Annotated in this window: 50 protein-coding genes, 1 tRNA gene and 1 pseudogene; 18 read left to right on the top strand and 34 right to left on the bottom strand. The window is 63.2% G+C overall.

Annotated features, from left to right (window positions below):
* Positions 1-100 precede the first annotated feature (100 nt).
* The 18 genes from NMG70_RS13640 to NMG70_RS13725 all read right to left on the bottom strand — a co-directional run bounded on the left by NMG70_RS13640 (position 101) and on the right by NMG70_RS13725 (position 19585).
* A complete protein-coding gene (locus tag NMG70_RS13640) occupies positions 101-2242 on the bottom strand; it encodes a sodium-translocating pyrophosphatase (protein WP_254025010.1) in 2142 nt (713 codons plus the stop codon).
* A gap of 273 nt (positions 2243-2515) precedes the next feature.
* Entirely contained in the window at positions 2516-3280 is a 765-nt protein-coding gene (locus tag NMG70_RS13645) for an ABC transporter permease (protein WP_254025011.1), read from the bottom strand.
* Positions 3277-4215: an ABC transporter ATP-binding protein gene (locus tag NMG70_RS13650; RefSeq protein WP_254025012.1), complete on the bottom strand. Its 939-nt coding sequence runs from the start codon at positions 4213-4215 to the stop codon at positions 3277-3279. The genes NMG70_RS13645 and NMG70_RS13650 overlap by 4 nt, the downstream gene beginning before the upstream one ends.
* Positions 4212-5378, bottom strand: coding sequence for an ABC transporter permease (locus NMG70_RS13655; protein WP_254025013.1), 1167 nt, complete (start codon positions 5376-5378; stop codon positions 4212-4214). Before NMG70_RS13655 ends, NMG70_RS13650 begins: the two co-directional genes overlap by 4 nt.
* A gap of 260 nt (positions 5379-5638) precedes the next feature.
* On the bottom strand, positions 5639-6550 hold the full coding sequence (gene osmF / locus NMG70_RS13660) for a glycine betaine ABC transporter substrate-binding protein OsmF (protein WP_254025014.1): 912 nt from the start codon (positions 6548-6550) through the stop codon (positions 5639-5641).
* Positions 6551-6894: 344 nt separating this feature from the next.
* Positions 6895-8112: an MFS transporter gene (locus NMG70_RS13665; protein ID WP_254025015.1), complete on the bottom strand. Its 1218-nt coding sequence runs from the start codon at positions 8110-8112 to the stop codon at positions 6895-6897.
* Positions 8109-8609, bottom strand: a complete 501-nt coding sequence (gene nusB / locus NMG70_RS13670; RefSeq protein WP_254025016.1) for a transcription antitermination factor NusB — start codon at positions 8607-8609, stop codon at positions 8109-8111. Before nusB ends, NMG70_RS13665 begins: the two co-directional genes overlap by 4 nt.
* Positions 8606-9100 carry a 6,7-dimethyl-8-ribityllumazine synthase gene (gene ribH, locus NMG70_RS13675; RefSeq protein WP_254025017.1) on the bottom strand — a complete coding sequence of 165 codons (495 nt, stop codon included), beginning with the start codon at positions 9098-9100 and terminating at the stop codon, positions 8606-8608. Before ribH ends, nusB begins: the two co-directional genes overlap by 4 nt.
* A 363-nt stretch (positions 9101-9463) precedes the next feature.
* Entirely contained in the window at positions 9464-10081 is a 618-nt protein-coding gene (locus NMG70_RS13680; RefSeq protein ID WP_254025018.1) for a riboflavin synthase, read from the bottom strand.
* Entirely contained in the window at positions 10081-11262 is a 1182-nt protein-coding gene (ribD, locus tag NMG70_RS13685; protein WP_254025019.1) for a bifunctional diaminohydroxyphosphoribosylaminopyrimidine deaminase/5-amino-6-(5-phosphoribosylamino)uracil reductase RibD, read from the bottom strand. The genes NMG70_RS13680 and ribD overlap by 1 nt, the downstream gene beginning before the upstream one ends.
* A gap of 2 nt (positions 11263-11264) precedes the next feature.
* Positions 11265-11741 (bottom strand): transcriptional regulator NrdR, encoded by a 477-nt coding sequence (gene nrdR / locus NMG70_RS13690; protein ID WP_023798407.1) that lies wholly within the window; start codon positions 11739-11741, stop codon positions 11265-11267.
* Positions 11742-11889: 148 nt separating this feature from the next.
* The gene (locus NMG70_RS13695) at positions 11890-12477 is read right to left on the bottom strand and encodes an invasion associated locus B family protein (RefSeq protein WP_367185532.1); all 588 of its coding nucleotides are present in this window, start codon (positions 12475-12477) and stop codon (positions 11890-11892) included.
* A gap of 82 nt (positions 12478-12559) precedes the next feature.
* Entirely contained in the window at positions 12560-13873 is a 1314-nt protein-coding gene (gene glyA / locus NMG70_RS13700) for a serine hydroxymethyltransferase (protein WP_254025020.1), read from the bottom strand.
* 118 nt (positions 13874-13991) lie between these two features.
* On the bottom strand, positions 13992-15638 hold the full coding sequence (locus NMG70_RS13705) for a Na+/H+ antiporter (protein WP_254025021.1): 1647 nt from the start codon (positions 15636-15638) through the stop codon (positions 13992-13994).
* Between the two features lie 102 nt (positions 15639-15740).
* A complete protein-coding gene (locus tag NMG70_RS13710; protein ID WP_254025022.1) occupies positions 15741-16994 on the bottom strand; it encodes a L,D-transpeptidase family protein in 1254 nt (417 codons plus the stop codon).
* Positions 16995-17351: 357 nt separating this feature from the next.
* Positions 17352-17867, bottom strand: a complete 516-nt coding sequence (gene ldtR, locus NMG70_RS13715; protein WP_254025023.1) for a transcriptional regulator LdtR — start codon at positions 17865-17867, stop codon at positions 17352-17354.
* Positions 17868-18122: 255 nt separating this feature from the next.
* Positions 18123-18545: a DUF6163 family protein gene (locus tag NMG70_RS13720; RefSeq protein ID WP_254025024.1), complete on the bottom strand. Its 423-nt coding sequence runs from the start codon at positions 18543-18545 to the stop codon at positions 18123-18125.
* Positions 18542-19585 carry an enoyl-CoA hydratase/isomerase family protein gene (locus tag NMG70_RS13725; RefSeq protein ID WP_254025025.1) on the bottom strand — a complete coding sequence of 348 codons (1044 nt, stop codon included), beginning with the start codon at positions 19583-19585 and terminating at the stop codon, positions 18542-18544. The genes NMG70_RS13720 and NMG70_RS13725 overlap by 4 nt, the downstream gene beginning before the upstream one ends.
* Before the next feature lie 205 nt (positions 19586-19790).
* On the opposite strand from NMG70_RS13725, the gene hemB reads away from it, so the two are divergent.
* Together hemB and NMG70_RS13735 are read left to right on the top strand one after the other, a co-directional pair.
* Entirely contained in the window at positions 19791-20822 is a 1032-nt protein-coding gene (gene hemB, locus NMG70_RS13730; RefSeq protein WP_254025026.1) for a porphobilinogen synthase, read from the top strand.
* Positions 20823-21101: 279 nt separating this feature from the next.
* Positions 21102-21747 (top strand): annotated as a pseudogene (locus NMG70_RS13735) (dihydrofolate reductase family protein).
* A 354-nt stretch (positions 21748-22101) separates the two neighbouring features.
* On the opposite strand, the gene ppk2 reads toward NMG70_RS13735, so the two are convergent.
* On the bottom strand, positions 22102-23022 hold the full coding sequence (gene ppk2, locus NMG70_RS13740) for a polyphosphate kinase 2 (RefSeq protein ID WP_254025027.1): 921 nt from the start codon (positions 23020-23022) through the stop codon (positions 22102-22104).
* A 257-nt stretch (positions 23023-23279) separates the two neighbouring features.
* Between ppk2 and NMG70_RS13745 the strand changes: the two genes are divergently transcribed.
* A complete protein-coding gene (locus NMG70_RS13745) occupies positions 23280-24323 on the top strand; it encodes an aldo/keto reductase (RefSeq protein ID WP_254025028.1) in 1044 nt (347 codons plus the stop codon).
* 157 nt (positions 24324-24480) lie between these two features.
* Positions 24481-24645 carry a hypothetical protein gene (locus NMG70_RS13750; protein WP_254025029.1) on the top strand — a complete coding sequence of 55 codons (165 nt, stop codon included), beginning with the start codon at positions 24481-24483 and terminating at the stop codon, positions 24643-24645.
* Positions 24646-24887: 242 nt separating this feature from the next.
* Here NMG70_RS13750 and NMG70_RS13755 read toward each other — a convergent pair whose 3' ends face one another.
* A complete protein-coding gene (locus NMG70_RS13755; RefSeq protein ID WP_254025030.1) occupies positions 24888-25145 on the bottom strand; it encodes a DUF982 domain-containing protein in 258 nt (85 codons plus the stop codon).
* Positions 25146-25261: 116 nt separating this feature from the next.
* Between NMG70_RS13755 and NMG70_RS13760 the strand changes: the two genes are divergently transcribed.
* On the top strand, positions 25262-26521 hold the full coding sequence (locus tag NMG70_RS13760) for a multidrug efflux MFS transporter (RefSeq protein WP_254025031.1): 1260 nt from the start codon (positions 25262-25264) through the stop codon (positions 26519-26521).
* 34 nt (positions 26522-26555) lie between these two features.
* A complete protein-coding gene (locus NMG70_RS13765; protein ID WP_254025032.1) occupies positions 26556-26930 on the top strand; it encodes a DUF423 domain-containing protein in 375 nt (124 codons plus the stop codon).
* 32 nt (positions 26931-26962) lie between these two features.
* On the opposite strand, the gene NMG70_RS13770 is transcribed toward NMG70_RS13765, so the two are convergent.
* Complete coding sequence (locus NMG70_RS13770) at positions 26963-27127, bottom strand: hypothetical protein (protein WP_091591593.1); 165 nt, start codon at positions 27125-27127, stop codon at positions 26963-26965.
* 67 nt (positions 27128-27194) lie between these two features.
* A complete protein-coding gene (locus NMG70_RS13775) occupies positions 27195-27338 on the bottom strand; it encodes a hypothetical protein (RefSeq protein ID WP_254025033.1) in 144 nt (47 codons plus the stop codon).
* A 113-nt stretch (positions 27339-27451) separates the two neighbouring features.
* On the opposite strand from NMG70_RS13775, the gene NMG70_RS13780 reads away from it, so the two are divergent.
* On the top strand, positions 27452-28534 hold the full coding sequence (locus NMG70_RS13780) for a LacI family DNA-binding transcriptional regulator (protein ID WP_254025034.1): 1083 nt from the start codon (positions 27452-27454) through the stop codon (positions 28532-28534).
* A 10-nt stretch (positions 28535-28544) separates the two neighbouring features.
* Here NMG70_RS13780 and NMG70_RS13785 read toward each other — a convergent pair whose 3' ends face one another.
* On the bottom strand, positions 28545-29741 hold the full coding sequence (locus NMG70_RS13785; RefSeq protein WP_254025035.1) for an OpgC family protein: 1197 nt from the start codon (positions 29739-29741) through the stop codon (positions 28545-28547).
* Positions 29742-29942: 201 nt separating this feature from the next.
* On the opposite strand from NMG70_RS13785, the gene NMG70_RS13790 reads away from it, so the two are divergent.
* On the top strand, positions 29943-30614 hold the full coding sequence (locus NMG70_RS13790; protein ID WP_254025036.1) for an alpha/beta hydrolase: 672 nt from the start codon (positions 29943-29945) through the stop codon (positions 30612-30614).
* Positions 30615-30627: 13 nt separating this feature from the next.
* Here the strand turns inward: NMG70_RS13790 and sthA are convergent, their stop codons facing one another.
* A complete protein-coding gene (sthA, locus tag NMG70_RS13795) occupies positions 30628-32016 on the bottom strand; it encodes a Si-specific NAD(P)(+) transhydrogenase (RefSeq protein WP_254025037.1) in 1389 nt (462 codons plus the stop codon).
* 303 nt (positions 32017-32319) lie between these two features.
* On the opposite strand from sthA, the gene NMG70_RS13800 reads away from it, so the two are divergent.
* From NMG70_RS13800 to NMG70_RS13810, 3 genes are all read left to right on the top strand, one after another.
* On the top strand, positions 32320-32784 hold the full coding sequence (locus NMG70_RS13800) for an RDD family protein (protein WP_254025038.1): 465 nt from the start codon (positions 32320-32322) through the stop codon (positions 32782-32784).
* A gap of 127 nt (positions 32785-32911) precedes the next feature.
* Entirely contained in the window at positions 32912-33676 is a 765-nt protein-coding gene (locus NMG70_RS13805) for an arginyltransferase (RefSeq protein ID WP_027154654.1), read from the top strand.
* A 128-nt stretch (positions 33677-33804) separates the two neighbouring features.
* Positions 33805-34701 carry a DMT family transporter gene (locus tag NMG70_RS13810; protein ID WP_254025039.1) on the top strand — a complete coding sequence of 299 codons (897 nt, stop codon included), beginning with the start codon at positions 33805-33807 and terminating at the stop codon, positions 34699-34701.
* Here the strand turns inward: NMG70_RS13810 and NMG70_RS13815 are convergent.
* Positions 34689-35897 carry an AI-2E family transporter gene (locus NMG70_RS13815; protein ID WP_254025040.1) on the bottom strand — a complete coding sequence of 403 codons (1209 nt, stop codon included), beginning with the start codon at positions 35895-35897 and terminating at the stop codon, positions 34689-34691. The genes NMG70_RS13810 and NMG70_RS13815 overlap by 13 nt on opposite strands.
* A 249-nt stretch (positions 35898-36146) precedes the next feature.
* A complete protein-coding gene (parC, locus tag NMG70_RS13820; RefSeq protein WP_254025041.1) occupies positions 36147-38399 on the bottom strand; it encodes a DNA topoisomerase IV subunit A in 2253 nt (750 codons plus the stop codon).
* A gap of 254 nt (positions 38400-38653) precedes the next feature.
* Here parC and NMG70_RS13825 point away from each other — a divergent pair, with 254 nt between their 5' ends.
* Positions 38654-39844 (top strand): aq_1923 C-terminal domain, encoded by a 1191-nt coding sequence (locus NMG70_RS13825; protein ID WP_254025042.1) that lies wholly within the window; start codon positions 38654-38656, stop codon positions 39842-39844.
* A gap of 242 nt (positions 39845-40086) precedes the next feature.
* Here the strand turns inward: NMG70_RS13825 and aspS are convergent, their stop codons facing one another.
* Positions 40087-41877 carry an aspartate--tRNA ligase gene (aspS, locus tag NMG70_RS13830; protein WP_254025132.1) on the bottom strand — a complete coding sequence of 597 codons (1791 nt, stop codon included), beginning with the start codon at positions 41875-41877 and terminating at the stop codon, positions 40087-40089.
* 219 nt (positions 41878-42096) lie between these two features.
* Between aspS and NMG70_RS13835 the strand changes: the two genes are divergently transcribed.
* The 3 genes from NMG70_RS13835 (at position 42097) to rnd (ending at position 45256) form a co-directional block, all read left to right on the top strand.
* On the top strand, positions 42097-42600 hold the full coding sequence (locus NMG70_RS13835) for a DUF3280 domain-containing protein (RefSeq protein ID WP_254025043.1): 504 nt from the start codon (positions 42097-42099) through the stop codon (positions 42598-42600).
* Between the two features lie 162 nt (positions 42601-42762).
* Positions 42763-44007: an MFS transporter gene (locus NMG70_RS13840; RefSeq protein ID WP_254025044.1), complete on the top strand. Its 1245-nt coding sequence runs from the start codon at positions 42763-42765 to the stop codon at positions 44005-44007.
* 97 nt (positions 44008-44104) lie between these two features.
* The gene (gene rnd, locus NMG70_RS13845; RefSeq protein WP_254025045.1) at positions 44105-45256 is read left to right on the top strand and encodes a ribonuclease D; all 1152 of its coding nucleotides are present in this window, start codon (positions 44105-44107) and stop codon (positions 45254-45256) included.
* A gap of 200 nt (positions 45257-45456) precedes the next feature.
* On the opposite strand, the gene NMG70_RS13850 is transcribed toward rnd, so the two are convergent.
* Positions 45457-45996 (bottom strand): hypothetical protein, encoded by a 540-nt coding sequence (locus tag NMG70_RS13850; protein WP_254025046.1) that lies wholly within the window; start codon positions 45994-45996, stop codon positions 45457-45459.
* Between the two features lie 25 nt (positions 45997-46021).
* Entirely contained in the window at positions 46022-47524 is a 1503-nt protein-coding gene (guaB, locus tag NMG70_RS13855) for an IMP dehydrogenase (RefSeq protein WP_254025047.1), read from the bottom strand.
* A 520-nt stretch (positions 47525-48044) separates the two neighbouring features.
* Between guaB and NMG70_RS13860 the strand changes: the two genes are divergently transcribed.
* Positions 48045-49463, top strand: a complete 1419-nt coding sequence (locus NMG70_RS13860) for an MFS transporter (protein WP_254025048.1) — start codon at positions 48045-48047, stop codon at positions 49461-49463.
* Positions 49464-49670: 207 nt separating this feature from the next.
* On the opposite strand, the gene NMG70_RS13865 is transcribed toward NMG70_RS13860, so the two are convergent.
* Together NMG70_RS13865 and NMG70_RS13870 are read right to left on the bottom strand one after the other, a co-directional pair.
* Positions 49671-50381, bottom strand: a complete 711-nt coding sequence (locus NMG70_RS13865) for an RlmE family RNA methyltransferase (protein WP_254025049.1) — start codon at positions 50379-50381, stop codon at positions 49671-49673.
* A 58-nt stretch (positions 50382-50439) separates the two neighbouring features.
* Positions 50440-51813 carry a Ppx/GppA phosphatase family protein gene (locus tag NMG70_RS13870; protein WP_254025050.1) on the bottom strand — a complete coding sequence of 458 codons (1374 nt, stop codon included), beginning with the start codon at positions 51811-51813 and terminating at the stop codon, positions 50440-50442.
* Between the two features lie 485 nt (positions 51814-52298).
* On the opposite strand from NMG70_RS13870, the gene NMG70_RS13875 reads away from it, so the two are divergent.
* Positions 52299-53231: a lysylphosphatidylglycerol synthase domain-containing protein gene (locus NMG70_RS13875; RefSeq protein ID WP_254025051.1), complete on the top strand. Its 933-nt coding sequence runs from the start codon at positions 52299-52301 to the stop codon at positions 53229-53231.
* A 139-nt stretch (positions 53232-53370) separates the two neighbouring features.
* Positions 53371-53444, top strand: a tRNA-Gln gene (locus NMG70_RS13880).
* Positions 53445-54349: 905 nt separating this feature from the next.
* Here the strand turns inward: NMG70_RS13880 and NMG70_RS13885 are convergent.
* The 3 genes from NMG70_RS13885 to NMG70_RS13895 form a co-directional block, all read right to left on the bottom strand.
* A complete protein-coding gene (locus tag NMG70_RS13885) occupies positions 54350-54910 on the bottom strand; it encodes a DUF1003 domain-containing protein (RefSeq protein ID WP_254025052.1) in 561 nt (186 codons plus the stop codon).
* 261 nt (positions 54911-55171) lie between these two features.
* Positions 55172-56098: a hypothetical protein gene (locus NMG70_RS13890; RefSeq protein WP_254025053.1), complete on the bottom strand. Its 927-nt coding sequence runs from the start codon at positions 56096-56098 to the stop codon at positions 55172-55174.
* Between the two features lie 162 nt (positions 56099-56260).
* The gene (locus tag NMG70_RS13895; protein WP_254025054.1) at positions 56261-56758 is read right to left on the bottom strand and encodes a YciE/YciF ferroxidase family protein; all 498 of its coding nucleotides are present in this window, start codon (positions 56756-56758) and stop codon (positions 56261-56263) included.
* Positions 56759-56945 lie beyond the last annotated feature (187 nt).

A 56945-nucleotide genomic window follows, 5' to 3' on the forward strand; every position in this document is an offset into this window, starting at 1 on the left:
GGACGTCATGCCCTGACGCTGAATGTCCAAAATAGAACAACCCGCGGGATCGCTCCCGCGGGTTCGGTTGTGGATTTCGGCCCTGGAAGGCCGAGCGGCCTCAGCCGTGCGCGAGCACGGCCAGCAGCAGCAGGGCGACGATGTTGGTGATCTTGATCGCCGGGTTGACTGCCGGTCCGGCGGTGTCCTTGTAGGGATCGCCGACCGTGTCGCCGGTCACCGAGGCCTTGTGCGCCTCGGAGCCCTTGAGATGCTTGACGCCGTCCTTGTCGGTAAAGCCGTCCTCGAACGATTTTTTCGCGTTGTCCCAGGCGCCGCCGCCAGAGGTCATCGAGATGGCGACGAACAGGCCGTTGACGATGACGCCGAGCAGCGAAGCGCCAAGTGCTGCAAAGGCGGACGCCTTCGAGCCCGAGATCAGCAGCACGCCGAAATAGACGACCAGCGGAGCCAGCACCGGCAGCAGCGACGGAATGATCATTTCCCGGATCGCCGCCTTGGTCAGAAGATCGACCGCACGCGCATAGTTCGGCTTCGAGGTGCCGGCCATGATGCCCGGATCCTCGCGGAACTGCTTGCGCACCTCCTCGACGATGGCGCCCGCCGCACGGCCGACAGCCGTCATGGCGATGCCGCCGAACAGATACGGAATCAGACCGCCGAAGATCAGACCGGCGACGACGTAAGGGTTGGAGAGGTCGAAAGAAACTTCGCCCATGCCCTGGAAGTAAGGATATTTGTCGCCATTGGCGGCGAAGAACTTCAGGTCGTTGGAGTAGGCCGCAAACAGCACCAGCGCGCCGAGGCCGGCCGAACCGATGGCGTAACCCTTGGTCACCGCCTTGGTGGTGTTGCCGACGGCATCGAGCGCATCGGTGGACTGGCGCACTTCTTTGGGCAAGCCGGCCATTTCGGCAATGCCGCCGGCATTGTCGGTGACCGGGCCGAAGGCGTCGAGCGCAACGATCATGCCGGCAAGGCCGAGCATCGTGGTGACTGCGATCGCCGTGCCGTAAAGGCCGGCGAGCTGGTAGGTCGATATGATGCCGCCGACAATGACGATCGCCGGAAGTGCCGTCGATTCCAGCGAGACAGCAAGGCCCTGGATGACGTTGGTGCCGTGACCGGTAACCGAAGCCTGGGCGATGGAGTTCACCGGGCGTTTGTCGGTGCCGGTGTAGTATTCGGTGATCACCACGATGAGACCGGTCACCAGAAGGCCGATCAGGCCGCAGATGAACAGGTTCGTGCCGGTGATGGCCATGCCGGCGACCGTGCCGATCTCGCCCCAGCCCAGCGTTGCCGAGGTGGCGATGCCGAGGCCGACGATCGACAGCAGGCCGGTGACGATCAGGCCCTTATAGAGAGCGCCCATGATCGAGCCGTTGGAGCCGAGCTTGACGAAGAAGGTGCCGACGATGGAGGTCAGGATGCAGGCGCCGCAGATGGCCAGCGGATAGAGCATCGTGGCACTGAGAACGGCGGTGCCGCCGAAGAAAATGGCGGCGAGGACCATGGTGGCGACCACGGTCACCGCATAGGTCTCGAACAGGTCGGCGGCCATGCCGGCGCAATCGCCGACATTATCGCCGACATTGTCGGCGATGGTGGCCGGATTGCGCGGATCGTCTTCGGGAATGCCGGCTTCGACCTTGCCGACGAGATCGCCGCCGACGTCGGCGCCCTTGGTGAAGATGCCGCCGCCGAGACGGGCGAAGATCGAGATCAGCGAAGCGCCGAAGCCGAGCGAAACCAGCGCGTCGATGACGACACGGTCGTTGGGCTGAAGGCCCATGAATTGGGTGAGGATCAGGTAGTAGATCGAGACGCCGAGCAAGGCCAGGCCAGCGACCAGCATGCCGGTGATGGCGCCCGACTTGAAGGCGATCTCGAGGCCGGCAGCGAGGCTGTTGGAAGCCGCCTGCGCGGTGCGGACATTGGCGCGCACCGAGACGTGCATGCCGATGAAGCCGGCGGCGCCCGACAGAACGGCGCCGATCAGGAAGCCGATGGCGGCGGTGATCGAAAGCAGCCACCAGGCGAGCAGCAGGACCACGACGCCGACGATGGCGATGGTGGTGTACTGGCGCGCCAGATAGGCCTGCGCGCCTTCGCGGATGGCCGCGGAAATTTCCTGCATGCGTGCATTGCCCTGATCGGCCGCGAGGACCGATTTTGTCGCCCAGATGGCGTAAAGGACTGAAAGCAGACCGCAGGCGATGACAGCTGAAATTATGGTCATTGCCGGATTTTCCTCGATTGATGACCCAAAAGAACCCCTCCCTGGGCCGTTGAGACGGGGAGCGGATTCCGCACGCGGAATCCGCTCCCCTCGCATCGGCTTATGCGAAACAGGGGTGCGAACGTCAAGATATTGTTCGGTTTTTGCCCGGCTTTCGCCCAAAAGCCTCTCGGAGAGCCGCTCTTTCACCTCAGTCCCCCGGCCGGGTCATGGAAATCCCTGTTGGAATCCATTTCCGCCGAGATGAGCGAAGGCGATATCTGAGTTTGTTAACTACGCCGTCTCCTGCCCCATGCGGCGCGCCGTGTAGCGCTCGATCGCCGACAGCCCGTCATAGATCAGCACGGCAAGGGCGGCGACGATCAGGCCGCCCTGCAGGACGAAGGCGAGGTTGTTGGACAACAGACCGGCGATGATCACCTCGCCCAGCGTCCTGGCCGCCACGGTCGAGCCGATCGTCGCGGTGGCGAGGCTGATGACCACCGAAAGCCGGATACCGCCGAGAATGATCGGCGCGCTGAGCGGCAGCTCGACCTTGACCAGCCTTTGCCAACCGGTCATGCCGGCGCCGCGCGCCGCCTCGACCACATTGGCCGGCAGCGTCGTCAGCCCGGTCAGCGCGTTCTCGAAGATCGGCAGCAGGCCGTAGAGAAACAGCGCGATCAGTGTCGGCTTCTCGCCAAAGCCGACGGCCGGCACGGCCAGCGCCAGCACCGCCACCGGCGGAAAGGTCTGGCCGATATTGACCAGGCTGCGCGACAGCGGCAGGAATTCGACGCCGGCCGGCCGGGTGACCAGGATGGCGAGCGCCACGGCAACGGTGGTTGCCGCCACCGTCGCGATCAGCACTGTCCGCAGGTGCAGCAGCGTCAGCGTCAACAGGCTGCCCTGGTTGTAGATTGCCGGCGCGTTGCTCTCGGTCAGCGGCTTCAGCAGCGGCTCGAACCAACCCGGATTGCTCACGAACGCAATGAGCAGCACCACCAGCGCGAGCCTGAGCAGCGATGGAACCCAGGCTTTTACACCGGCCTCTTTCATGCCGGACTCGCCGCCCGTTTCACCAGCCCGTCCACCGTCACGCGGCCAAGCGGCTTGCCGTCGGCGCCTTTCACCGGCAGCGCCGGGCGTCCCGACCACAACAGTTCGGCCAGCGCATCGCGCTGGCTGGCGTCGCCGGGGATCGCCTCGCCTTCGGCGGTGCCCGTCTCCACTGCGTCGCGCACCCGGCCGAGCGACAGCAGCCTGAACGGTTTTTCGCTGGCGCCGACCAGGGTCTCGACGAAGGCGCTGGCCGGCTTCGCCAGGATTTCGGCGGGCTTGGCATATTGCACCAGCTTGCCGGCATCCATCACCGCGATCTTGTCGCCCATATGCACCGCCTCTTCCATGTCATGGGTGACGAGGATGATGGTGGTGCCGAAGCGCTTCTGGATCGCCAGAAGATCCTCCTGCGCCTTGTTGCGGATGATCGGGTCGAGCGCGCCGAACGGCTCGTCCATCAACAGCACGTTCGGCTCCGCGGCAAGCGCCCTGGCGACGCCGACGCGCTGTTGCTGGCCGCCGGAGAGCTCGTGCGGATAGCGTGGCCCGAACGCCTGGGGATCGAGCTGGTAGAGCGTCATCAACTCGTCGACGCGGCGCTTGATGCGGGCCGCGTCCCAGCCGAGCAGCACCGGCACGGTGGCGATGTTCTGCGCCACAGTGCGATGCGGAAACAACCCATGGCCCTGGATGGCGTAGCCGATGCTGCGGCGCAGCTCGTAGCCGGGCAGCGAGCGGTTGTCGGCGCCGTCGAGCCTGATCACGCCGGCGGTCGGCTCGACCAGCCGGTTGATCATGCGCAGCAGCGTCGTCTTGCCGGAGCCGGAGGTGCCGACGATGACGGCGATGGTGCGCGGCTCGATCACCATCGACACGTCGTCGACGACGGTCGTCGCGTCATAGCGCTTGGTAATGCCTTCGATCTCGATCATGCCGGTTGTGCCTCGGGTCTCCTGGTGGAGGTCATTTCGATCACCGCGTCGAGGATGATGGCGGCAGCAAAGGCCAGAGCCACCGTTGGCACGGCGCCGAGCAGCACCAGGTCCATCGCCGTCTGGCCAACGCCCTGGAACACGAACACGCCGAAGCCGCCACCGCCGATCAGCGCGGCAATGGTGGCAAGGCCGATGTTCTGGACCAGCACGATGCGGATGCCGGTGAGGATCACCGGGAAGGCCAGTGGAAATTCGACGCCGAACAGGCGCTGGCGGTCGGTCATGCCCATGCCGCGTGCGGCATCGTTGGCGGCGCGCGGGACGCCGGCAAGACCGACCACGGTGTTGGCCACAACCGGCAGCAGCGAATAGAGGAAAAGGGCGACGAAGGCGGGCGCGGTGCCGATGCCGCGAATGCCGAGGGAGGCCGCGCCGGGCACATGCGTGGCGACCCAGCCGAGCGGCGCGATCAACAGGCCGAACAGCGCGATCGAGGGAATGGTCTGGATGATATTCAGCACGTTGAGCACGCCGGCCCGCAGTTTTTCGACGCGGTGGCAGAGGATGCCGAGCGGCAGGCCTGCTATCACCGCCGCCGCCAGCGAACCCAGCGCCAGCGTTACATGCTTGGAGCCTTCCGCCCAGAAACTGTCGGCACGGTTGGCATATTCCTTGAGGATCGACAGACTGTTCCAACTGCCCGAGACCAGCAGCATGCCGATCGCCGCTGCCGCGACGACGAGCACGCCGATCCGCGCCCATGGCGACAGGTTCAGCCTCGTCAGCACATCGGCGAGCAAAAGCGTAAAGGCGAAGATCAGCAGCCAGAAACCCGAAGCTGGCGAGATGCGGGCAAAGCTGTTGCCCTCAGGCGTCAGGAAGCTACCGGCGACGCCGATCAGCAGCGCCAGCGCCGCAAGCGCGACCACGCTGGCGGCAAGGCGCAGGATCAGTGGCGTTTTCAGCAATGCGACGACCGCCGCGACGACGATGACCGCAAGCAGCAGCGGCCCCAGCATCGCCGGCAGCGCTTCAAGAATCGAGCGTGCCTCGCCGGGTACGATGCGATTGGCGCGAAACGTGGCGAATGGCGCGGCGAAGGCGGCATAGGCAACAATTGCGGCGATGACCACACCGAGCTTGTCGAAGCGGATGGTCATGACGCACGCCTGTGCGAAACGACGTACGCTGGGGGAGATGCGGCTGCGGGATTGTGACCTCGGCGCCCGGCGCCCCCCTCTGTCCTGCCGGACATCTCCCCCACGAGGGGGGAGATCGGATGTCGCCTCGGCTTTCGCCAATTGTCAGCGGCGCAAGGTGTGTGCCGGCGCCGGAGCCGCCAATCTCCCCCCAAGTGGGGGAGATGGCCGGCAGGCCAGAGGGGGGCGCCTCGCACCGGCGTCACGATTTCAGGAACGGCCTACTTCAAAAACCCGTTCTTCTTCAAAAAGTCTTCGGCGACGCCCTTGACCGGCTCGCCGCCGACCTGCACGCGGCCGTTCAGTTCCTGCAGGGTGACGAGGTCGAGCTTGGCGAAGACCGGCTTCAGCAGCGTCTCGATTTCGGGATGCTCCTTCAGCACCGCCTCGCGAATAATCGGCGCCGGCTGGTAGACCGGCTGCACGCCCTTGTCGTCTTCGAGCACGACCAGGCCGGACGGCGCGATGCCGCCATCGGTGCCGTAGACCATGGCGGCATTGGCGCCGTTGGTCTGGTTCGCCGCAGCGGCGATGGTCGCCGCCGTATCGCCGCCGGAGAGTGTGATCAGCTGGTCCGGCTTCAGCGTGAAGCCAAAGGTGGTCTGGAAGGCCGGCAGTGCGGCGGCCGAATTGACGAATTCGGCCGAGGCCGCCAGCACCACCTGGCCGCCGCCGGAGACATATTTGCCGAAGTCGGACAACGTCGCCAGCTTGTTGATCTCGGCGACATCCTTGCGCAGCGCAATCGCCCAGGTGTTGTTGGCCGGCGACGGCGACAGCCAGACGATCTTGTTGGCGTCGTAGTCCAGCTTCTTGGCCGTTTCGTAGCCCTTGGCGGCATCCATCCACACCGGATCGTCGGCCTTTTCGAAGAAGAAGGCGGCATTGCCGGTGTATTCCGGATAGATGTCGATCTCGCCGGCGGTGATCGCCTTGCGCACCACAGGGGTGCCGCCGAGCTGGATGCGGTCGGTGGTCTGGATGTTGTTGGCGTTCAGCACCAGCTGGATGATGTTGCCGAGCACGCCGCCTTCGGTATCGATCTTCGACGACACGACCACCTGAGCGCTCGCCGAGGCTGCGGCGATGCCGAGCGCCAGTGCCGCGCCGGCCAGAACCTTGACTGAAAACATATCACAAATCCCTTGCTGAGAACCGGACTATATGAGCATGGCTTCAATGCCCCGTCGGGGTACACGGTTTCATAAGAAGGGGGATGGGGGCAATAATTTGTTCGGATGCGGGTGAATCCGCTGCCGTCTGATCCCGACAGCGTCATGTCACTAAAGCGCGTCGCGTTTGGCCGACCTCATGCGACGCGCTTTAGTATTGTTGTTTTGTGCATGTCGTTATCGCAAAACCGCTGCACACTTTTGCGCGACATGCATTAGAGCGCCGCGCGTCCGCTTGGACGCGCAAAGGACGCTGTAGCACTTTTGATTTTGCGCATGATCCTTTCCGAACCTTCGGTTCGGGGTCATGCGCTGGTCGGCCGCGCGGTCATCTTCAGCACGCCCAGCGCCACGAAGCACAGCACCGTCACCGGGAAGATGATCCAGTTCAGCATCTCCCAGCCCCAGGCGTTGTAGACCGCGCCGGACATCAGCGAGGCGAAGGCGACGGAGCCGAACAGGACGAAGTCGTGAAAACCCTGGACCTTGGCCTTTTCGGATGGCCGGTAGCTGTCGGCGACCATGGCGGTGGCGCCGATGAAGCCGAAATTCCAGCCAAGGCCGAGCAGGATCAGCGCCGTCCAGAACTGCCACAGCGCCAGGCCCGACAGCGCTACCACGGCGCAGCCGAGGAGCAACACAAGGCCGGTTGCGACGATCCGCTCGGCGCCGAAGCGATAGATCAGCGAGCCGGTGAAGAAGCTCGGCGCGAACATCGCCATGACATGCCAGGAAATGCCGAGCGTGGCGTCGTCCGTCGACAGGCCGCAGCCGACCATGGCGAGCGGTGCGCCGGTCATGACGAAGCTCATCAGCGCATAGCTGCCAACGGCACAAAACAGCGCCGCAACGAAACGCGGCCTGGTGACGATCTCGGAGAGCGGGCGCGCGTCGCTGTCGGCGATTTCCGCTTTGCCCGTTGCCCTCACCGGGATGCGCAGCAACGACAGGATGGCAGCGCCGACCCCCGCCAGCACCAGGATGGAGGCAAACGAGCCGGCAAACATCACCGGCGCAAACAATTCGCGGGTGAAAATGACGATCTGCGGCCCGAGGATGGCGGTGACGATGCCGCCGGCCAGCACGAAGGAGATGGCGCGCGCCTTGAATTCAGGCGGCGCGTTGTCAGCGGCGGCGAAGCGGAATTGCTGGACGAAGGCACCGCCGATGCCGATCACCAGCAGGCCGAAGGCGAACAGCCAGAAGCTGGCCTGGAACAGCGCCAGCGTGGCGACCAGACCGCCGAGCGCGGTGACGATCGACCCGGTCATGAAGCCGTCACGCTGGCCGAGCCGGCGGATGATGGCTGCGGCCGGCAGGGCGCCGAGCGCCACGCCGACGTTGAAGCCGGTGATCGGCGCCGTCGCCAGCGACTTGTCGGAGTCGAGCAGATAGTGCCCGGCCAACCCACCCACGGAAATGGCGATGGGTGCGGCCGAGCCGATGATCGCTTGCGAAGCGGCGAGGATGAGCGCCGTGCGGCGCGCTTCCCTGCCAGCCTCGGCGGTAGCGACCGCCGTCATGAAGCGTCCTTGCCACGCCCTTCGCCGCGCACCCGGCGCGACACGCGATCGAGCACCGCGTTGACCAGCTTCGGCTCGTCTTCTTCGTAAAACGCCTTGGCGATATCGACATATTCCGAGACGATGACAGCCACCGGCACGTCCTCGCGCTTCATCAGCTCGTAGACGCCGGCGCGCAATATGGCGCGCAGCGTCGAATCGAGCCTGGACAACGGCCAGTCCTCGGTGAGCGCCTCGCGGATGATCGGATCGATGGTCTTCTGGTTCTCGACGACGCCGGCGAGGATGGCGCGAAACCATTGCGCGTCGGCCTCGCGATAGAGCGCGCCGTCGACTTCCTTGCCGAGCCTGAACGCCTCGTATTCGGCGGTGATCTCGAAGACCCCGCTGCCGGCCACATCCATCTGGTAGAGCGCCTGCACGGCGGCCAGACGGGCTGCACCGCGCTTGTTGGCGTGGCGCACCGCGGGCTGGCCGGGCGATGCGGGTTCGCTCACGATCGCTCTCCCAACTGTTGCTTGAGGGCAATCATGGTCAGCGCCGCACGCGCGGCAAAGCCGCCCTTGTCGCCTTCCGAACGCCTGGCCCGCGTCCAGGCCTGCTCGTCATTTTCGGTGGTCAGGATGCCGTTGCCGATGCAGACCGCTTCCTGGACGGACAGATCCATCAGGGCACGGCTCGATTCATTGGCGACGATGTCGAAATGATAGGTGTCGCCGCGCACGACGGTGCCGAGGGCGACAAAGCCGTCATAGTTCCGCCCGCCCTCGGCGGCGCCGTCAAGCGCGAAGGAAATCACCGCTGGAATTTCGAGCGAGCCCGGAACGGTGACGACGTCGTATGTCGCACCCGCTTCCTCGAGCGCGCTTGTCGCGCCTTCGAGCAGCGCGTCGGCAAGGTCGTCGTGGAAGCGTGCCTCGATGACAAGAAGGTGGGCCTTCTTCTTCGGGCGAATGAACGCTTTGCCGTGTTGGGATGTGCCAGCCATAGATGTCTCCGGGATCGCCGGTGACTTAGGCCGAAGCCGGTTTGATCGCAAGCGGAAGATTGGTGGAGATGCGGACGTGCCTGATTATTGGGTTCCTCCGAAGCTGGCGCTGCCCCTCATTGCCCTGCCGGGCATTTCTCCCCGTAAACGGGGCGAAAGAAGCTGGCCGCAGCGCCGGCGCCCTTCTTGCAACGCTGATGACTGGCGAAACCATCGATGACAGCGCCCCTCGCCCCGTGGAGAGGCGCCGGCAGGCGGGTGAGGGGCAGCGCCAACGGAACGGAACACCGCGCGAATCAAATCCGAGGTGCTCGTCCTGTTTTGACCAACCGTATCAATCCACGCCGCTCTCCGGCAGGGCCATCAAAGCCCCTCTTTCGCGGCCTCCGCCAAGCGCGCCGCGTAGCGGGCCATGGTGTCGATCTCCAGATTGACGCGGTCGCCGACCTGGCGTTCGCCCCAGGTGGTCACGGTCAGCGAGTGATGGATCAAGAGCACGTCGAAGCGCGTGCCTTCGACCCTGTTGACGGTGAGCGAGGTGCCGTCGAGCGCGACAGAGCCCTTGGGCGCGATGAATTTGGCCAGGTCGCGCGGCGCTTCCAGCGTGAAGCGCACCGCATCGCCCTCCTCCTTGCGCGCCACGATCTCGGCCATGCCGTCGACATGGCCCGAAACGATATGGCCACCGAGTTCGTCGCCGATCTTCAGCGCCCGTTCCAGATTGATCCTGGTGCCGGATTTCCAGCCCATCGCCGTCGTCAGCCTGAGCGCCTCCTCCCAGGCCTCGACCTCGAACCAGCGCGCATTGGCGCCGCTTTCCGGCAGCGCCGTCACTGTCAGGCAGACGCCGCCGCAGGAAATCGAAGCGCCGATGGCGATCGTCTCAGGGTCATAGGCGGTGTCGATGCGCAAGCCGACGCCCTCTCTCAGCGGCTTCACGGTAGCGACAGTGCCGACATCGGTGACAATCCCGGTAAACATCAGATCCTGTCTTTCAGTTGACCATGTTCTTGTCCAAAAACCGGTTCCCACTTTTTGGGATCATGTCTTATCCACTCGGCGTAGCTGTCTTCGCCGAAACGCATGTCGCGCAATTTGCGAAATCCTGCCGGGATATGCTTGGCGTCGAGGGGCGATGCAATGCCGCGCTTGCCGATCGGCTCCTGCCCCTGGAACAGCACGATGCGGTCGACCAGCCCCTCGGTGAGGAAGGCCTTAGCCACCTTGGCGCCGCCCTCGACCAGCACGCTCGCCATGCCGAGCGCTGCCAGATCCTCGAGCAGTTCCGGCAGCGCAATGTCGCCTTCATAGGTCTCGGTGCCGATGAAGCGCACGCCGGCGCGTTCGAGCGGGGCCCGCCGGTGCGGATCGGCTTCGGCGCAGGCGGCGACATAGAGCGGAACCCGGTCGACGCCGGCGACCAGTTTCGACGTCTCCGGCAGCCTGATGTGGCGGTCGAGCACGATGCGCACCGGCGAGCGGTTCTCCAGCCCCGGCAACCGCACCGTCAGCGCCGGATCGTCCTCCAGCGCCGTGCCGATGCCGATCAGTACGCCGTCGGCTTCGGCGCGCATCAGATAGACTTCGCGCCGGGCGATGTCGCCGGTGATCGAGACCTGTCCCTCGCCTTTCATGCCGATCTTGCCGTCGCTGGAAAGCGCAAGTTTCAGGATCACTTCCGGACGTTTTTTCAGAGATCGAATGAGATAGCCGGCCATCTGCTCGGCGGCTTCTGCCACCAGCACCTTTTCGACCACTTCGACACCGGCAGCACGCAGGATCGCATAGCCGTTGCCGGACACGCGTGGATCGGGGTCGCTCGCAGCCCCAACCACCCGCGCGACGCCGGCATTGACCAGTGCACTGGCGCAAGGCGGGGTGCGGCCATGGTGGGCGCAGGGCTCCAAAGTGACATAGGCGGTGGCGCCGCGTGCGAGCTCGCCGGCCTCGGCCAGCGCCTCGGTCTCGGCATGCGGCCGGCCGCCGACAGCGGTGACGCCGGTGCCGACGATCATCGGCCGGGTACCGTCGTCGCGCACGATCAGTGTGCCGACGGAAGGGTTGGTCGAGGTCCGCCCGGCGTTTTTCCGCGACAGCCTCAGTGCCGCCGCCATGAAGCGGCGATCAAGAACCTCTTGCTCGGCTTGGCTGCGCCTTGCCATGCTCAGCCGGCGTCCTCTTCCTTGAGCTCGTCACCTTTCAGTTCACCCAGCACGTCGTGAAAATCCTTGGCCTCGCGGAAATTGCGATAGACCGAGGCGAAGCGCACATAGGCGACGTCGTCGAGCGACTTCAGCGCCTCCATCACCAGGCGGCCGACCTCGCCCGAGGCGACCTCGGTCTCGCCGGAGCTTTCGAGCTGGCGCACGATGCCGGTCACTGCGCGGTCGATGCGCTCGGGATCGACATTGCGCTTGCGCACGGCGATCTCAACCGAGCGCAGCAGCTTGTCGCGGTCGAACGGCACCTTGCGTCCGGATTTCTTCACCACCACGAGGTCGCGCAACTGCACGCGCTCGAAGGTGGTGAAGCGGCCGCCGCAATCAGGGCAGACGCGCCGCCTGCGGATCGCCGCGCCATCTTCGGCGGGGCGCGAATCCTTCACCTGCGTATCTTCGGACTGGCAGTAGGGACAGCGCATGGACAGCCTTGTGTTCGCGATTCTCGTGGAGCGAAGGCTTAGAGGTTTTTGCCGCGATGGCAAAGTATCGCGGTGGTCTCTCGCGCCTCAGAAATAGCGAGGCGCGAGGAAAATTGCCAGCAGCATACCGGACGGCAATACCGGCCGATTACGGCGCGACGTCAGCAGTCGGGAACCCACATGAGACGCCGAGGCTGCGATAGGCCTTGGTGAAGCCGTCCATCGATACGGTCGCGACTGGCGTGTCGGCGAAGGTGATATCGAGCGCGCTGGCGCTGCGCATCGCACGCAGCAGTGCCAGGCTGATCTCGGGCTTGTTGTTCAACATCCATTTTCCGCCGGCACCGGCCATGGCATCAACGGTCGCCTTGACCTTGCCGTTGGCATCGCCGAACACCGCCGGAATGTTCTCGCCAGTCGGCAAGTCCTTGTTCTTCATGGCGATGACAAGGGTCGGATAGCCATTGGGCGGCAGTGCATCACCGTTCGAGATGGCAAGCGTGAGAGTGCCGCTGGTACCGCTCGCGTCGAGAAAGGCGGTCGAGGCGACGCAGGTCTTGCGCAGATCCTCACCGGTATCGATCTCGTCCACAGTGATGGACCACTGGCCGAAGGTTTCGGTCTTCGGTGCGGCTAGGGTAGGCGCAGACTGTGCCATGCCGGCGGTCGGCAAGGTGGTCAATGTGACCAACACGCCAAGCGCGCCAAAGCCAGCGACACGGAAAATCTGCATCATCGTCAAGGTTCCTGTCCGGACTCCGTCCCCGCTGAAAAAGTGCTTCTCGTCCGGCCGATGAGGGACGACATTTTGCGTGAGCTCAACCGAGATAGGGATAGAGCGGAAAACGATCCGTCAACGCGGCCACCTTCGCCTTCACCGCTGCCTCGACGGCTGCATTGCCCTCATCGGAATTTGCGGCCTTGAGCCCGTCCAGCACCTCGGCGATCAGCTTGCCGATCTCGCGGAACTCGGCCTGGCCGAAACCGCGGGTAGTGCCGGCCGGCGTGCCGAGGCGCACGCCCGAGGTGACGAACGGCTTTTCGGGATCGAAAGGGATGCCGTTCTTGTTGCAGGTGATGTTGGCGCGGCCAAGCGCTGCCTCGGCACGCTTGCCGGTGGCGTTCTTCGGCCGCAGGTCGACCAGCATCAGATGGTTGTCGGTGCCGCCGGAGACGATGTCGAGGCCGGTTTCCTGCAGGCTGGAGGCCAGCGCCTTGGCATTGGCGGCAACGCTCTCTGCATAGGTCTTGAAGCTTGGCTTCAGCGCTTCGCCCAAGGCCACAGCCTTGGCGGCGATGACATGCATCAGCGGACCACCCTGCAGCCCCGGGAACACTGCCGAGTTCATCTTCTTGGCGATATCTTCGTCGTTGCACAGGATCATGCCGCCACGCGGGCCGCGCAACGACTTGTGCGTGGTGGTGGTGACCACATGGGCATAAGGCAGCGGCGACGGATGCACGCCGCCGGCGACCAGGCCGGCGATGTGGGCCATGTCGACCATCAGATAGGCGCCGATCGAGTCGGCGATCTCGCGAAAGCGCTTCCAGTCCCAGACGCGCGAATAGGCAGTGCCGCCGGCCAGGATCAGCTTCGGCCTGGTCTCGAGGGCAGTCTTCTCGATCGCATCCATATCGAGCAGATGGTCGTCCCTGCGCACCCCGTAGGAAACGACCTTGAACCATTTGCCGCTCATGTTGACCGGCGAACCGTGCGTCAGGTGGCCACCGGAATTCAGGTCGAGCCCCATGAAGGTGTCGCCGGGCTGCAGCAGCGCCAAAAAGACCGCCTGGTTCATCTGGCTGCCGGAATTCGGCTGGACGTTGGCGAAGTTGCAGCCGAACAGCTTTTTGGCACGCTCGATGGCCAGGTCCTCGGCCACGTCGACGAACTGGCAGCCGCCATAGTAGCGCTTGCCCGGATAGCCCTCGGCGTATTTGTTGGTCATGATCGACCCCTGCGCTTCCAGCACGGCGCGGGAGACGATGTTTTCCGATGCGATCAGCTCGATCTCGTGGCGCTGGCGGCCGAGCTCGTTGCGGATCGCGCCGAAAATCTCCGGATCGGCATCGGCAAGCGTGGTTTCGAAGAAGGATTCGAATTTGTTCGACACTGCCGCTGCTGTTGCCATGCTTGAGATCCTTGTCGTCCGGGGGCCTGCCGCGCCATTAACACAGTTGCTTTCGCCCCGCCACGTTTGCGACGCGAAATTTGCTGGTCGGATTGCGGCAGCGAGGCGAAGAGTTCGTCTATTTCCTTGCCTGCCGGCCGTTCAGCAAGGCTTCTGTAAGCGTGATCTCGGTCAGCAGCGTCTGCTTCGTATGATCGTTGATCTCTCGGCTGCGAAACATGGCGAGCACCGCCGCGCGCTCGGCCTCGATGCCGGCCAGCCTCATTTCCAGCTCCAGCCGTCCGGCTTCACGGGCCTCAGCGCGCGCGTCTTCGGCCTCGTCGGAGGCGGCGATGCGGCGCTTGTAGCCGGTGACAATGCTGTCGGCCGCAGCAAGCCGGGCGCCGGGCACCTCGCCTTCGTCCCCGTCTTCAACTCCGGCGATGCTCTCGATGCGGGCGATGGCGGCCTTGGCCGCGCCGACACGCGCCAGGCGCTCCTCGGCTGCGCCGGCATCCTCGCCCGGCTCGACCAGCCCGCGCGCTATCCGGGGCAGCGCGAGGCTGGCGATGGCCAGCGAGCAGATGATGACGCCGGCGGCCAGGAAGATCACCTCGTCGCGCGCCGGAAAGGGCGAGCCGTCCGGCATGGCGATCGGCAGCGACAGGATGCCGGCCAGCGTTATCGCGCCGCGCACGCCGGCCACCGAGCCGGCGAGCCGGACACGCAGCCCGAACGGCTCGGCCTTGCGCTTGCGCAACCGCGCCACGACGCTGGCCGCGATATCGCCAATCCATATCCACAGGAAGCGCAGGGCGATCAGGCACAGCGTCAGCGCCAACACCGTCAGGATCGGCTGGATGACCGGATAGCGGCCACTGAGCTCGGGCGGCACATTGCCGATGATGTCGGGAAACTGCAGGCCGAGCAGGATGAAGAGCGCGCCGTTGAAGACGAAAGACAGCGTCGTCCACAGCGACACCGTCTGGATACGCGCTGAAACACCGAGGAAACGGAAAATTCCTGAGCCGCCGGTCAGCACGCCGGCGGTGACCGCGGCCAGGATACCCGAAGCTCCGACATGCTCAGCGCCGAGATAGGCGACGAAGGGCAGCAGGATCATGACCAGCACCTGCGCCTCGGCCGGCACGCCGCCGATGCGGTTCAGCAATTGCAGCGCCTTGGCGGCAACGAACAGTGCCGCCACGCCGGCCAGGATGCCGACTGCCACGGCGTAGACGAAAGTCAGAGTTGCCGCGGCGAATGAAAAGCTGCCGGTCAACACTGCCGCTACCGCGAAACGGAACATGACCAGCCCCGACGCGTCGTTGAGCAGCGACTCGCCTTCCAGAATGTGCATCAGCCGCGCCGGAGCCACATTCTTGTCGACGATCGAGGACACGGCAACTGCGTCGGTCGGCGACAGCACCGCGGCAAGCGCGAATGCGACGACGAGCGGAACGCTCGGCACCAGCCAGTGCAAGGCGTAGCCGAAGCCGACGATGGTAAAGAAGACCAGCCCGATGGCAAGGTCCAGTATCGGCCCGCGCAGCGCCAGCAATTCGCGCTTCGGCGCGCCATAGGCATCGCTGAACAGCAGCGGCGGAATGAACACCAGCAGGAAAAGCTCGGGATTGATCTCGACATGGATGCCGCGCATCGGCCAGGCGAGTGCGGCACCTATGGCAATCTGCAGCACCGGCAACGGCACCCGCACCGGCCGGACCAGCGCGCCGGAAACGGCGACGAAGACGAGCACGACCAGGATGAAGATGGCGACTTGCATGGCCCTCTACCGAACGGCGCTTTCCGGACCCGGCGCGCGCGCTCCAGCCGGATGCAAAAAGGCCGCCCTCAGCGGCGGCCTTTCAGCAAAAAGATCAGTGGCTTAGAGCGCAGAGGTGATCTGCAGCTCGTTGGCTCCGTCGAGCCCGTAGATGTCGTCGCGGAACTGCACGACGCCAGGCCCCGTCGACCAGGCCGAGATGTAGAGGAAAAAGACCGGCACCGGATTGGTGACCTGCACCGGGATGTTCTCGCCGCTCTTGATAGCCGCCTCGAAATGCTGGCGGCTCCAGCCCGGCGTGTCGCGCAGGATCCAGGTGACGAGGTCGCGCACGTTCTGGACGCGCACGCAGCCTGAGGAATCGAAGCGCATCATCTTGCCGAACAGGCTTTGCTGCGGCGTGTCGTGCATGTAGACGCCGTCCGGGCTCGGGAAATTGATCTTGACCGAGGCCATCGCATTGCCGGCGCCCGGATCCTGGCGAAAGCGGTATTTCTCCGCGTCGTCGGTCGACCAGTCGACGGTCAGTGGATCGACCTCGCTGCCATCCGGTGCGAACAGCCGGATCTTGCTGTCCTTGAGATAGTTGGGGTCCTTCCGCATCAGCGGAATGATGTCCTTGCGCACGATCGAGACCGGCGCGTTCCAGTAGGGATTGACGATGATCTCGTTGATCTTGGAATCGACGATCGGCGTCTGGCGATCGATCTTGCCGACCACGGCGGTGTGGCGCAGCACGACGCGGTCGTTCTCGACCGCTTCGATCTGGGCGCCAGGGATATCGACCAATACATAGCGGCTGCCCAGCGTGCCGGCGCGTTCGTTCAGCCGGTGCAGATTGGTCTGCAGCTGGCCAAGCCGGACCTGCGCCGAGACATTCATCGCCGCATAGCTATATTGGCCCAGGGTCCCGTCGGAAGGCAGGCCATGACGCGCCTGGAAGCGCTTGACCGCCGCATCCACGTAGGAATCGAAGGCCTCTGAAAGGCCGGCGCTCTGCGCCAGGTCGCCCGAAATCATCAAGCGCCTGCGCAATGGCACCACGTCGGGATCGATGACGCCGAGTTGCAATTTCTTGGTGTCCGGGACCCGCTCCCAGCCGCCCTGCGCGACAATATTCTGATACTGCGCGATAGCCTGCTCGGTGTACGCAACGGTCTGCAGGCTAACGATCGGCAGCGTCGAGGCCACCTTGCCGCCCTCGCTGGCGCGGGCGTCGAACTGGTCGTTCCAGTTGCCGCGGCCCGAGGATTTCAGGATATCCGCGATCACGTCCTGCGCGCTGGCGCCACCGGCAACCATCGTCGCGGCCAACGCGGAGGCTCCGGAAAGGAAGAAACGGCGACTGGTTCTCATGTACGCTCCAGACATTCCTGTAACAGTTTTTTCACCGGGCGATCCGCCCGCACGCTAGGCCCACTCTAAGGTTGGCGCCCTTAACAATTAGCCAACCATGCCCCAATCGCTTCTGCGCGAGAACGCGCCGGGCGCACGCCCCTTCTCAGAGGCGGTTGACGGGGGACGGATTGGCTCGCGCCGCAACATCACCCGCATTCTCGCTTTCACCGGGAATATGGCGGCAACGTGACCCTGACCGCGATTTGGATCGGCTGTCCTCACGAAACGCAAAGACCGATGCTTTTCGGCACCGGTCGTTTGGATCGTTCCCCGACCGCGCCTGTGGCGCGGTTCCCCCTCATGCGACGGACATGCTTACATCCGATAGGCGATGGTATCGTTCCAGAAGCGGTCGAGGCGCTGCAGGGCGCGGTTCATTTGCTTGAATTCTTCCGTGTTGATGCCGCCGACCTGCTCGATCGAGCCGACATGGCGCTCGTAGAGTCCGGCGACGACTTCCGCCACCTCACTGCCCTTCGGCGTCAGCGAGACCCGCACCGAACGGCGGTCGATGCGCGAGCGCTGATGGTTGATGAAGCCGAGATCGACCAGCTTCTTCAGATTGTAGGAGACGTTCGAGCCGAGATAATAGCCGCGCGAGCGCAGCTCGCCGGCGGTCAGCTCCGAATTGCCGATGTTGAAGAGCAGCAGCGCCTGGATAGCGTTGATATCGGAACGGCCGTTGCGGTCGAATTCGTCCTTGATCACGTCAAGCAGGCGGCGGTGCAGCCGTTCCACCAGCTGCAGCGATTCCATGTACAGCGAACGGATCGCCTCGCGGCGGTCATCGGATAGGTTGGCGGTCTTCGCCGCCGGACGGGAATTGATCATTGTCTTTGCCTCTCGTTTGTCGCCTGGTGATTTTTTGTTTTTCACCTTGATCGCGACACTATCGAATACTCATAAAATTCGACTTAAACGCTAGGGCTAACAAGAGCTTACCGGTAATAGGTTTCGAAAGAGGCTTAACGAAGGGTCACCCGAACAAGGACGATTAACCTAAAGATTTAGCCAATGATTGCGGGCGGTAATTTGCCCGTCCAACCGGACGCGTGGGCTATTCTTGTTGAGCATCGGTCCGATACTCTATTGCCGGCTGCGGCGCTTCTGCATCCAGATCACCACGCGAAAGGCGATGTAGAGCAGCGCCACCGCCGCATGCGAGGCGACGATCAGCGGCCGGTGGCCGAACAGCCCGGGAAAGCCGGCATACATGATGGTCTCGGTCGCCGCGCAGATGAACCAGATGACTGGCCCCCAGGAGGCCAGCATCCACAGACCGGCGGCGGCGAAGGGAAAGAACACGGCGAGCGTCACCGCAGCTACCTGCCAATGCATCGGCATCAGGTCGAAGCGCCACAACGAGCCGGGATAGAAGCCGATCAGCCGGATCCAGTACAAAATCCCGAACAACAGACAGTAGCCTGAGATGACGCGCTGAAACCAGGCGAAGATGACCTCGACCGTCGAGGGCTGGAGCACGACGCGTCTCGACGTGACCTCGCTCACAGCTTGAGTTCCCGTTCGCCGAGCGGAGCGAAGTAGGCATCGACGTCGGCAGCACTGACGTCGTCGATGCCTGCCGGCCGCCATTGCGGCGTCGAGCCTTTGTCGATGATGGCAGCGCGGATGCCTTCGTAGAAATCGTGGCCGGCAAGCATGCGGTTGAGGATGCGGAACTCCATCCGCATGCACTCGTCCATCGACAGCGTCAGCCCGGCACTGATCTCGCGCCAGGCGACATGCAGACTGGTAGGCGAGCGGGTGCGGATCGTCGCCAGTGTCTTGGCCGCGAACGCGTCTGCGGGTGCGGCGCGCTCCAGGCTGCCGATGATGTCGCTCAGCGACGGCTGCGCGAAATGGCGGGCGATGGCTTCCAGTGTCGGACTGTCCGTTTCGCGCCGAGCCGGGACGGAAAAGCCGCGCAGCGCCAATTCCGGGTCGCCGCTCCCAACCAGCCGGTCGAGAAAGCCGGCCTGTTCCTGCGCCTTGATCGTGTGCGTCGCCAGGCCCGACCACAAAGCGTCGCCATAGCGGATGCGGTTTCCGGTCAAGGCCAGATACATGCCAAAGCTGCCGCCGAGGCCCGGCAAGAGATGACTGGCGCCGACATCCGGGAAAAAGCCGATGCCGACTTCCGGCATGGCGAACTGGGCGTTCTCGGTCAGCAGCCGATGCGAGCCGTGGAACGAGATGCCGACGCCGCCGCCCATGACGATGCCGTCGATCAGCGCAACATAGGGTTTTTTGAATCGCGCGATGCGGGCGTTCAGCCGGTATTCGTCGGCGAAGAAATCGACCGGCGGCTTTCCTGCCCGCCCGGCCTCGTAGATGTGGAGGATGTCGCCGCCGGCCGAAAACGCCCTGCCCTCGGCCTTGACGACGACAACAGCGACGCCGTCGTCGCGCTCCCAGGCGCGCAGCGCCTTGTCGAGCGCCTTGACCATGCGATGGGTGACGGCATTGAGCGCCTGCGGCCGCGTCAGGGTGACGACGCCGGCGCTGCCCAGTCGTTCGAAGCGGATCTCGTTGCCGCCGCCAAAATCCATCGCCTAAAGAATCCTCCCCCATGCCGCCGGGACTGAAGTGCTAAAGCGTGGCGCATGGGCGCGTCAATGCCAAGGCGCAATCCTGTCCGGCAACAACGGTCAGCCGGAACTCGTATACCGGTATCCAGCTTGTGCCTGGCACTATCGTGCGCATTGGTCAGCGGCGGGGGCTCGTGTTAAAAGCCGCCAATCTGGAGTTTTGGCGATGAACAAATTCACCCCAGCAAAGCCTGCCGGCGCGCGCAGCGTCGACGAGATCACCGGCAGCCGCCGTTTGCGGCGCATGCGCAAGGCCGACTGGTCGCGCCGTCTCGTGCAGGAGAACCGGCTCTCCGTCGACGATCTGATCTGGCCGATCTTCGTCGTCGATGGGAAGAAGATCCGTGAACCGATCGCCGCCATGCCTGGTGTCTTCCGCCTGTCGCTCGACCTTGCCGTCAAGGAGGCCGAGCGCGCGGCAAAGCTCGGCATTCCGGCGATCGCCACCTTTCCCAATGTCGAGCTCGGCCTGCGCGACCAAACCGGCTCGCACATCCTCGATCCGGAAAACGTCATCAACCGCGCCACGCGCGCCATCAAGCACGCGGTGCCCGAGATCGGCATCATCACCGATGCGGCGCTCGATCCCTTCACCTCGCACGGCCACGACGGCATCTTGCGCGACGGCATCATCGTCAACGACCAGACCGTGGAGCAGGTCACGGCGGCTGCCGTCATCCAGGCTTCGGCCGGCGCAGATATCATCGCCCCTTCCGACATGATGGATGGCCGCATCGGCGCCATCCGCGATGCGCTCGACGCCAATGGTTTTCAGGATGTGGCGATCATGTCATACGCGACGAAATTCGCTTCCGCCTTCTACGGACCCTATCGCGAGGCGGTCGGCACCGCCGGCCTGCTCAAGGGCGACAAGAAGACTTATTATCTCGACCACGCCAATTCCGACGAGGCCGTGCGCGAGGCCGAACAGGATCTCGCCGAGGGCGCCGACATGCTGATGGTCAAGCCCGGCCTGCCCTATCTCGACATCATCCGCAGGCTGAAGGACGAATTCCGGATGCCGACCTTCGCCTATCAAGTGTCGGGCGAATATTCGATGATCAAGGCGGCCGCCGCCAATGGCTGGATCGACGGCGACAAGGCGATGCTGGAATCGCTGCTCGCCTTCAAGCGCGCCGGCTGCGACGGCATGCTCACCTATTTCGCGCCTGAAGTGGCGGCGATGCTGAAGGGATAGGCACATCTGTAGCGCCTAGCAAATCTCCAACGTTGCAGAATGCGAGCCGAAGTTGCGGCCAGCCCCCTTCGCCCCGTCACTATACGGGGAGAAGGTGCCGGCAGGCGGATGAGGGGCGGCGCCAACATCGACAATTGCTCATCTCAACACGTGTCGAAGCTTCTTTTACTGAATTCCTGGCGGCCGCCTGCCACCTCCGCCTCTAGAACACCGCTTGCATAATGCAATCAGTCCAACTAAAACAACTGCTTGCATTTCACAACTGGCTTAGAGGTCCTCATGTCCAAGCTTCGCGTCAACGCTTTCACCGTGTCTATCGACGGCTTCGGAGCCGGTCCCGACCAAGACCTGAAAGAACCGCTGGGCGTCGGCGGGGAAGCCCTGCACACATGGATGTTCGGCACCCGAACCTTCCGCAACATGTCCGGCGAAGATGACGGGACCACGGATACCGACGACGCGTTCGTAACGCGCAGCTTCGAAAACATTGGCGCGTGGATCATGGGCCGCAACATGTTCGGGCCGATCCGCGGGCCTTGGCCCGATGACACCTGGAACGGCTGGTGGGGAGACAATCCGCCCTACCATGTGCCGGTCTTCGTGCTCACCCACCATCCGCGCGATCCTCTCGTCATGGAGGGCGGCACCACCTTCCATTTTGTGACCGACGGCATTCACTCAGCGCTGGAAAAGGCGAAAGCAGCGGCTGACGGCAAGGATGTCCGGCTCGGCGGCGGCGTCGCCACGATCCGGCAATATCTTAGGGATAAAGCTCATCGACGACATGCATCTGGCGATATCGCCGATGCTGCTCGGCTCAGGCGAGAACCTTTTTGCCGGCATCGACATGCCTGGGCTCGGCTACCGGTGTAGCGAGCAGGTCGCGACGCCGAATGCCACGCATGTCATCATTGAGGGGGTGTAGTCGCAGGGATTGTTGTCTGCACCGCTGCTGCGCGCTCAGAAGTAACGGCATGGATCCTAGGGTCTGCGCTCCGCTTCGCGTTCGCTTCGCCCTAGGATGACGAACGGGGAGTGTTGTTTCAGCCAATCTCGAAGGTTTGTGATATGCCATCAACCGCCGCCCGCTACGTGGTGACGCAATTGCCAATCTTCACCATCCGCGATTGGCCTTAAGCCACCACGCCTTCGTCATCCTTGGGCGAAGCAGGAGCGAAGCGACGTAGCGAAGACCCTAGGATCCATGCCGTTACAGTGGTCGAAGGGCGCAGCGCGGCGCAGGAAGTGCGGCGAGCTCAGCGGTAATCCGAAAGCAACGTCAATACTTCTCCGGCACATACAGCTCACGCGGCAGCACCTGGCGCTCGTATTCGGGATTGAAGACGCGATCGGGCAGCGTGATCTCTTCGTGCGGCACTTCCTCATAAGGCATCTGCTTGAGGAGATGATCGATGCAGTTCAGCCGCGCCCGCTTCTTGTCGTTGCCTTCGACGATGAACCAGGGGGCTTCGGGAATGTTGGTGCGGGCGAACGTCTCTTCCTTGGCCTTGGTGTACTGCTCCCACCGTACGCGCGACTGCAGGTCCATCGGCGACAGCTTCCACTGCTTCATCGGATCGTGGATGCGCATCTGGAAACGCATCTGCTGCTCCTCGTCGGTGATGGAGAACCAGTATTTGACCAGCGTGATGCCGGAGCGGACCAGCATGCGCTCGAACTCCGGCACGTCGCGAAAAAACTTCTCGACCTGATCCGGTTCGGCAAATCCCATCACCCTTTCGACGCCGGAGCGGTTGTACCAGGAGCGGTCGAACAGCACGATCTCGCCGCCTGCCGGCAGATGCGGGACGTAGCGCTGGAAATACCATTGCGACTTCTCGCGCTCGGTCGGCGCCGGAAGTGCTACGACGCGGCAGATGCGCGGATTGAGCCGTTGGGTGATGCGCTTGATGACGCCGCCCTTGCCGGCCGAATCGCGGCCCTCGAAAATCACCACCAGCTTCTTCTTGTGATATGCCACCCAGGACTGCAGCTTGATCAATTCGGATTGCAGCGTGATCAGGTCGCGAAAATATTGCTGGCGATCCATCGAGGGCGGATGCGCCTTCTTGTAGATTTTGGCGATCTCCAGCGATAGCGCCGGTTCCGACATTTCCAGCTCGTAATCTTCGTCGAGCGTGTCGGCGAGCTCCGCTTCCAGCCAGTCCTTGGCAGGAGAATTCTGTTTTGCTTCGGTCATTTATGCTGCTCCGCGTGCACGCCCGTGTCGGCGTCCGGCCTGCCGGCCAAGAACGAACACCTTGAGCCGACTGCATACAGGCCGGCAATGACGGTTTTATTGCAGCCGGCCTATGTGCCGGTCGCGCAAATCCGTGAGATGTGATCGATCAGCCTCCATGGCATGCACGACAAGCGGCTCGAATTATCCTACAAATGCCAGGCTCCTTTGGGCAGCCTTCGAAGCAGCCCTTCTCAACGCAATTGCGAGGATCTGATATGGAATACCGCACACTCGGCCGTTCCGGGCTGAAGGTTTCGACGCTGACCATGGGCACCATGACCTTCGGCGGCGCCGGCGCATTTTCAGCGGTCGGCAAGACCGATCTCGACGAGGCGCGCCGGATGATCGACCTCTGCATCGATTCCGGCATCAATCTCATCGACACCGCCAATGTCTATTCGAACGGGCTGTCGGAAGAGATGATCGGCGATGCGCTCGGCGGCAAACGCAAGGGAGATGTGCTGATCGCCTCCAAGGGGCGTATGCGGATCGGTACCGGCCCCAACGACGAAGGGCTGTCGCGCTACCATCTGATCCGCGAGTGCGAGAAGAGCCTGAAACGCCTCAGGACCGACGTCATCGACATCTATTTTCTGCACGAATGGGACGGCACGACGCCGCTCGAAGAGACCATCGCCGCGCTCGACACGCTCGTCAGCCAGGGCAAGGTCCGCTATGTCGGCTGTTCCAACTATTCCGGCTGGCAAGTGATGAAGGCGCTGGGGATCAGCGACCGCCAACACCAGCCGCGCTTCGTCACCCAGCAGATCCACTACACGCTGGAGGCGCGCGAAGCCGAATATGAATTGCTGCCGATCTCGGTCGACCAGGGGCTTGGCGTGCTGGTGTGGAGTCCGCTCGCCGGTGGACTGCTGTCCGGCAAATACAACCGCGACCAGGCCACCGCCCGCCAGCTCAGCGGGTGGACTGAACCGCCGATCCGCGACGAGGACCGGCTGTGGCGGATCGTCGACGTGCTTGCCCATATCGGCAACAACCATGGCGTGTCGGCGGCGCAGGTGGCGCTTGCCTGGCTGCTCGGCCGGCCGGCCATTAGCTCGCTGGTGATCGGCGGACGGACCGAAGCGCAGTTCAAGGACAACATCGCCGCCGCCAGCCTGGTGCTGACCAGCGAAGAGCGCGCACGCCTCGACGCTGTCAGCCGCCCGCCGGTTCTCTACCCCTATTGGCACCAGCAATTCACGGCAAAAGACCGGTTTGGTCCGGCCGATCTGGTTCTTGACCGGGACGATATCTGACAACGATCCGGATCAGGTCGAAGGTCGCCGCCGGCGGACCCGTGTTCAGCCGGCCTGCCGGCTAACTATGGAGCCGATCGCCCTTTGCGGTGTTGTGTTTGGAGCTCAATGCTCCTAGGCAGGGCTAAGAACCTTTGGGATTGTGAAAGGAAGAGATATGGCGCGAGCACCGAACTACGGCCAGGAACGCAAGGAACGCGACCGGCAGAAGGCTGCCAAGAAGGCGGAAAAGCAAGCGGCCAAGGTCGCAGCCAAGGAACGTTCGAAGCCCGAAGACGAGACCACGTCCGAGACCGAAACGGAAACGGAAACCGCAGAGTAAACTGCAGGGCATCGCTTCATAGTGACGGCGAGAAGGGATCTGGCCGCAACCTTGGCGCGCTTTCTGCAACGCTGCAGATTGGCGAAACCCTTGGTACAGGCCCCTTTCTGCCCGTCACTATACAGTCACTATACGGGGAGAAATGCCCGGCAAGGCAATGAGAGGGCAGCGCAAGCTGAAGCGATTGCCCCTAAGGTAAAAGCGCATCCGGCCCGCGAAGCGGATCAGATTTCGCTGCGTCTTCAGGCCGGCGCCTTGTCGCTGACGAAAACGTTCACCTCGCGCGCGGCGGCAATGAAGGCGCGCCTTGCGGTCATCGCCGGTTTGTCGCCGGCCAGCGCATCATGGCAGGCCTGCAGCGCTTCGCGATGCTTGGGACTGCGCTTGCCGGGCCAGTTGTTGAGGAGGTAATCGGAAGCCTCGCGGGCGGTCCGCAAGAGCTGAGTGCCTCCCGCCGCGCCCTTGACGGTCACGGGTGTTTCAAATCGGTTGTTTTCCATCGCCGCTCTTACGCCATCGGCGCTCGCGAAGCGAGGGCGAAAGTAGTTGCCTCGGCAATCACGCCGCGACGACGGCGAATTCCCTGGCCCGCAGAACTGGCCGCACAGGACACGACATGCCGCAAGACGCCACCCCTGCCACCCAAGGCGCCCACAATATCCATTGGCGCCGCAATCTCGCCGTGTGCTTTGCCGGCTCGTTCAGCACGCTTGTCGCCATGACCTTGCTGTTGCCCTTCCTGCCGCTTTATGTCGAGCAGCTGGGCGCCGAGGGCCACGCGGCTGTTGTGCAGTGGTCCGGCATCGCCTATGGCGCGACCTTCTTCGCCGCCGCGCTGGTCGCGCCGCTGTGGGGACGGCTTGGCGACCGCTACGGCCGCAAGCTGATGCTGGTGCGCGCCAGTTTCGGCATGGCCGTCTGCATGTCGCTGACCGGCATGGTGGAGACCGTCTGGCAATTGGTGCTGCTACGCCTGCTGATCGGTTTCGCCGGTGGCTATTCCTCGGGCTCGACCATTCTCGTCGCCATGCAGACGCCGAAGGAGCGGTCGGGCTGGGCGCTCGGCGTGCTGTCGGCCGGCATCACCGGCGGCGCTCTCGTCGGTCCCTTGCTCGGCGGCGCGCTGCCGCCCTTGGTCGGCATCCGCGCCACCTTCCTGGTCGCTGGCGGCGTCATTTTCCTGGCGTTCCTGGCAACGACTTTTCTCATCAAGGAGAACCCTCGACCGGCAACCGACAAATCAGCATCGACTGAGAAACCGAAAGGCGGCTGGTCGCAAATCCCGGACAAGCGCCCGATCGTCGCTATGCTGGTGACCGGCACGCTGCTGAGCTTCGCCACCATGTCGGTCGAGCCGATCATCGCGGTCTATGTGCAACAGATCATTGAGGACCAAAGCCTGCTAACGCTGACCTCCGGCATCGTCATGTCGGCGGCGGCACTTGGCGCCATCCTGTCGGCCTCGCGTCTCGGCAAGCTCGCCGACCGCGTCGGTCACTGGAACGTCATCATAGCGGCGCTTGCCGTCTCGGCGCTGCTGCTGATCCCTCAGGCTTTCGTCACGCAGGGCTGGCAGCTCGTCGGCCTGCGTTTCCTGATGGGACTGGCGCTTGGCGGCCTCTTGCCCTGCATCACCAGCGTCATCCGCCACAATGTCCCGGACGGCGTCGGCGGCAATGTGCTCGGTCTGTCGATCTCGGCGCAGTATGTCGGACAGGTTGCCGGCCCGCTGCTCGGCGGCTTCGTCGGCGGTCATTTCGGCATGCGCGCGGTGTTTCTCGGCACGTCCGTGCTGATGGCGGGCGGAGCGGCGTATAATTGGCTGGTCCAGTCGCGCCGCGCACGCGACATGCTGGTGCAGGCGGGCAAATCCTGACACCGTTTGCGGGCCACTTCACGGAGTCCACGACATGAGCACGGCCGACCACCCAGCAAGCGGCAGCGGCCGCATCCTCGTTTTCACCGGCGGCCTGTGCGGCGCGGCCGGTGTGGCGCTTTCTGCCGCGGAAGCACATCTGGGCGGCGTTTTCGTCGGCACGGTCGCGTCCTTCCTTCTTATGCATGCACCGGTCTTTCTTACCGCCGGCCTCGTCGGCGCAAACCGGATGCTAAGTACCGCAAGCCTTATTCTTCTCGTCGGGCTTGTCTTGTTCTCAGGCGATCTGCTTGCCCGCGACTTCCTCGGCTCGCGGCTTTTTTCGATGTCGGCGCCGATCGGCGGCACCTTGCTCATCGCCGGCTGGCTGGCGGTTGCAGCCTCGGCGCTGGTGCGCCCGCGCTCCTGAGGCCGCCGGATTCGGCTTCCGCCAAACGACGGTCAGTCAGACGATGGCCACTCTTGCCTGCGTTCTGGCCGGACCGGCAGGTCGCGATTGCGTGCCGCCGGCTTGGCCAGGCGCCGCCGCTCCGGCCTGTCGATGGCCGGCGAGATGCCCCAATAGTTGCGATAAATCTCTTCGAACAGATGATTGATCGGGTGCATTGCTCAGCTTCCTTTTGCGATTGAGATTGAATCGATCCAATCGACACGCCCGAAAATGCCGTGCCGATCAGGTCCGCTTGCGCTCCACGAGAAAACGCAGATCGCGGATCCACGGGCCGGCGCTGCCGCGACGCGTCCGGGTCACCGCCTTCGAAATTATGCTCCAGTCGTTGCGATAGATGTCTTCGAACAGATAGTTGACGGGGTGCATGGCTCGCTCCTTCCCAATTGGATCGATTCAAAACTAGGCTTGGACCGCGCTGATGTCAAGCAAAATTTGAATCGATCCAACAAAGATGCTAGGTAGCCAGCTGGAGGCAGAAAATGGCGTCATCCACCGAAGGCAATACAAGACCCATCCGGCTGGCCGACATCGCCAAGGCCGCCGGGGTTTCGCACGGCACCGCCTCCAACGTGTTCAGCCGTCCCGAGATCGTGCGCGAGGAAGTCCGCGAACGGGTCAAGGCGGCGGCCGAGGCGATGGGCTATGCCGGTCCCGACCCGAAGGGCCGGCTGCTGCGCGCCGGCAAGGTCAACGCGATCGGCGTCGCCACGACCGAGCCGCTGTGCTATTTCTTCGACGATCCTTTTGCCCGCGCAATGATGGCCGGCATCTCGCAGGCATGCGACGCCACCGGCGCGGGAATAGCGCTGGTATCGGCCGGCAACGAGGAAAAGCTTGCCTGGAACATCCAGAGCGCGCTGGTCGACGGCTTCATCCTGTTCTGCATCGAGGGCGGCTCACGGCTTGTCGAACTGACGCGCGAACGCAAACTCCCCTTTGTCGCGCTTGAGCTCGGCTTCGACGACGACACTGTTTCGGCGATCGGCGTCGACAATGTCGCCGGCGCCCGCCTGGCGGCGCAGCATCTCGCCGAGCTCGGCCATCGCCGCTTCGCCGTTCTGGCGCTGCCTTTCGCCGACGGCAGCACCGGTCCTGTCTCGCCGGAGAAGGTCCGGACGGCCCTCTACACCGGCACGCGCGATCGCCTCGTCGGCTATTTCGAGGCGTTTTCCCGGTACGGCGTCGATACCGCCGGGATACCGGTATACGAGACCGAAAACGACGAAGCCAGCACAAGGGCCGGCCTCGAAACGATCTTCGCCTCGGCAGAGCCGCCGACCGCCATCCTGGCGATGTCGGACCGGATCGCGATGGTCGCGATCGAATGGTTGGCCGCTCGTGGCATTGCGGTTCCCGGCGACGTCTCCGTCGTCGGCTTCGACGGCGTGCCTGACGCCGCAATCTGCGATCCTCCGCTGACCACGGTCGCCCAGCCGATCGCCGAGATCGGCCGCCGGGCGGCGCGAACGATCCTCGATTTCGACGGCACTGTGCGGCGCGAGACGCTTGGCGTCGAGCTTGTCGTCAGGGCATCTTCGGGACCGCCGCTCAAGACAGTCTGAGCCCGGACGTCTAGCTATTAACCCCTGCTGCCATGCCGCCAACGCCGAAGGATGCATGGACCGGCGGCGCCTCGCTGCGGAGCGGGTTGCTGTTGCCGCCAATAGCCGACAGCCATTCGAGATAATAGGCGAGCGCGAACTGCATGGCGACGCCGGCGGCGATCAGCAGGCCGTCATAGGCAAATCCGCCCGGGTTGACCAGCTTCATCACCTGCGCCGCCATGGCTATCAGCGTGCCCGCGATGAAAACCGGCAGCGATCGTTTGCCCAATATAGCGAGCGGATGGTCGCGGCTGGTGCGGAACAGGTTGGAGACAGAAGGAAACGCCACGATCAGATAGCTCACCGCCAGGATGTGCAGCAACCTCGGCAGAGACAGGAAGGTCTTGTCGAAGCCGGTCAGCACCACCGGCAGGTTCAGCCACGACACGTGCCCCCATAGCGGGCTGTGCACCCAGACCAACGCCGTCGCGACATAGACCACCGACGCGCCGACCAGCCAGCGATTGACCGGAATGGCGCCGCCGCGCCTGATGTGCAGCATGCTCGCCAGGCCGATGTTGAAGAGGAACTGCCACGACAGCGGATTGAGGAACCAGAAGCCGGGCTCCGGATAATTAGGCGGAGCTATCTGGTAGATCCCGGCAACCAGCCACAGAGTTCCGGACACGGCGAGCGCCATGAAAGGCCGGTAGCTGATGAACAGCAGGAAGGTTGGCGCCATCAGCAGCAGCACCGCATAGACCGGCAGGATGTTGTTGTAGCCAAGCTGATGGCCAAGCGTGACGATGCCGATCAGCGCTTGTTGTGGGTCCCTGATCAACGGCTCGATGTTGATCAGCGTCAGCATGTCCGGCCGTTTCGCGAACATCGCCGCCGCGCAGAAGATGGCCACCACCGCCATCGTCGTGACAATGTGCGCGACATAGAGCACTCCGGCGCGGCGCCACAATTTCAGTGTCGCCGGGAGCCGGTCTCCGGACTGGAATTTTGAGCCGTAGGCGAGCGCGACGGACATGCCGGAGATCAGCACGAAGGCCTCGGCGGCATCCGAAAAGCCGAAATTCTTGTAGGTCAGGGTTTCGAAAACCGTGCCAGGCACATGGTCGACAAATATGATCAGCAACGCGAAAGCGCGGAACACATCAATGCGCGTATCGCGATCCGGGATACGCGTATCGCGATCCGGTGAAATTGGCATGGTCATCGATAAAAGGCCTCAAAGCTGGTTGTTCATGCCGCGATTGATGCGACCATCCGACGACGATTCGATTCCTCCCGCAGGAGCATATCGGCAAACAAACGGACTGAAATGCGCCCGGTTCAATCAACTTTGAAGGAGCCCGAAAATATTCCGTTTTGAAGCCGGCAAATGAATAAAAACGACACGAAATCAAAAGGATGCAATATGGCCGAAAAACCTTCGGAAGACGGCTTTTTGCGGCGCGACCTGCCGTTTTTGTACCGCCTTTATCGACCGGTGAATGCGAGCGGCGAATGCCTTTTTCTGCTGCATGGATCCGGTGTCGACGAGACGACGCTGGTGGCACTGGCGCGGCAAATCGCGCCGCGCGCCGTGTTGGTGACGGTGCGTGGCCGCATCGCCCAGGAGGACGGTTTCCGCTGGTTCGCGCGGATCACGCCGACGCGCTTCGAACAGGCGAGCATCCGCACCGAGGCGGACGCTTTCGCCGGCTTCATCACCGCGGTCGCGAAGCGCCATGGTCTTGATCTCGCCAGGACGACTTTCCTCGGCTATTCGAACGGCGCCAACCTGGTTTCGAGCGTGACGCTGCTGCATTCCGGCCTCATCGAACGGGCAGCATTGCTGCGCCCGATGCCGGTGCTCGACGAGGTTCCCCCGGCCGATCTATCCAAAGCACGCGTGCTGATCATCGCCGGCGCAGATGATCTGACCTACGCGCCCTTCGCGCCGGCGCTGGTCGCATTGCTCGATTCACACGGCGCCGCGGTCGACGCCCACACCATCGCCTCCGGTCATGAAATCGGCGATCGGGATGCTGAAATCATCAGGCAATGGCTGGCGGGCTCGGCAACCGCCATCGCGCAGGCGAATTGATGAGCCCGTCGCCCTATGCCCGCCCCATCCGGTTCCAGGCATCCAGCCCGGCGATCTTGTAGGCTTCGGCCAGCGTCGGATAGTTGAAGGTGTTGTTGACGAAAAAATCGACGGTGCCACCGAGATTGATCACCGCCTGGCCGATGTGGATCAGTTCGGTCGCGCCCTCGCCGACGATATGCGCGCCGAGCAGCCGGCGCGTTTCGATCGAGAATAGAAGCTTCAGGAACCCGGTATTGACGCCCATGATATGGCCGCGCGAGGTTTCGCGGAAGCGCGCCACGCCGACCTCATAGGCGCCGCCGCCCTCGCGCACCTGCTCCTCGGACTGGCCGACGGTCGAGATCTCCGGCACAGCGTAGATGCCGTAGGGAAAGGTTTCCGGCGGTGGCGGCAACGGCACGCCGAAGGCATGGCAGGCAGCCACCCTGCCCTGTTCCATCGAGGTCGAGGCGAGGCTCGGAAAGCCGATGACGTCACCGGCGGCATAGATGTTAGGCGCGCTGGTCCGGAAGGTCTGCGGGTCGACCTTGATGCGGCCCCGGGAGTCGGCCTCGATGCCGACTACATCGAGGCCGAGCGCGCCGACATTGCCGGTGCGCCCCGCGGCATAAAGCACCATCTCCGAGCGTATGCTGCGGCCGTCGGCAAGCGTCACCTCGGCATAGTTGGGTTTCGAGGCGATCTCCTTGATCGCACTGCCGAGCCGGATCGTCATGCCGCGGTCGCGCATCTGATGGAGGAAATCGTCGACGATCTCGCGGTCGACGAAATCGAGGATGGTGTCGCGCGGCTCGACCAGCGTCACCGGCACGTCGAGCGCCGAAAAGATCGTCGCGTATTCGACGCCGATGACGCCGGCGCCGATGACCGTCAGCGTCCGCGGCAGGCGCTCGAGTTCCAACATCTCGTCGCTGTCGAAGACACGGAGCTTGTCGAAGGGCACGTCGCGTGGCCGGTGCGGGCGGGTGCCGACAGCGATCAGCGCATGCGCAAATCCGACTTCACTGTAGTCGCCGGTATCCGTCGTCAGGCTGGCACTGTTGGGACCGAGAAACTTGACTGTGGCGCGCGCGCTCTTGACCGTGTTGCGCATGAACTGGTGCTGCAGCACCTCGACCTCATGATCGAGCGTCTTGTGCAGGCGTTCGATCAGATCGCCGACCGAAATATCCTGCTTGACCCGGTAGCCGCGCCCGTAGAATCCGCGCTCGCGCCAGCCCGAGAGGTTGAGAACGGTTTCCCGCAGGGTCTTCGACGGAATGGTGCCGGTATGGACGGACACGCCGCCAAGGCGCCGGCCCCTGTCGGCCACCAGCACGGATTTACCGAGCTTGGCCGACTGCACCGCGGCGCGGCGCCCGGAAGGCCCGCTGCCGATGACCAGCATGTCGTAGTCCATGTCGCGCCGTCCCCCTCGCGCATGACCCCGAAACCGGTTTCGGCTTTCGGAGTCATGCGCCGATTCAAAGTGCTAGAGCGTCCTTTGCGCGTCCGAAAGGACGCGCGGCGCTCTAGGCGCGCTTTGTGCGCTGCAGCAAACTAACGTCATCCGGGCTGTAAATTCAACCGATTCAGGCTTAGATTCGGCGCTGCCTCCAGTCGCAGGCCGAAAAAAGGCTCGATCTTGATTCCGCCGCAGGGCTTCACCATTTCAACACCAGGCGGTCCGCACCCTATGCCGGGCCTGATTGCGAGAAATGACATGAACGCGCGCGTTCTCGACGACGAAATCAGCAGGCTCGATGATGTCAGGGCCTATGATGGCGTGCGCACCCGGCGTGTCCTCGCCTTCATCATCGATTATTGCATCGTCGCGCTGCTCACCATTCCGTTCGCGATCCTGGTGTTCTTCCTCGGGATTTTGACGCTAGGCCTTGGCTGGATGCTGTTTTCCATCCTCGTGCCGGCCGTCGCCATCCTCTACATCTGGAACACGCTCGGCAGCACCGACCAGGCCACGACAGGCATGAAGATGATGGGGATCCGGCTCGACCGTCTCGACGGCACCCGCATCGACGGGCTGACGGCGGTGGTGCATTCGGTGCTGTTCTGGGCCGGCAACGTCATCCTGACGCCACTGGTCCTTCTGGTGTCGCTGTTTGCCGACCGCAAGCGCACGCTGCACGACCTGCTGCTCGGCACGGTGGTCAGCCGCAGTGACCGCTGAAACAGCTTTTCACCAGTCCCCGTGTGCAAAGTGAAGGCGTCCGATCGCCATGCTTTCACAATCCTGTTGAATTTTTCGCCGTGCGCGCCAAAGGTATGATGATTCGCAGGAGTGTTTCCAAGGGTCGATGACGCAGCATCCAACCCAGTCGCCGCAGTTCTTCCTGACCGCGCCGTCGCCGTGCCCGTATCTTGAGGGCCAGTTCGAGCGCAAGGTGTTCACGCATCTGGTCGGCGACAAGGCATCGGAGATGAACGACCTGTTGACGCAAGGCGGCTTCCGGCGATCGCAGAACATCGCCTACCGGCCGGCCTGCGAGACCTGCCGCGCCTGCGTTTCGGTGCGCATCCTGGCCCAGGAATTCACTGCCAGCCGTAATATGAAGCGGGTGATACAGCACAATTCAGACCTCATCGGCGCGATGCACGACGCGCAACCGTCGACCGAGCAGTATTCGCTGTTCCGCAGCTATCTCGATGCCCGCCATCGCCGCGGCGGCATGTCCGACATGACGGTGCTCGACTATGCCATGATGGTCGAGGACACGCATGTCGACACCAAGGTCATCGAATACCGGCGCCGCGGCCCCGACAGCTTCATTACCGGCAAGGGCCAGGGAGAGCTGATCGCAGTCGCCCTCACCGACAAAATGGCCGATGGCCTGTCGATGGTCTATTCCTACTTCAATCCGGACTTCGAGGACCGCTCGCTCGGCACCTTCATGATCCTCGACCACATCGCACGCGCCAGGGCGATGGGCTTGCCCCATGTCTATCTCGGCTACTGGGTCAACGGCTCGCGCAAGATGAACTATAAGATGCGCTTCATGCCGCAGGAGCATCTCGGCCCGAAAGGCTGGGAACGCTACGACCACGAAGCGGTTTCGCGCTGATCCGCTCTTTCGCCAATCATCCTTAAAACTGCTTCAAGGAGGATGCTTCTGGTTTTCGGCTGCTTGGCTGAAACGCCAGACGCTGGGCCAATTTTGCGCCTGCCTCCAAATTCATTGCGGGAACTGCCATGTCGTCCCACAACGATCATCAAAAAGGCCTTCTCATCACCGCCATTGGCGGGCTGACGCTGACCATCGACATTCCACTGATCCGGCTCGCCGACGGCGGCGCATGGACGATCCTCCTGCTGCGCACCGGCACCACCCTGGTCGCGGCGCTGATCATCTGGGCTGTCTGGCGCTCGCTGAGCCGGAACGCGCCGCAGCTCATCCCCGGCTGGTCGGGGCTCGTCGTCGCCCTATGCTATGGGCTGACCTCGGTCACTTTCGTCACCAGCATCTATCACACCACGACCGCCAATCTGGTCTTCATCCTGGCCTTCAACACCGTGTTCGCGGCGCTGCTGTCCTGGCTGTTCCTGAAGGAGCGGCCGCGACTGGTCACGGTGGTCGCGATGCTGGTCATGATCGTCGGCGTCGCGATCATTGTCGGCGATTCGATCGGCACCGGCCACCTGTTCGGTGACCTCATGGCGCTGTGCTCAGCTTTCTTCATTGCGCTGGCCATCACTATCTCGCGCGCAAGCGGCAAGGACATGGGGTTCACTTCGCTGATCGGCGTGATCCTGCCCCTGGCCGTGGCGGTGTTCATGGTTTCGGGCGAAGGGTTTCAGGTAAACGCGCCGTGGTGGATCATCTTCAACGGCGCCGTCATTATGCCGATCTCGTTCTTCTGCCTCGCCAACGGGCCGAAATATATTTCGGGACCGGAAGTTGCGATGTTCTATCTGCTCGAAACCGTGCTGGCGCCGGTCTGGATGTGGATGATCTTTGCCGAGATGCCGTCGCGCAACAGCCTGATCGGCGGCGCGATCCTGATCGTCACGCTGGTCGCCCATTCGCTATGGCAGCTGCATGAGGGGCGCAAGCGCCGCGCTACCCTTGCCGTCCGTCACCCGGCCTGAGACTTCTTCTCGGCAACGATTTCGATCTGCGGCGGCGCGCCTTCGAGTTCCACCGGTGCGGCGGGGGCAAGCTCGTCGGCCAATTCCACCTCGCGCAGCCATTCGCGCCAGATCGCGACCAGCAACGCCATCAGCACCGGACCGATGAACAGGCCAAGAAAGCCCATCGTCTTGACGCCGCCGATCAGGCCGAAAAAGGTCGGCAGGAACGGCAGCTTGATCGGGCCGCCGACCAGCTTCGGCCGCAATGTCTTGTCGACGATGAACAGTTCGACGCTCCCCCAGATGAACAACGCCAAACCGGCCACCGGCGAGCCGCTTGCGGCGAGATAGATCGAAACGAGCGTGAAGGAGAGCGGTGCGCCGCCGGGGATCAGCGCCATGACGCCGGTCAGCGCGCCGAGCGTCACCGGCGACGGCACGCCGGCCAGCCAGTAGGCGACGCCCAGCACCACCCCCTCGCCGATGGCGATAATGGTCATGCCGGTTACCGTCGAGGAAATCGTCGCTGGCACGACGCGTGAAATCCGCTCCCACCTGGTCGGCAGGATGCGTTCGCCGAGACGGTCGATCTGCCCGGCGAAATGCTCGCCGTCGCGATAGGCAAAGAACAGCGCGATCATCATGAACAGCAGCGCCAGCAAAAGGCCGAAGGCGCTGCCGCCGGCGGCCAGCACGCCGCGATAGATGCTGCCGATGTTGGCGCCGCTGATCAGCTGGATCAGTTCGCCGATGCCGCCGGGATGGCCGAGGTTGCGCGTCCACTGCTCGTTCAGCCAGTCGCCGACCACAGGCAGCGTGGCGATCCAGTGCGGCGTCACCGCGCCATGGCGGTTGGTCTCGATCGCCCAGCCAACCCATTCGCGGACTTCGTTGCTGGCATAGGCGCCGGCGAGCGCTATCGGCACCACCAGGAAGGTCAGGATGAACAGGATCGCCAATGTCGCGGCGACCGTGCGGTTGCCGCCGACGGCAGCAAGCAACCGCCGATAGAGCGGCCAGCTGGCAAAGGCGATGACGAGAGCAGCCAGCACCGGGACCAGGAAACCATGAAAGAAATAGACCCCGGCGGCGACGATCAGCACCAGGAGCCAGCGCGCCGCCGACAGCGGCGGAATGACCGCGGATCTGACCGGCGTCGACAGGCCGAACAGGCGTTGCTGCCCTTCCGGTTTCCGAACCCTGGTTTCCTTCAAATGCCCATTTCTCCCAAACGCGTGTGTCCGCGCTCTATGTAGCGATGCTTATGCACCATGATAGTGCAGCAATCGTGACGACATTCCAAATGCTGCTAATCTCCCCCCTCGAGGGGGAGATGTCGCCGAAGGCAGAGGGGTCGAAACGTTCAAACGCGACCCCTCTACCATGAACAGAGGAGGCTGGAGCTTCACGCGCGGCGACCCCACTGGCCTGCCGGCCATCTCCCCCCTCGAGGGGGAGATTACCTACCCGAATTTCCCCGTCCTCGGGAACCCCTTCGGCACCATGCGTCCGGCCGAGGCTCGGGCTCCGATCCATTCGACCAGCTCTTCTCGTGATTTGGTGAAGGTGCGGTCGGCCGAATCCTGCCAGGAGAGACCGCTTGCGAACGTGAAGGTCTTGAGGTCGAGGACGCCCCCATCCTTGTATTTCTGCAGGCGTACGCCCTTGCCGCGACCCATCTCAGGGATCTCGGCCAGCGGGAAGACCAGCATCTTGCGGTTCTCACCGACAATGGCGAGATGGTCGCCGGCGACCGGCATGCAGCGCTGGGCCTCATCGGGTGCCTTGACGTTCATCACCTGCTTGCCCTTGCGAGTGTTGGCGACGACTTCCTCTTCCGGCACGATGAAGCCGTTACCGTCGTGCGACACCAGCAGCAGCTTGCGCTTGGGATCATGGACAAAGGCGGTGACGATGTCCTGGTCGTTGTCCATGTCGACGATGATGCGGATCGGTTCGCCATGGCCGCGCCCACCCGGCAGCCGGTCGGCGCCGATCGTGTAGAACTTGCCGCCGGTGGTGAAGACCAGCACCTTGTCGGTGGTCTGGGCTTGGAAGGCGAGCTTGAGGCTGTCGCCCTCCTTGAAGGTCAGCAGCGAATGGTCGGTCAGGTGACCTTTCATCGCCCTGAGCCAGCCCTTTTCCGAAACGACCACGGTGACCGGCTCGCGCTCGATCATGGCATGTGCGATGTCGGTCAGGTCATGTTCGGGCGCGTCGGCGAACTGGGTCCGGCGCTTGCCGAGCTCGGTATCCGGTCCGAATTTCTCCCGGATGCTGGAGACTTCCCACTTGATCGTCGACCACTGCCTGGCGTCGGACGAAAGCAGCGCCTCGATCTGCTTCTTCTCGGTGGTGAGACCGTCGAATTCCTTGCGGATCTCGAATTCCTCGAGCTTGCGCAGGGCGCGCAGCCGCATGTTTAGGATGGCTTCGGCCTGGTTGTCGGTGAGCGACCAGCGTGCCATCATCACTTGCTTGGGCTCGTCCTCCTCGCGGATGATCCTGATCACCTCGTCGATGTTGAGATAGGCGATCAGATAGCCGGCGAGGATCTCCAGCCGCCTTTCGATCTCGCCGAGGCGATGCCTGGAGCGGCGGATCAGCACCTCGCGGCGGTGCTCCAGCCATTCCTTGAGCACGCCTTTCAGCGACAGCACGTTGGGTATCTTGCCGCGCGAGAGGACGTTCATGTTGAGCGGAAAGCGGCTTTCGAGCTCGGTCAGCTTGAACAGCGATTCCATCAGGATGCCGGGATCGACCGAACGGCTCTTCGGCACCAGCACGACACGGACGTCTTCGGCGCTCTCGTCGCGGATGTCCTCGAGCAGCGGCAATTTGCGCGCCATCAGCAGCTCGGCGATCTTTTCGATCAGCCGCGCCTTCTGGACGCCATAGGGGATTTCGGTGACGACGATGCTCCAGGTGCCCCTGCCCTGGTCCTCCTGGCTCCATTTCGCCCTGACGCGGAAACCACCGCGACCGCTCTCGTAGGCTTCGAGGACCGAGGCGCGGCTGTCGACGATGATGCCGCCGGTCGGGAAATCCGGACCTTGGACGAAGTCCATCAACGTCGTTACCGGCGCATCGGGGTGCTCGATCAGATGCAGGGCGGCGTCGCAGAGCTCGGCGGCATTGTGCGGCGGGATCGAGGTCGCCATGCCGACGGCAATGCCGGACGAGCCGTTGGCGAGCAGGTTGGGGAAGGCACCGGGCAGCACGACCGGCTCCTCGTCCTCCTCATTGTAGGTCGGCCGGTAGTCGACCGCATTCTCGGTGATGCCCGACAGCAGCTCGGTCGCCACGTCGGTCATGCGCGCTTCGGTGTAGCGCATGGCGGCGGCGTTATCGCCGTCGATATTGCCGAAATTGCCCTGGCCGTCGACCAGAGGGTAGCGCATCGAAAAATCCTGCGCCAGCCGCACCAGCGCGTCGTAGATCGACTGGTCGCCATGCGGATGAAACTTGCCCATCACCTCGCCGACGATGCGGGCGCATTTGGCGAAGCCCTGGTCGGGGTTGAGCCTGAGCAACCGCATGGCATGCATGATGCGGCGATGGACCGGCTTCAGCCCGTCGCGCACATCCGGCAGCGCCCGGTGCATGATTGTCGACAGCGCATAGGCGAGATAGCGCTCTTCCAGCGCTTTCTTCAGATCGACCGGCTCGATGTTGTCGCCACCGCCATCGCCAGGCGGCAAAAGCCTTTTTCCCATGGGCTGGGACTAGCCGAGCGGGTGATTCGCGGCAAGAGGCGCTTGAATGGGGCAGCCTCTTGCGCAACACGAACTGGACGCCGACCAACATCAACCGGTTACATCACGGCTCTATGGCAATGGATCAAATTTGCCTTTCGCCGTGGTTTTGGACCATTGTGCGGGCGAACGCCTTTTTCCCGTCCAGTTCGTCACGGAAGGGTGACGGCGCAACGAATTGAAAACAATCTTCAGCACAATCTCAGGGAACCGCGATGACGATCAGACGCCCGACACTCAACAAACTCGCTTTTTCGACCTTGCTGCTGACGCTGCCGCTGAACGCGGCCTTCGCGCAGGATGCGGCGGTCGCCGACCGGCTGAAGGCGGCTCTCGCCGCCCAGGGCGTCGACATCTCCTGGACCGGGGTGACGGGCGATGCCTCCAGCATGGTGCTACAAGGTGTGGCCCTCAAACCGGCGGCCGAAAAGGAAGCGCTCAAGATCGGCGACATCAAACTCGAAGGCGTGACCGAAGCCAATGGCGGTTATGAAATCGAAACCGTCTCGACTTCGGCATTCCAGCACAGCGAAAACGGCGTCACGCTCGACCTCAGCCCGTTTATCATCCACGACATGACCGTTCCCGCCGACGGCGCCACAGGCCCGCTGGGTTCAATGATGATGTATGAATCGGCCGAGCTCGACAACATGACGGTCAAGGTCGCCGACAAGACAGCCTTCTCGATGGACGGGCTCGCCATCGAAATCACCCCGCCGGCCGACGGCAAGGCGATGGCGTTTTCCGGCACCACGGAAAAGTTCAATGCCGACCTGACGCTGGTCGAGGACCCGAAGTCCAAGGAGGTGATCAACGCGCTCGGTTACCAGAACATCACCGGAAACCTTACGATGGAGGGCACCTGGCAGCCTGCGGACGGCAAGATGGAGCTGTCGAAATACGACATCGCCGTCGACAATGCCGGAACGCTCGGCATGACCTTCGGTTTCGGCGGCTACACGCTTGACGTTATCAAGTCACTGCAGGAGATGCAGAAGAAGATGGCGGCGCAGCCCGAAGGCGCCGACAATTCGGCGCAAGGCATGGCCATGCTTGGCGTCTTGCAGCAGCTTTCGTTCAACAGCGCTTCGATCCGCTTCGACGATGATTCGCTGACCAACAAGGTGCTGGACTATGTCGGCAAGCAGCAAGGCATGTCCGGCAAGGACGTCGCCAACCAGGCCAAGGCGGTCGTGCCTTTCGGCATGGCGCAGCTCAACAATCCGGAATTGACGGCGCAGGTGTCGGCTGCAGTCGGCAAGTTTCTTGACGATCCGCAGAGCATCGAGATCCTGGCCAAGCCGCCCGCAGCGGTGCCGTTCGCGCTGATCATGGCAGGCGCCATGTCCAATCCGGTGGACCTGACGAAGACCCTGGGCGTGACGGTCAAGGCGAACGAAGACTGATTGGAGCGGGGCCTGGGAGCGTCAGCGCCGCCCCTCAACCGCCTGCCGGCACCTTCTCCCTGCATAGTGACGGGGAGAAGGGAGATGGCCGCGGCGTTGGTGCTCATCTTGCAGCGCCGGCAGATGGCGAAATCATTTGCGACAGTGTCTTTCTCCCCGTCACTATAACGGGGAGAAATGCCCGGCAGGGCAATGAGGGGCAGCGCAAACCGATAGCGTTTAAAGTCGGTTGCGGGAGGCTTTTAATCCTCTTTCTTGGTCACGGCGACGCGCAGCGACAATTCGCGAAGCTGCTGCGGGCTGGCTTCCGACGGCGCGCTCATCAACAGATCATAGGCCTGCTGGTTCATCGGGAACATCGTCACTTCACGCAGGTTCCTGGCGCCGACCAGCAGCATGACGACGCGGTCGATGCCGGCCGCCATGCCGCCATGCGGCGGTGCGCCATACTGGAAAGCGCGGTAGAGGCCACCGAAGCGCTCCTCGACCGTCTCGCGATTGAGCCCGACAGTCTCGAATGCCTTGACCATGGTTTCCGGCAGATGGTTGCGGATACCCCCGCTAGCGATCTCGAAACCATTGCAGACCATGTCATACTGGAACGCCTTGATGCCGAGCAGATCCTCGCCGTTGAGCGCATCGATGCCGCCCTGCGGCATCGAGAACGGGTTATGGGCGAAATCGATCTTTTTCTCGTCCTCGTTCCATTCGAAGAAGGGAAAGTCGACGATCCAGCACAGTTCGAAACGGTCGCGATCGACAAGGTTCAGCTCCTCGCCGGCGCGGGTGCGCGCCGCGCCCGCGAACGAGACGAACTTTTTCGGGTCGCCGGCGACGAAGAAGGCGGCGTCGCCATCGGCAAGACCGAGTTGGAGGCGGACTGCATCGGTGCGCTCCTCGCCGATGTTCTTGGCGAGCGGACCGGCGCCTTCGAGCTTTTCGCCTTCCTTGCGCCAGAAGATGTAGCCGAGGCCCGGCTGGCCCTCGCCTTGCGCCCAGGAATTCATGCGGTCGCAAAAAGCCCGTGAGCCGCCGGTCCTGGCCGGAATGGCCCAGACCTCGGCCGTCGGGTCGTTGGCAAGGATGTTGGCGAACACCTTGAAGCCGGACTCGCGGAAATGATCGGAGACCGCCTGCATCTCGATCGGGTTGCGCAGGTCGGGCTTGTCGGTGCCGTATTTGCGCATGGCGACATCATAGGCGATGCGCGGAAACTCCTGCGTCACCGGCTTTCCGGCGGCAAAGGTCTCGAACACCGCGCGCATCACCGGCTCCATGGTCGCTAGGATATCGTCCTGCTCGACGAAGCTCATCTCCACGTCGAGCTGGTAGAATTCGCCCGGCAGGCGGTCGGCGCGCGGGTCCTCGTCGCGGAAGCAAGGCGCGATCTGGAAGTAACGGTCGAAGCCCGACACCATGATCAATTGCTTGTATATCTGCGGCGCCTGCGGCAGCGCGTAGAAGGTGCCGGGATGGATACGTGACGGCACCAGGAAATCGCGCGCCCCTTCGGGCGACGAAGCGGTCAGGATCGGCGTCGAGAATTCGGTGAAGCCGACCTCGCCCATGCGCTTGCGCATCTCGGCGATGATCTTCGTGCGCGCCACGATGTTCTTGTGCAGCGTGTCGCGGCGCAGATCGAGGAAGCGGTATTTGAGGCGGATGTCCTCGGGATAGTCCGGTTCGCCGAACACCGGCAGCGGCAGTTCCTTGGCCGCCGACAGGACTTCAATCTCGCGCGCGAAAACCTCGATTTCGCCGGTCGGCAAATTGGCGTTCGCGGTCTCGGCCAGACGAGCCTTGACCTCGCCGTCGACGCGGATGACCCATTCGCCGCGCACCGTCTCGGCAATCTTGAAAGCCGGCGAATCCGGGTCGGCGACGATCTGGGTCAGGCCATAATGGTCGCGCAAATCGATGAACAGCAGGCCGCCATGATCGCGCACGCGATGCACCCAGCCCGACAGGCGAACGGAAGAGCCGACGTCGCTCTTCCTCAACTGGGCACAGGTATGGCTGCGGTAGCGATGCATTGTCATTGGTAAGTCCCGGCCCGAAAATTTGCGCGAAAAGCACATGAGCGGCCGGTTTTGTCAAGGCAGGCGGCGCCCGGGCAGCATCTTGATTCTGCATTCGTCCGAGGCTGTGTGAAAACTCCACACCACAGTCAAAGTGTGGAATTTCCTCTTCTTGACCGTGATTAGGGTGGTCGAGCCGTGTACAATGGCCGTCACATTGACGGGAGGACTACCGTGCGCATCCGCACATTGACTGTCCTGATGACGCTGCTTGTTGGCACCTGCACATTTGCACACGCTCAGACAAAGCCGATGTCAATCGAGGTGTTTCCTTTCGAATTGGAAGACAAGAGCGCTGGCGCAGGAATAATTCCGCCGGATGAACATGACAGGCGCTATCTGTCCGAGTCGGCACAAATGGCGAAGGACATGCTCTCCCAGTCAGGGCGTTTTACAGTGGTTGATGTGCCAGCCGGGGATGAGCAGGCGGTTGCGCCGCACGGATTGCGCAATTGCGGGGGCTGTGAAAGCAAAATCGCCAAAGAGCACGGTGCGTCTCTTGCCTTGCTGGGCGTCGTGACGCGCGTCAACCGAACAGAGCATACGATGTTCATTCGCATCCTCGACGCTGAAACCGGCAACCCTGTTTCGCAGGGCTTTACCGATCTTCGCATGGGTGCGAACTACGCGTGGCCCCGCTCCGTGAAATGGCTGATGACAAACAGAATTCTTCGGTAGGGCGGCAAGCCACCCGAGTGCGCCATCGGGAGCGCGAAGGATCCCCCAGCTAAAATCAAACTGAGACGTTGATAGCCGGCGCTGGCCTGCTAACCGCCGGGAATTGCCGCTGGCATTGGCGCGGGCGATGGTTCAAGAAGGATCAACGACAGGCCTTCCTTCATGTCCTCCATGCGCCCGCTGATCCCGCTCCTTATTGCCGCCGGCATCCTGCTCGGCGGCAACGGCCTGCAGAGCACCTTGATCGCATTGCGCGGCGCGCAGGAGGGATTTTCGGCCTCGACCATCGGCCTGATGGGGACGTTCTATTTCGCCGGCTTCCTGCTCGGCTGCCTCGCAGTCACCCACATCATGAAGGCCGTCGGCCATGTCCGCGCCTTTTCCGCGCTGGCGGCGATCGCTTCGGCCGGGACATTGCTTCTGGTGCTGGTCCTCGACCCGGTCATGTGGTGCGCGTTGCGCCTCGCCGGCGGATTCTGCTTCGCCGGCCTGTTCACCATCATGGAGGCCTGGCTCAATTCCGGGGCCGCCAACAAGGACCGCGCGCGGGTGCTGGCCATCTACCGGATGGTCGACATCGGTTCGGTCACGGGCGCACAGTTCCTGATCCCGATCGTCGGCGCCGGCGGTTTCGCCATCTTCGCCGTCATGTCGATCATGATCACGCTCTCGCTGGTGCCGGTGTCGCTCGGCGATCGCTCCAACCCGACCCCGCCCGAAGACGTCAAGCTCGACCTGGCCCGGGTCTGGCGGATCTCGCCACTCGGTTGCTTCGGCTGCATTGCCGTCGGCGTCACCAACAGCGCTTTTCGCACCTTGTCGCCGGTCTATGCCGAACAGATCGGCATGTCGGTCACCGACGTCGTCACCTTCGTCAGCGTCGGCATCTTCGGCGGCGCCATCATCCAGTATCCGCTCGGCTATCTGTCCGACCGCTGGGACCGGCGTTCGGTGCTGCTGATAACGACGTGCTGCGCGCTGCTGGCGTCGCTGGCGCTGGTGTTCTGGGCGCGCAGTGACCCGTCCCTCAACTTCGTGATCGTCTTCATCTTCGGCAGCTTCGCCATGCCGCTCTATTCACTGTCGGCGGCGCACTCCAACGACCGCGCCGACAAGGGCGAGTTCGTGCTGATCAACGCGGCGCTGATGCTGTTCTATTCCTTCGGCGCCATTGGCGGGCCGTTCGCCGCCTCGACGGCGATGCAGTATTTTGGGCCAAGCGCGCTGTTCGTGTTCACCGCCACCGTCTACGCCATCTTCGTCGTCGTCATCCTGTACCGGATGCAGGTCCGATCCGGCGTGCCAGCCGGCCATCGCAGCCGTTTCATCGGCCTTTTGCGCACATCGACGGTGTTCGCCCGGCTGGCCAAGCGCAACGATGATTCCGACGGACCTGCCAAGCAATGATGACGCGCCTGCTATGTCTTGAAACCCGACAGCGGCTTGACGAAAGCCCGCGCGGCTGAAATTGAAAGAGACCTTACATGTTGCCAAAAGCGATTTGATGCACGTCATCACTACCCAAAAAGAACTCGAGACCGCTCTCGCCGCTCTCGAAAAGTCGGATTTTGTCACCGTCGACACCGAATTCATTCGCGAGACGACCTTTTGGCCGATCCTTTGCCTGATCCAGATGGCGGCGCCCGGGGTGACGGCGCTGATCGATCCTCTGTCACCCGATATCGACCTGAAGCCGTTCTTCAGGCTGATGGCCAACGAGGCGGTCGTGAAAGTCTTCCATGCGGCGCGCCAGGACATTGAAATCATCGTTCATCTCGGCGATCTGGTCCCGCATCCGGTGTTCGACACCCAGGTGGCGGCCATGGTTTGCGGGTTCGGCGACAGCGTCTCCTATGACCAGCTCGTCCAGAAGGTCACCGGCGCTCGGCTCGACAAGTCCTCACGTTTCACCGACTGGCGCCACCGACCGCTTTCCGAAAAACAGCTCGACTACGCGCTTGCCGACGTCACCCATCTGATCGAGGTCTACCAGCACCTCAGCGCCGAGCTGGTGCGGGAAAACCGCGCCCACTGGCTGAACGAGGAGATGGACGTACTGACCGCCCGCGAAACCTATGATCCGCATCCGGAGGACGCCTGGAAGCGGCTGAAGATGCGGCTGCGCAAGCCGCAGGAGCTGGCGATCGTGCAAGCGGTGGCGGCATGGCGCGAGCGTGAGGCGCGCGAACGCGACGTGCCGCGCGGCCGGGTGCTCAAGGACGACGCCATCTACGAGGTGGCGCAGCAGGCGCCGCGCGATGCGGCAGCACTCGGCAAGCTGCGCACCACGCCGAAAGGCTGGGAACGGTCGGCGACGGCAACGGCGCTGCTTGGCGCGGTCAACAGCGCGCTTGCCTTGCCCAGGGAAGAGATGCCGAAGCTGCCGAAGAGTTTTCAGCCGCCCGAAGGCTCCAACGCCGCCGCCGAACTGCTGAAAGTGCTGTTACGGATCGTTGCCGAAAAGGAGGGCGTCGCTTCGAAAGTGCTGGCCTCAAGCGACGACATCGACCGCATCGCCGCCGAGGGCGAGGACGCCGACGTGCCGGCCTTGCAAGGCTGGCGACGCGCCGTGTTCGGCGAGGCGGCGCTAAAACTGGTGCGCGGCGAGCTCGCCATCAAGTTCGACAAGCGCAAGATCGCGCTGTTCGACGTGTAGCGTCTGCGACATCCTTCTCCCCTTGTGGGAGAAGGTGGATCGGCGCGTTAGCGCCGAGCCAGATGAGGGGTGCTGGAGGAAATAACGTCAAAAATGTCGAATAACTTCAATTCGATACCTCGAAAGTCGCGATCCTTCCAACACCCCTCATCCGACCGAGCTTCGCTCGGCCACCTTCTCCCGCAAGGGGAGAAGGGGAGTCAGCGCTGTCTCTGAGCGGCTAGGTGGAAAACTGCGATGACGATCACTGGTATCGCCAGAAGCGCGAATTTGGCGACGATCAGCGCCGAGGCGAAGGACAGCGAGTCCGGATTGGCCGACAGGAAATCGGAGAGCATGCGGGCCACGGCGACGTTCTGCGCATAATCGGCAAGCGTGTAGGGCAGCACCAGGACGAGCGCGACCAGCGACTGAAGCTGGGCGGAAAGAGCCCGGAAGCGCTTCAGCCGTCGCCCCGTGGCAAGGATCAGGCTGACCAATGTCAGCGACAGCAGCGCCGGGAACAGCAGGTCGAAGGTCAGATAATGCCAGACCAGGATGATCTCGCTGCCGCGACGGCCGAGTGCCGTCAGCCAAGCCATGCCCTCGTCCGGGGCGAACCCGGCAAAGCGCAAATCGAGCGACGGCAGGCCGCCGCTCAGCTGGCGGAAATAGAGGAACTCCATCGCCGTCATGGCGACGAAAACCGCCGCGCAGACAAAACAGAGCGCGGCAGCGTGGCGCGACAGCCGCAGCATCATTGCCGTCAGGCTTCGTGCGAGCTGGCTAGGCTCCGCCGGGGTAATTCGGGCTTTCGCGGGTGATCGTGACGTCATGGGCGTGGCTTTCACGAAGTCCGGCGTTGGATATGCGTACGAAGGTGGCGCGGTCGCGGAAATCGGCCAGGTCGCGCCCGCCGACATAGCCCATAGCGGCTTTCAGGCCGCCGGCGAGCTGGTGCAGCACGCCGGACACGGGTCCTTTGTAAGGCACCTGCCCTTCGATGCCTTCCGGCACCAGTTTCAGCGTGTCGCGAACCTCAGCCTGGAAATAGCGGTCGGCGGAGCCACGCGCCATGGCGCCGACCGAGCCCATGCCGCGATAGGCTTTGAACGAGCGGCCCTGGTGCAGATAGACTTCGCCCGGGCTCTCGTCGGTGCCGGCCAGCAGCGAGCCGATCATCGCGGCACTGGCGCCGGCGGCGAGCGCCTTGGCGAGATCGCCGGAATATTTGATGCCGCCGTCGGCAATGACCGAGACGCCCGACTTCTGCGCCGTCTCGACCGCCGACATGATCGCCGAAAGCTGCGGCGTGCCGACGCCGGCGACGATGCGGGTGGTGCAGATGGAACCCGGCCCGATGCCGACCTTGACGGCGTCGGCGCCAGCATCGATCAGCGCCAGCGTGCCGTCTGACGTGGCGACGTTGCCGGCCAGTATGCGAACCGAATTGGACAGTTTCTTGGCCCGCGTCACCGCGTCGAGCACGCGTTGCGAGTGACCGTGCGCGGTGTCGATCACCAGCAGGTCGACGCCGGCATCGATGAGCCGCTCGGCGCGCTCAAAACCGTCATCGCCGACGCTGGTGGCGGCCGCAGCGCGCAAGCGCCCCTGCACGTCCTTGGTGGCGTGCGGATTGAGCTGCGACTTCTCGATGTCCTTGACGGTGATCAGCCCGACGCAATTGCCGCCGCTATCGACCACGACCAGCTTCTCGATGCGGTGCTGGTGCAGGAGCCGCTTGGCCTCGTCCTGATCGACGTTCTCCTTGACCGTGATCAGGTTCTCACGGGTCATCAGTTCGTAGACCTTCTGGCCCGGGTCGGAAGCGAAGCGCACGTCGCGGTTGGTCAGGATGCCGACCAGCCGTCCGACCTTATGCCCGCCGGCGCCGCCATTCTCGACCACTGGAATGCCCGAGATGCTGTAGGTGCGCATCAGTCCCAAGGCGTCGGCGAGCGTCGCATCGGGGCCGATGGTGACGGGATTGACCACCATGCCGGATTCGAATTTCTTGACTTGCCGCACCTGCTCGGCCTGTTCGGCCGGCGAGAAATTGCGGTGGATGACGCCGATGCCGCCGGCCTGGGCCATGGCGATGGCAAGACGCGCCTCGGTGACGGTATCCATGGCGGCGGACAGGATCGGCACGTTGAGGTCGATGTCGCCGGCAATGCGGGTGCGGATATCGGTTTCGCCGGGCATGACCTCCGAATGACCCGGCTGCAGCAGCACATCGTCAAAGGTCAGCGCCAATGCGCCCGTGGACGTTTCGATAATCTTTGCCATGGCCAGCCCTCGGAATGCATGAAAAGCGCTGGACCGGATGGACAGCGCCGACTCGTCTTCTTCCCTTTCAGGATTGGCGCTGGCTCGTAACACGTCCTGTCGCCGTTGAAAAGCCGATTGCTTGTGCACGACAGGGCGACCCTGGCAGCGGAAGAGGCTCAGGCTCGGGCTCGGGGCAATCGCTTCAGGTTGGCGCCGCGCCGAGGTCGAGAATTGGCAGGGCGCCAACTCTGCTGAAGTGAATAGCACATCTGACTTGCTTTGTGACGGCAATTATGCTAGGAATTTATTCATGGCGCTGATTTGCGCCAGCGACCCGCTGCCGAGGCGGGTTTTTTATTTAGGCGCCATTCTTCGCCGGCTCCGAACTGGCACGCTGCCAAGGTCGCACAAATGTGACAGCAAGTTAAGGCGACATCCAACGCAGCCCGTGGTAACCGCCCTGCCTGTCGGGTGCCCCTCTGCCCCCGAGGGACCGGCAGGCAATCGACGGCGCAACATTCAAGCCCGGACGCGCTCTATGAACCGCACCATTCCGCTTATCCTGGCGGTCGCTCTTTTCATGGAAAACATGGATTCGACCGTTATCGCGACGTCGCTGCCGGCGATCGCCATCGACCTCCAGACCAGCCCGGTCGCGCTCAAGCTGGCGCTGACCGCCTATCTGGTGTCGCTGGCGGTGTTCATCCCGATCAGCGGCTGGATGGCCGACCGCTTTGGCGCCAAGAACGTGTTTCGTGCGGCGATTGCCGTGTTCATCGTCGGTTCGGTCGCTTGCGCGGTGTCCAATTCGCTGCCGGCTTTCGTGATGTCGCGCTTCCTGCAAGGCATTGGCGGCGCCATGATGACGCCGGTGGGACGGCTTGTGCTGGTGCGCGCCACGCCGAAAAGCGAGCTTGTCGCCGCCATGTCCTGGCTGAGCATCCCGGCGCTGGTCGGGCCGCTCGTCGGTCCGCCGGTCGGCGGCTTCATCACCACCTATTTCACCTGGCACTGGATCTTCCTGATCAATGTGCCGATTGGGCTGATCGGCATCTGGCTCGCTACGCGATTCCTGCCGGAGACCGAATCGGCACAGATGCCGCCGCTCGACTTCATCGGCTTCGTGCTGAGCGGGCTGGCGGCATCGGGCATCGTGCTCGGCCTGTCGGTGGTCAGCCTGCCAGCCTTGCCGCCGATTGCCGGCTTTCTCACCGTGGCTGTCGGACTGGTTTCAGCCGCGCTTTACCTCCTGCATGCGCGCCGCGCCAAAAACCCGCTGCTGGCGCTCGAGCTGTTTCGCAACCAGGTGTTCCGCGCCTCGGTCCTCGGCGGCGGGCTGTTTCGCATCGGCATTGGCGCCGTGCCCTTCCTTTTGCCGCTGATGTTCCAGATCGGCTTCGGGCTGACGCCGTTCCAGTCGGGAATGATCACCTTCGTGGCGGCGGTCGGCGCCATCGGCATGAAATTCGTCACCGCGCTGATCTTCAGGGTCGCCGGCTTCCGCCGCGTGCTGATCTTCGGCTCGCTGATCGCGGCGGCGTCGATCGCCATCAACGGCTTGTTCACGCCCGACACGCCGTATCTGCTGGTCCTCGCCGCCCTGCTCGTCGGCGGCTTCATCCGCTCGATGTTCTTCACCGGCATCAACGCGCTTGCCTATGCCGAGATTTCGACCGCCGACACCAGCAAGGCAACGCCGATCGCCGCGGTATTCCAGCAACTGTCGATCGCGCTCGGCGTCGCGCTGGCCGGCGGCATCGTGGAAGTATCGACGACAATCCATGGCGGGCCGCTGACGCTGAGCGACTTCCACATCGCATTCTTTATCGTCGCGGCGGTGTCGGCGGCCGCATCGCTGTCATTCATACGGCTGGCGCCGGACGCCGGGAACGCCGTGTCAGGATATGGCGGGCTGACGGCGCCCAAGACGCTGGAGGCGGGTCCACCGGCGAGTTGAGGAGTAGCGCCCTCCAGCGCTGGCGAGACAGCGCCCCCCTCTGTCCTGCCGGCCATCTCCCCCTCAAGGAGGGAAAACGGCAGCTTCGCCGCTCCACGCACTCCTGCACGGTTGAAGGTTGCGAAGGCCGATGACGTCCGATCTCCCCCCTTGAGGGGAGATGTCCGGCAGGACAGAGGGGGGCGCGAAGGAACGCTACAGGGCGGTTTACCCTGCGCCGCTTCCGCCTTTAAAATCCTTCGCCAGCAGATAAAGCTCCACCGACTCATCGCGCGAGGCCGGCGGTTTGACGTGGTGGACCGAGCGGAAATTCTGCTTGAGCCTGGCGAGCAATTCGTTCTCGGCGCCGCCCTGGAAAGTCTTGGCGAGGAAATGGCCGCCCGGCTTCAGCACCGACAGGGCGAAATCGGCCGCCACCTCGCACAGATACATGGTGCGGATGTGATCGGTCCGGCGATGGCCGGTGGTGGGTGCGGCCATATCGGACAAAACGATGTCCGGTTGGCCACCGAGCGTTTCGGCGAGCTTTTCCGGCGCCTGCGGGTCGAGAAAATCCATCAACAGCACCGGCGCGCCGGGCACCGCGTCCATCTCCAGATAGTCGATGCCGACAACATGCGGGTGTTCGGCCGTCGATTTCGTGCGCGCGGCGGCGACCTGGCACCAGCCGCCGGGTGCCGCGCCAAGGTCGATGACTTTCATGCCAGGCTTGAGCAGATGGTGCTTGTCGTCGATCTCGATCAGCTTGTAGGCGGCGCGCGAGCGGTAGCCGTCGGCCTTGGAGCGCTGGACATAGGGATCGTTGATATGGCGCTGCAGCCAGCGGCGCGACGATTCCTTCAGGCCGCTCTTCTTCTTGATCCGCGTCTTCAGCACGCGAATGCCGGCAGAGCCTGGTTTTTCCGGTTTCTTGGTCATTGCCTGACTTCTTGTTTGAGCATGATCTCCAGCGAAAACCGGTTGCCGCTTTTCGGGATCATGCTCTGCCACGCCCATTGTTGCGCCAGACGCCGTCGTCGGCCATCAGTTCGCTCAATATGCCCTCGCGCAGGCCGCGGTCGGCGACGCGCAGCCGCTCCGACGGCCACACCGCGCGGATCGCTTCCAGGATGGCGCAGCCGGCCAGCACCAGATCGGCACGATCGGCGCCGATGCAAGGATTGGCGACGCGCTGCTGGAAATCCCAGCCGACCAGTTTTTCGACCATGCGGTCGACGCTGTCGCGGTCCATCCACAGCCCGTCGACGCGGCGGCGGTCGTAGCGCTCCAGGTCGAGGTGGACGCCGGCCAGCGTTGTCACCGTGCCCGAAGTGCCGAGCAGATGGAATTTCGGGCTGGCGAGCACATGGCTCAGCCGGTCGCGCCCATCAAAGGCGTGCAGGCGCACGGCGACATCCTCGACCATGGCGGCAAAGATCTCGCGGGTGACAGCGCGGCCGCCGAAGCGCTCGGCCAGCGAGACGACGCCGACCGGCAGCGACGTCCACGAGACGATATGGTTGGCGAGCCTCGGCGAGCGGTGGCCGGTGAGATCGATCAGCGCGATTTCCGAGGAGCCGCCGCCGATGTCGAACAGGACGACGCCTTGCGTGTCGCGATCGACCAGCGAGCCGCAGCCCGACACCGCCAGCCGCGCCTCGGTCTGGCGGTCGATGATCTCGAGTTTCAACCCCGCCTCGCGCTCGACGCGGTCGAGGAACTCGGCGCCGTTCGCGGCCGTGCGGCAGGCTTCGGTGGCGATCAGCCGGGCTTTCCTGATCTTGCGGCTGCGCAATTTGTCACCACAGATCTTCAGTGCCTCGACCGCACGGTCCATCGCCGGCTGCCCGAGCCGGCCATTGGCGGTGAGGCCCTCGCCCAGCCTGACGATGCGCGAGAAAGCGTCGATGACGCGGAACTGGCCGTGCCGCGTCGGCACCGCCACCAGCAGCCGGCAATTGTTGGTGCCGAGATCGAGTGCGGCAAACACCGGCAGTTCCTGCATCGGCGGGCGGCGAATAACCTGCTCCGGCCTGCTTGGCGCAACCGACGGCAAAGCCGCGACGATGGCCTCGGGCGCGAGGCGGGCTGGAGCACTGCCGGCGGGCGCCGACAGTCCGGCCGCAGCGAGGCGAGCGTCATCGCGCGCAAAAACCTTGCGGCCGCGCCGGCGTTTGCGTCGCTTCCTGGTCTTGGCCTTCTGGCCATTCTGATGCTGGGACGCGTCGCCTGCCTGTCCGTGACCGGACCAAGGCTGCACCGGGCGGACATTGTGCCGGCCGGCGGGTGGGCTTGCCTGGCCCGAAGGCGGCGGCGAAGCCTCGGACACGCCCACTTCCGGCGCGCCGGCGCCGGTGTCGTGGTCTTCCACTTCAATTCCTTCCGGCGCCGCGCGAACCGGAGACCGGACGCAGCAGACGCTTTCACATGTTCAAAGTTGCCACCAGACTAGCAGCGCCGGGCCGGATCACCAAGACATGAAATGCGTTCGCGGGAGGGGCGCTGAGGTGGCGACCCCTTCCCCCTTGTGGGAGAAGGTGGCCGAGCGAAGCTCGGTCGGATGAGGGGTGCTGGACGGATCGCGGCGTTGAAGACGTAATCACTTCAAATTATTAGTTTTTTTCACGCCGAGTTTCTTCCAACACCCCTCTTCCGTCTCGGCGCTGCGCGCCGATCCACCTTCTCCCACAAGGGGAGAAGGGAAGGCGCCAGCGCAGCAGCGCGCCTTGCCGGTTGAATAGCCGGCTTCGATAAGGCATTTCTGAAATGGCGGGGATGAAACATTCGAAATCGCGGGCAGTTTTTCCTGACGCGAACCGAAAGGGCAACGGGGCTGCAACGCATGATCGTCACGCCATGAACTGGAGGCGTTATTTCTGGCCGGTCGTCGGCGTTGCGGCGGTCGTCTTCTCGCTATGGCTGCTGCTGCACGAGCTGCGCGGCATTTCGCTCGACGACGTCTGGGACGGCATCGTCGCCATCCCTGCCCGCGGCTGGGTGCTCGCCGCGTTGAGCTCGGTCATCGCCTATGCGTCGCTGGCCGGCTACGACCACATCGCGCTCCTGCATATCGGCAAGAAAGTGTCTTGGCTGTTCGTCACCCTGTGCTCCTTCACCACCTACGCGCTGTCGCACAATATCGGCGGCTCGGTATTTTCAGGCGCGGTGATCCGCTACCGCGCTTACGGAACCAAGGGGCTGACCGGACAGGACGTCGGCATTCTGGTGGCGATCTGCTGGATCACCTTCGTGCTGTCTACGGTGTTGGTTTCAGGCATCGTGCTGGTGCTCGCGCCGGAGATCGTCGACCGCTTTTCCGGCGCGCCGCATCATCAGCTTTCGCAGGCGGCGGGGCTCGCGATGCTGCTCGTGGTGGCGGCCTATATCTTCGGCAGCTGGCTGCATCTCAGGCCGCTGAAGATCGGCAGTTTTCAGGTCCATTATCCGGCACTGCCGATCGTCGCGCGGCAATTGCTGATCGGCCCGGTCGAATTGCTGGCAGCGGCAGCGATCATCTTCTTTGCCCTGCCGGTATCAGGCAATCCCGGGTACTTCGTCGTGCTCGGCGTCTTCCTGGTATCGTTCTCGGTCGCCCAGATCTCGCACGCGCCGGGCGGGCTCGGCGTGTTCGAGGTCGTCTTCCTGGCCGGCCTGTCGCATATGGACCCGGTCGGCGTGCTGGCAGCACTGCTGGTGTTCCGGCTGTTCTACCTGATCATCCCGCTGGTGATGGCGCTCGGCGTCGTGCTGTATTTCGAGCACTCGCAGCTCGGGCGAAGCGGGAATTGAGATGCAGCACTTAGAAATACGCCTGATGAAACGTGGCGATTGAAAGGCTCGGCAGGCTTGACTATTTTTCGGCGGCGGCTACAAGGCACGCGCGGCGACATTGTCGCCCTGCCGCGTGGTTTTCAACAGCCGCGCCTGCTGGGGAATAGGTTAACGGTAGACCCACGGACTCTGACTCCGTTAGTCCTGGTTCGAATCCAGGTTCCCCAGCCAAGAACTTCATGAATGAAAACAATCGGTTACGCAGCACCATCGCGACCGGTCCGTGTTGCATGGGTTTTCACGTCCTGCAGCGCTCAACTCCTTGCTTTCCGGGCCTGTCTCGGTCCGTCCGTTGTTGTCATTGCAACATGACTGCAACACGGATCAGCCCATTTGTTCCCGCCATGTTCGCAGCGAAGAAAGCCCGCCACCGTGAGGCAGCGGGCCACGTCGCTCAGATGCGGAATGATTCAGTTCGCCTTCTCGCGAATCGCCTGGAAAATAATAGGAACGGAACTGGGGCCCAGCTCGGGCGAGAGGCGGAACTAGTGCCCGCCGCTGGTGGCGTCTTCGGTCTTGAATACCAGGATCATATCCCCGTTTGCCGGATCGAAGCATCCCAGGCATCGCGACACGGATGTGGAGGGAACGTCACATGCAGCAACCGAACAACCGCCGCACATCGTGCCGATGCGGAGGCGTGCATGAGCGTGGTCCTACCGATGCCGCGCGAGCGGGTCCATGGGTGCGTTTGCTTCGGCCAACCTAGCCAGCGCTTGTTCAACTTTTTGAGCCGAGGTGTCAGTGCGCTTGATGTGCCGGATCATTTGCTGCCTCAGCAGCGCGAGCCTTTCGGCGCGATAAACATCGCCGTATCTCGCAGTTTCAAGGTGGAGGGTTGCGAGCCTCATGGGCGACTATTCCAATTATTCAGCACTCCGAAGTAGGAGACCTCCATCCATGAGCCTAGAGGGAAAACTGGATACATCAGTGACCTTCGTGACCACCTATGAAGACATGAAGCTCCTGTAGGGCGGCATTGCCGACAGTAGCAATCTAAAATTCCGACTGTCGTTTTGATTTCGAAGTTCGACCCAAGCCCCAAATCAAAATCAACCTAACTTCGAATCACGACACTAGCGCTGGTCCAGCTTCTTCGCAGTCGCCCGCTGCTTCGATTCGATCTCGTCCAGCACTGCTTCTGGCGCGATGTCCCTCTTAATCTCGCCGACTTCTATATCGCTTAAGGCTGGTTTTACATTCAACCGATCCGCTATCGAATCGACAAGTTCAGTAAGCTTTGTGAGTTCGTGCTCCGTCAGCAGGCTCACCTGAAGGTCCAGATCCGCCCGTTTGTCTGCGGCAGCTGACATCCGGTTTTGACTGATCAGTACAAAGGTCGAGAGAAATATCGCCTCGACGGAAGCTACCATAGCCAATATCACGAATGTCGGATCAAATGGCGGAGTGATCGGTATCCAGCCCAAGTTCGAGACGATCCAGCCGCCATACACGGCCAAGTGAAGGTACACGAAACGCATACTGCCCGTAAAAGAAGTAATCGCCTCAGCGATTTTCTCTTCCAAAGTTGCCTCGCTTGCTTCCTTCGCCCGGCGCTCCTCAATCGCTTGGATATTGCGTTTCAGTGCTTGGCTGAGTTCAGTCGGAGGTGGCGGAGGCAACGTTGGAGAATCCATGGTACACCCGTTGGATAGTTATCGGTCCTGCCACTCTGGGCAACGTACAATCACGGGTATTCGACTTTGTTCCCGACTGGAGCCATCTAATCATTGGCTCTCCTCATTTACCCAGGCGATTTCGGGGTCTTAGACGCTTGGCGGCGCCAGAGCCTTCCAGCTGAGGAAGGGCGGGCGATCCGGCCGCTGATCGTCTTTCGCGAGAGCGCGGCGGGAGATGGAGTCCGGCCGACCCTCTGGGTCGGCCGGGAGTAGACGTCTTCAGCTTCGACTGGCTGTGAGATAGAGCGCGTCTTCTTCGTCGTCGCGCTGCTTGCCGCCTAACGCTGCCGCTGCGCTGGCGATGAACGCACCGATGATGAGAGAAAGCGCGCCAACCAGCGCGAAAGTGGCGCCGGCTTTTCTAGCTGTGTCGGCTGCTTCCTGTGCTTGGACTTTGGCCGCCTCGACCTGAGCAAGCACCGCATCAACCCGGGCAGTAGCATCCGCTTGCGACAGGCCAGTGCGAGCGGCCACGAGTTGTCCCAGATAAGTCTTGTCGTCGGCCGAGACTTCGCCGGCCACCGCACTCGTAATGAGGATGCGGGAGGCTTGTGCGGCTGCTGTCGCATCGCCCTCCGCGCCCGGCGCCGCCAGCCTGGAAGGATCGGTCGGGCGGAACAGCGCATCCACGAAATACGAAGTCGCGTCGCTGCCTCCGTCGTTCCCGGCGTTTGCGGTCGCCCCTGCCGAGGCACCCATTGCTGCTCCAGAGGCCACTGTCGAGGCCGCCTTGACGCCGGTGCCGATTGCCGCGGACAGCGCCGAACCGAGCACGAACGCGACCAGAAGCGTCGCCAGCGCCCAGGCCATGAATCCGTGCGCCGTATCCCGGAAGAACGTCTCGTCCGTATGAATGCCGACCCATTTGGTGCGAAGGCGCCCGGTCAGGTAACCCCCGAGCCCGGATGACAACCATTGCACGATGACCAGCCAGATTGCAGTGGACACAGCGAAGGTGGTGACGCTGGCGCTTTCGTTGGACCATGGAGACACCATCGTGAGCCCGAGGCCGGACCCGAGAAGCATCAGGATGAACGTCAAGGTCGAGGCAGCGAAGGCGCCGGCGATGATCGGTCCCCAGTTGACTGCGGATAACGAGGACTCGACCGGCGCAGCGACGTCCGTCGCCAGGATGGTTGATGCCATGGATTCCTCCTACCGCATGAACAGCGCGAGAAGGATGATGATCGGAATAGGAACTCCGAGCAGCCAGAGTAGAATGCCACGACCCATGATTGTCTCCTATCGAAAGACGGATGTTGCAAGTAAAACAGCCACCCCAACACAGTTGAGGTGGCTGGTGTGTGATCAGGCGGCCTTGGCCATTTCGTTGGCCGAGGCGTCCGCCAATCCGGTGAGCGCCTCGTCTGTCATAGACTCTTCGCCGAGCGTCTGTTCGAGCAGCTTGGCGGCGTCGCTCATGCCCAAGACCTCGGCCCAGCGCTTCAGCGTGCCATAGCGGGTGATCTCGTAGTGCTCGACAGCCTGGGCAGCGGAGATCAGACCGGCGTCCAGTGCGGGAGTTCCCTCGAACTCCTCCATAATCTCCTCGCCCTCCTCGATGATGCCGTCGATCGCGGGACACGTCTTGCCCTGTGCCCGCTTGCCAAGGAGCTCGAAAACCTGCTGCAGGCGCTCGACATGACCGTCGGTTTCGTCCCTGTGCTTCTCGAAGGCTGCCTTCAGATCGGCCGATGAGGCGGCGCGCGCCATCTTGGGAAGCGCCTTCAGGATCTTCTTTTCCGCGTAATAGATATCTTTGAGCGTATCAAGGAAGAGATCATCCAATGTCTTTTCTTTCGCCATGGCGAATTTCCTTTTGGTTCCAGCGTTTTTTTGTTGTCGTTCACGGGGTTGTGAAACGCATGCTCAACAAGCGCGCAACGCCGGAAAGGTTCCCTTGAGACGTCTCGCTGCACGTCACTCTGACTTCGTGGGGTCAACCCCTGGTTCAATTCACTTCCCGCTCCGCCAGGCATTTCGCTATCGAGGG

It is taken from the genome of Mesorhizobium ventifaucium (assembly GCF_935822925.1).
Lineage (GTDB): Bacteria > Pseudomonadota > Alphaproteobacteria > Rhizobiales > Rhizobiaceae > Mesorhizobium > Mesorhizobium ventifaucium.

Bases quoted from the DNA above. Each gene is read 5' to 3' on its own strand.
- ppk2 (WP_254025027.1), bottom strand. From the start codon at position 23,022: ATGACCGAAGCAAAACAGAATTCTCCTGCCAAGGACTGGCTGGAAGCG.
- ribD (WP_254025019.1), bottom strand. From the start codon at position 11,262: ATGGCAAGGCGCAGCCAAGCCGAGCAAGAGGTTCTTGATCGCCGCTTC.
- NMG70_RS13850 (WP_254025046.1), bottom strand. From the start codon at position 45,996: ATGATGCTGCGGCTGTCGCGCCACGCTGCCGCGCTCTGTTTTGTCTGC.
- NMG70_RS13710 (WP_254025022.1), bottom strand. From the start codon at position 16,994: ATGAGAACCAGTCGCCGTTTCTTCCTTTCCGGAGCCTCCGCGTTGGCC.
- NMG70_RS13765 (WP_254025032.1), top strand. From the start codon at position 26,556: ATGAGCACGGCCGACCACCCAGCAAGCGGCAGCGGCCGCATCCTCGTT.
- NMG70_RS13725 (WP_254025025.1), bottom strand. From the start codon at position 19,585: ATGGATTTTGGCGGCGGCAACGAGATCCGCTTCGAACGACTGGGCAGC.
- NMG70_RS13840 (WP_254025044.1), top strand. From the start codon at position 42,763: ATGTCCTCCATGCGCCCGCTGATCCCGCTCCTTATTGCCGCCGGCATC.
- NMG70_RS13780 (WP_254025034.1), top strand. From the start codon at position 27,452: ATGGCGTCATCCACCGAAGGCAATACAAGACCCATCCGGCTGGCCGAC.
- rnd (WP_254025045.1), top strand. From the start codon at position 44,105: ATGCACGTCATCACTACCCAAAAAGAACTCGAGACCGCTCTCGCCGCT.
- NMG70_RS13805 (WP_027154654.1), top strand. From the start codon at position 32,912: ATGACGCAGCATCCAACCCAGTCGCCGCAGTTCTTCCTGACCGCGCCG.
- NMG70_RS13860 (WP_254025048.1), top strand. From the start codon at position 48,045: ATGAACCGCACCATTCCGCTTATCCTGGCGGTCGCTCTTTTCATGGAA.
- NMG70_RS13645 (WP_254025011.1), bottom strand. From the start codon at position 3,280: ATGAAAGAGGCCGGTGTAAAAGCCTGGGTTCCATCGCTGCTCAGGCTC.
- ribH (WP_254025017.1), bottom strand. From the start codon at position 9,100: ATGGCTGGCACATCCCAACACGGCAAAGCGTTCATTCGCCCGAAGAAG.
- nrdR (WP_023798407.1), bottom strand. From the start codon at position 11,741: ATGCGCTGTCCCTACTGCCAGTCCGAAGATACGCAGGTGAAGGATTCG.
- NMG70_RS13665 (WP_254025015.1), bottom strand. From the start codon at position 8,112: ATGACGGCGGTCGCTACCGCCGAGGCTGGCAGGGAAGCGCGCCGCACG.
- NMG70_RS13755 (WP_254025030.1), bottom strand. From the start codon at position 25,145: ATGGAAAACAACCGATTTGAAACACCCGTGACCGTCAAGGGCGCGGCG.
- NMG70_RS13705 (WP_254025021.1), bottom strand. From the start codon at position 15,638: ATGCAAGTCGCCATCTTCATCCTGGTCGTGCTCGTCTTCGTCGCCGTT.
- NMG70_RS13875 (WP_254025051.1), top strand. From the start codon at position 52,299: ATGAACTGGAGGCGTTATTTCTGGCCGGTCGTCGGCGTTGCGGCGGTC.
- hemB (WP_254025026.1), top strand. From the start codon at position 19,791: ATGAACAAATTCACCCCAGCAAAGCCTGCCGGCGCGCGCAGCGTCGAC.
- NMG70_RS13865 (WP_254025049.1), bottom strand. From the start codon at position 50,381: ATGACCAAGAAACCGGAAAAACCAGGCTCTGCCGGCATTCGCGTGCTG.
- NMG70_RS13800 (WP_254025038.1), top strand. From the start codon at position 32,320: ATGAACGCGCGCGTTCTCGACGACGAAATCAGCAGGCTCGATGATGTC.
- osmF (WP_254025014.1), bottom strand. From the start codon at position 6,550: ATGTTTTCAGTCAAGGTTCTGGCCGGCGCGGCACTGGCGCTCGGCATC.
- NMG70_RS13745 (WP_254025028.1), top strand. From the start codon at position 23,280: ATGGAATACCGCACACTCGGCCGTTCCGGGCTGAAGGTTTCGACGCTG.
- NMG70_RS13895 (WP_254025054.1), bottom strand. From the start codon at position 56,758: ATGGCGAAAGAAAAGACATTGGATGATCTCTTCCTTGATACGCTCAAA.
- NMG70_RS13810 (WP_254025039.1), top strand. From the start codon at position 33,805: ATGTCGTCCCACAACGATCATCAAAAAGGCCTTCTCATCACCGCCATT.
- NMG70_RS13790 (WP_254025036.1), top strand. From the start codon at position 29,943: ATGGCCGAAAAACCTTCGGAAGACGGCTTTTTGCGGCGCGACCTGCCG.
- NMG70_RS13770 (WP_091591593.1), bottom strand. From the start codon at position 27,127: ATGCACCCGATCAATCATCTGTTCGAAGAGATTTATCGCAACTATTGG.
- NMG70_RS13785 (WP_254025035.1), bottom strand. From the start codon at position 29,741: ATGACCATGCCAATTTCACCGGATCGCGATACGCGTATCCCGGATCGC.
- NMG70_RS13650 (WP_254025012.1), bottom strand. From the start codon at position 4,215: ATGATCGAGATCGAAGGCATTACCAAGCGCTATGACGCGACGACCGTC.
- aspS (WP_254025132.1), bottom strand. From the start codon at position 41,877: ATGCATCGCTACCGCAGCCATACCTGTGCCCAGTTGAGGAAGAGCGAC.
- NMG70_RS13750 (WP_254025029.1), top strand. From the start codon at position 24,481: ATGGCGCGAGCACCGAACTACGGCCAGGAACGCAAGGAACGCGACCGG.
- sthA (WP_254025037.1), bottom strand. From the start codon at position 32,016: ATGGACTACGACATGCTGGTCATCGGCAGCGGGCCTTCCGGGCGCCGC.
- parC (WP_254025041.1), bottom strand. From the start codon at position 38,399: ATGGGAAAAAGGCTTTTGCCGCCTGGCGATGGCGGTGGCGACAACATC.
- guaB (WP_254025047.1), bottom strand. From the start codon at position 47,524: ATGGCAAAGATTATCGAAACGTCCACGGGCGCATTGGCGCTGACCTTT.
- NMG70_RS13890 (WP_254025053.1), bottom strand. From the start codon at position 56,098: ATGGCATCAACCATCCTGGCGACGGACGTCGCTGCGCCGGTCGAGTCC.
- NMG70_RS13640 (WP_254025010.1), bottom strand. From the start codon at position 2,242: ATGACCATAATTTCAGCTGTCATCGCCTGCGGTCTGCTTTCAGTCCTT.
- glyA (WP_254025020.1), bottom strand. From the start codon at position 13,873: ATGGCAACAGCAGCGGCAGTGTCGAACAAATTCGAATCCTTCTTCGAA.
- ldtR (WP_254025023.1), bottom strand. From the start codon at position 17,867: ATGATCAATTCCCGTCCGGCGGCGAAGACCGCCAACCTATCCGATGAC.
- NMG70_RS13655 (WP_254025013.1), bottom strand. From the start codon at position 5,378: ATGACCATCCGCTTCGACAAGCTCGGTGTGGTCATCGCCGCAATTGTT.
- NMG70_RS13885 (WP_254025052.1), bottom strand. From the start codon at position 54,910: ATGGATTCTCCAACGTTGCCTCCGCCACCTCCGACTGAACTCAGCCAA.
- NMG70_RS13695 (WP_367185532.1), bottom strand. From the start codon at position 12,477: ATGATGCAGATTTTCCGTGTCGCTGGCTTTGGCGCGCTTGGCGTGTTG.
- NMG70_RS13775 (WP_254025033.1), bottom strand. From the start codon at position 27,338: ATGCACCCCGTCAACTATCTGTTCGAAGACATCTATCGCAACGACTGG.
- NMG70_RS13760 (WP_254025031.1), top strand. From the start codon at position 25,262: ATGCCGCAAGACGCCACCCCTGCCACCCAAGGCGCCCACAATATCCAT.
- NMG70_RS13825 (WP_254025042.1), top strand. From the start codon at position 38,654: ATGACGATCAGACGCCCGACACTCAACAAACTCGCTTTTTCGACCTTG.
- NMG70_RS13680 (WP_254025018.1), bottom strand. From the start codon at position 10,081: ATGTTTACCGGGATTGTCACCGATGTCGGCACTGTCGCTACCGTGAAG.